The 57,671-nt window shown below is 48.7% G+C and carries 53 protein-coding genes and 2 tRNA genes (2 of these 55 only partly in view); 15 read left to right on the forward strand and 40 right to left on the reverse strand.

From position 1 onward, the window contains the following. Positions 1 to 172, reverse strand: partial view of a (2Fe-2S)-binding protein gene (locus AC566Q_RS08690; protein ID WP_105936733.1) — the 5' portion only. 23 nt of this gene lie to the left of the window's left edge; only the first 172 of its 195 coding nucleotides appear in the window; the start codon lies at positions 170 to 172; the stop codon falls past the left edge of the window. Positions 173 to 429: 257 nt separating this feature from the next. Here AC566Q_RS08690 and AC566Q_RS08695 point away from each other — a divergent pair, with 257 nt between their 5' ends. Next, a complete protein-coding gene (locus AC566Q_RS08695) occupies positions 430 to 1,035 on the forward strand; it encodes a peroxiredoxin (protein ID WP_105936734.1) in 606 nt (201 codons plus the stop codon). A 106-nt stretch (positions 1,036 to 1,141) separates the two neighbouring features. Here the strand turns inward: AC566Q_RS08695 and rnt are convergent, their stop codons facing one another. Next, positions 1,142 to 1,783, reverse strand: coding sequence for a ribonuclease T (rnt, locus tag AC566Q_RS08700; protein ID WP_499615837.1), 642 nt, complete (start codon positions 1,781 to 1,783; stop codon positions 1,142 to 1,144). A gap of 253 nt (positions 1,784 to 2,036) precedes the next feature. Between rnt and AC566Q_RS08705 the strand changes: the two genes are divergently transcribed. Next, positions 2,037 to 2,870 (forward strand): flagellar protein MotY, encoded by an 834-nt coding sequence (locus tag AC566Q_RS08705; protein WP_499617419.1) that lies wholly within the window; start codon positions 2,037 to 2,039, stop codon positions 2,868 to 2,870. Between the two features lie 58 nt (positions 2,871 to 2,928). Here AC566Q_RS08705 and glpQ read toward each other — a convergent pair whose 3' ends face one another. Beyond that, positions 2,929 to 3,930 (reverse strand): glycerophosphodiester phosphodiesterase, encoded by a 1,002-nt coding sequence (gene glpQ, locus AC566Q_RS08710; RefSeq protein WP_499615840.1) that lies wholly within the window; start codon positions 3,928 to 3,930, stop codon positions 2,929 to 2,931. A 6-nt stretch (positions 3,931 to 3,936) separates the two neighbouring features. Then, positions 3,937 to 4,320 carry a lactoylglutathione lyase gene (gene gloA / locus AC566Q_RS08715; protein ID WP_499615843.1) on the reverse strand — a complete coding sequence of 128 codons (384 nt, stop codon included), beginning with the start codon at positions 4,318 to 4,320 and terminating at the stop codon, positions 3,937 to 3,939. A gap of 247 nt (positions 4,321 to 4,567) precedes the next feature. Between gloA and AC566Q_RS08720 the strand changes: the two genes are divergently transcribed. Both AC566Q_RS08720 and AC566Q_RS08725 read left to right on the forward strand, forming a co-directional pair. Next, on the forward strand, positions 4,568 to 4,729 hold the full coding sequence (locus AC566Q_RS08720; RefSeq protein ID WP_499615846.1) for a hypothetical protein: 162 nt from the start codon (positions 4,568 to 4,570) through the stop codon (positions 4,727 to 4,729). After that, the gene (locus tag AC566Q_RS08725; protein WP_499615849.1) at positions 4,726 to 5,844 is read left to right on the forward strand and encodes an RNA polymerase sigma factor; all 1,119 of its coding nucleotides are present in this window, start codon (positions 4,726 to 4,728) and stop codon (positions 5,842 to 5,844) included. Before AC566Q_RS08720 ends, AC566Q_RS08725 begins: the two co-directional genes overlap by 4 nt. A gap of 67 nt (positions 5,845 to 5,911) precedes the next feature. Here the strand turns inward: AC566Q_RS08725 and nth are convergent, their stop codons facing one another. From nth to AC566Q_RS08775, 10 genes are all read right to left on the reverse strand, one after another. Further along, positions 5,912 to 6,547: an endonuclease III gene (gene nth / locus AC566Q_RS08730; RefSeq protein WP_499615852.1), complete on the reverse strand. Its 636-nt coding sequence runs from the start codon at positions 6,545 to 6,547 to the stop codon at positions 5,912 to 5,914. Between the two features lie 5 nt (positions 6,548 to 6,552). Continuing rightward, on the reverse strand, positions 6,553 to 7,248 hold the full coding sequence (locus tag AC566Q_RS08735; protein WP_499617422.1) for an electron transport complex subunit E: 696 nt from the start codon (positions 7,246 to 7,248) through the stop codon (positions 6,553 to 6,555). Then, the gene (gene rsxG / locus AC566Q_RS08740; protein WP_499615855.1) at positions 7,244 to 7,894 is read right to left on the reverse strand and encodes an electron transport complex subunit RsxG; all 651 of its coding nucleotides are present in this window, start codon (positions 7,892 to 7,894) and stop codon (positions 7,244 to 7,246) included. The genes AC566Q_RS08735 and rsxG overlap by 5 nt, the downstream gene beginning before the upstream one ends. Beyond that, complete coding sequence (rsxD, locus tag AC566Q_RS08745) at positions 7,894 to 8,985, reverse strand: electron transport complex subunit RsxD (protein WP_499615858.1); 1,092 nt, start codon at positions 8,983 to 8,985, stop codon at positions 7,894 to 7,896. The genes rsxG and rsxD overlap by 1 nt, the downstream gene beginning before the upstream one ends. Positions 8,986 to 8,987: 2 nt before the next feature. Beyond that, positions 8,988 to 11,318 carry an electron transport complex subunit RsxC gene (gene rsxC / locus AC566Q_RS08750; protein ID WP_499615862.1) on the reverse strand — a complete coding sequence of 777 codons (2,331 nt, stop codon included), beginning with the start codon at positions 11,316 to 11,318 and terminating at the stop codon, positions 8,988 to 8,990. Between the two features lies 1 nt (position 11,319). Next, positions 11,320 to 11,886 carry an electron transport complex subunit RsxB gene (gene rsxB, locus AC566Q_RS08755; RefSeq protein WP_499615865.1) on the reverse strand — a complete coding sequence of 189 codons (567 nt, stop codon included), beginning with the start codon at positions 11,884 to 11,886 and terminating at the stop codon, positions 11,320 to 11,322. After that, on the reverse strand, positions 11,886 to 12,467 hold the full coding sequence (gene rsxA / locus AC566Q_RS08760; protein ID WP_105936744.1) for an electron transport complex subunit RsxA: 582 nt from the start codon (positions 12,465 to 12,467) through the stop codon (positions 11,886 to 11,888). The genes rsxB and rsxA overlap by 1 nt, the downstream gene beginning before the upstream one ends. Positions 12,468 to 12,687: 220 nt before the next feature. Beyond that, positions 12,688 to 13,803, reverse strand: coding sequence for a M28 family metallopeptidase (locus AC566Q_RS08765; protein ID WP_499615868.1), 1,116 nt, complete (start codon positions 13,801 to 13,803; stop codon positions 12,688 to 12,690). Positions 13,804 to 13,922: 119 nt separating this feature from the next. Further along, positions 13,923 to 13,999, reverse strand: a tRNA-Asn gene (locus AC566Q_RS08770). A 31-nt stretch (positions 14,000 to 14,030) separates the two neighbouring features. Beyond that, positions 14,031 to 14,107: transfer RNA gene (locus tag AC566Q_RS08775), tRNA-Asn, on the reverse strand. Between the two features lie 1,135 nt (positions 14,108 to 15,242). Here AC566Q_RS08775 and AC566Q_RS08780 point away from each other — a divergent pair. The 3 genes from AC566Q_RS08780 (at position 15,243) to AC566Q_RS08790 (ending at position 19,645) form a co-directional block, all read left to right on the forward strand. Continuing rightward, the gene (locus AC566Q_RS08780; RefSeq protein WP_105936778.1) at positions 15,243 to 16,541 is read left to right on the forward strand and encodes an MATE family efflux transporter; all 1,299 of its coding nucleotides are present in this window, start codon (positions 15,243 to 15,245) and stop codon (positions 16,539 to 16,541) included. Positions 16,542 to 16,553: 12 nt separating this feature from the next. Next, positions 16,554 to 18,572 (forward strand): excinuclease ABC subunit UvrB, encoded by a 2,019-nt coding sequence (uvrB, locus tag AC566Q_RS08785; protein ID WP_499615871.1) that lies wholly within the window; start codon positions 16,554 to 16,556, stop codon positions 18,570 to 18,572. A 143-nt stretch (positions 18,573 to 18,715) separates the two neighbouring features. Next, positions 18,716 to 19,645 carry a LysR family transcriptional regulator gene (locus AC566Q_RS08790; RefSeq protein ID WP_105936747.1) on the forward strand — a complete coding sequence of 310 codons (930 nt, stop codon included), beginning with the start codon at positions 18,716 to 18,718 and terminating at the stop codon, positions 19,643 to 19,645. Between the two features lie 46 nt (positions 19,646 to 19,691). Here AC566Q_RS08790 and AC566Q_RS08795 read toward each other — a convergent pair whose 3' ends face one another. After that, positions 19,692 to 20,393, reverse strand: a complete 702-nt coding sequence (locus AC566Q_RS08795) for a hypothetical protein (RefSeq protein WP_105936748.1) — start codon at positions 20,391 to 20,393, stop codon at positions 19,692 to 19,694. Positions 20,394 to 20,438: 45 nt separating this feature from the next. Then, a complete protein-coding gene (queC, locus tag AC566Q_RS08800; protein WP_105936749.1) occupies positions 20,439 to 21,095 on the reverse strand; it encodes a 7-cyano-7-deazaguanine synthase QueC in 657 nt (218 codons plus the stop codon). Between the two features lie 114 nt (positions 21,096 to 21,209). Here queC and queE point away from each other — a divergent pair, with 114 nt between their 5' ends. Both queE and AC566Q_RS08810 read left to right on the forward strand, forming a co-directional pair. Then, on the forward strand, positions 21,210 to 21,857 hold the full coding sequence (gene queE / locus AC566Q_RS08805; protein WP_105936779.1) for a 7-carboxy-7-deazaguanine synthase QueE: 648 nt from the start codon (positions 21,210 to 21,212) through the stop codon (positions 21,855 to 21,857). 10 nt (positions 21,858 to 21,867) lie between these two features. Next, the gene (locus AC566Q_RS08810; protein ID WP_105936750.1) at positions 21,868 to 22,791 is read left to right on the forward strand and encodes a type 2 periplasmic-binding domain-containing protein; all 924 of its coding nucleotides are present in this window, start codon (positions 21,868 to 21,870) and stop codon (positions 22,789 to 22,791) included. A 56-nt stretch (positions 22,792 to 22,847) separates the two neighbouring features. Here the strand turns inward: AC566Q_RS08810 and asnB are convergent, their stop codons facing one another. Both asnB and AC566Q_RS08820 read right to left on the reverse strand, forming a co-directional pair. Continuing rightward, positions 22,848 to 24,515 carry an asparagine synthase B gene (asnB, locus tag AC566Q_RS08815; protein ID WP_105936751.1) on the reverse strand — a complete coding sequence of 556 codons (1,668 nt, stop codon included), beginning with the start codon at positions 24,513 to 24,515 and terminating at the stop codon, positions 22,848 to 22,850. Between the two features lie 218 nt (positions 24,516 to 24,733). After that, positions 24,734 to 26,377, reverse strand: coding sequence for a M28 family metallopeptidase (locus AC566Q_RS08820; RefSeq protein WP_105936752.1), 1,644 nt, complete (start codon positions 26,375 to 26,377; stop codon positions 24,734 to 24,736). 122 nt (positions 26,378 to 26,499) lie between these two features. Here AC566Q_RS08820 and AC566Q_RS08825 point away from each other — a divergent pair, with 122 nt between their 5' ends. Beyond that, entirely contained in the window at positions 26,500 to 27,300 is an 801-nt protein-coding gene (locus tag AC566Q_RS08825) for a DUF3025 domain-containing protein (protein WP_499615876.1), read from the forward strand. On the opposite strand, the gene AC566Q_RS08830 is transcribed toward AC566Q_RS08825, so the two are convergent. Next, positions 27,297 to 28,001: a Yip1 family protein gene (locus AC566Q_RS08830; protein ID WP_499615878.1), complete on the reverse strand. Its 705-nt coding sequence runs from the start codon at positions 27,999 to 28,001 to the stop codon at positions 27,297 to 27,299. The two genes, AC566Q_RS08825 and AC566Q_RS08830, sit on opposite strands and share 4 nt — an antisense overlap. A gap of 147 nt (positions 28,002 to 28,148) precedes the next feature. Here AC566Q_RS08830 and AC566Q_RS08835 point away from each other — a divergent pair, with 147 nt between their 5' ends. Together AC566Q_RS08835 and AC566Q_RS08840 are read left to right on the forward strand one after the other, a co-directional pair. Further along, positions 28,149 to 28,928, forward strand: a complete 780-nt coding sequence (locus AC566Q_RS08835) for an ATP-binding cassette domain-containing protein (protein WP_499615881.1) — start codon at positions 28,149 to 28,151, stop codon at positions 28,926 to 28,928. Between the two features lie 2 nt (positions 28,929 to 28,930). Continuing rightward, the gene (locus AC566Q_RS08840) at positions 28,931 to 30,124 is read left to right on the forward strand and encodes an ABC transporter permease (protein ID WP_499615884.1); all 1,194 of its coding nucleotides are present in this window, start codon (positions 28,931 to 28,933) and stop codon (positions 30,122 to 30,124) included. Positions 30,125 to 30,306: 182 nt separating this feature from the next. Here AC566Q_RS08840 and AC566Q_RS08845 read toward each other — a convergent pair whose 3' ends face one another. The 15 genes from AC566Q_RS08845 to AC566Q_RS08915 all read right to left on the reverse strand — a co-directional run bounded on the left by AC566Q_RS08845 (position 30,307) and on the right by AC566Q_RS08915 (position 46,835). After that, positions 30,307 to 32,031 (reverse strand): SLC13 family permease, encoded by a 1,725-nt coding sequence (locus AC566Q_RS08845; protein WP_499615887.1) that lies wholly within the window; start codon positions 32,029 to 32,031, stop codon positions 30,307 to 30,309. Positions 32,032 to 32,048: 17 nt separating this feature from the next. After that, positions 32,049 to 33,464: a sulfate adenylyltransferase subunit CysN gene (gene cysN / locus AC566Q_RS08850; RefSeq protein ID WP_499615890.1), complete on the reverse strand. Its 1,416-nt coding sequence runs from the start codon at positions 33,462 to 33,464 to the stop codon at positions 32,049 to 32,051. A 2-nt stretch (positions 33,465 to 33,466) separates the two neighbouring features. Beyond that, entirely contained in the window at positions 33,467 to 34,255 is a 789-nt protein-coding gene (gene cysQ / locus AC566Q_RS08855; protein ID WP_499615894.1) for a 3'(2'),5'-bisphosphate nucleotidase CysQ, read from the reverse strand. Continuing rightward, the gene (gene cysC / locus AC566Q_RS08860; protein WP_105936760.1) at positions 34,255 to 34,848 is read right to left on the reverse strand and encodes an adenylyl-sulfate kinase; all 594 of its coding nucleotides are present in this window, start codon (positions 34,846 to 34,848) and stop codon (positions 34,255 to 34,257) included. The genes cysQ and cysC overlap by 1 nt, the downstream gene beginning before the upstream one ends. Beyond that, positions 34,848 to 35,762, reverse strand: a complete 915-nt coding sequence (gene cysD, locus AC566Q_RS08865; protein WP_105936761.1) for a sulfate adenylyltransferase subunit CysD — start codon at positions 35,760 to 35,762, stop codon at positions 34,848 to 34,850. The genes cysC and cysD overlap by 1 nt, the downstream gene beginning before the upstream one ends. Before the next feature lie 327 nt (positions 35,763 to 36,089). Then, complete coding sequence (putP, locus tag AC566Q_RS08870; RefSeq protein WP_499615897.1) at positions 36,090 to 37,610, reverse strand: sodium/proline symporter PutP; 1,521 nt, start codon at positions 37,608 to 37,610, stop codon at positions 36,090 to 36,092. A 668-nt stretch (positions 37,611 to 38,278) separates the two neighbouring features. Further along, positions 38,279 to 38,980, reverse strand: coding sequence for a DUF3379 family protein (locus AC566Q_RS08875; protein WP_170308570.1), 702 nt, complete (start codon positions 38,978 to 38,980; stop codon positions 38,279 to 38,281). Then, positions 38,973 to 39,482, reverse strand: a complete 510-nt coding sequence (locus AC566Q_RS08880) for a sigma-70 family RNA polymerase sigma factor (RefSeq protein WP_105936765.1) — start codon at positions 39,480 to 39,482, stop codon at positions 38,973 to 38,975. The genes AC566Q_RS08875 and AC566Q_RS08880 overlap by 8 nt, the downstream gene beginning before the upstream one ends. A gap of 140 nt (positions 39,483 to 39,622) precedes the next feature. Beyond that, the gene (locus AC566Q_RS08885) at positions 39,623 to 41,290 is read right to left on the reverse strand and encodes a BatD family protein (RefSeq protein ID WP_105936766.1); all 1,668 of its coding nucleotides are present in this window, start codon (positions 41,288 to 41,290) and stop codon (positions 39,623 to 39,625) included. Further along, positions 41,290 to 43,209 (reverse strand): vWA domain-containing protein, encoded by a 1,920-nt coding sequence (locus tag AC566Q_RS08890; protein WP_499615902.1) that lies wholly within the window; start codon positions 43,207 to 43,209, stop codon positions 41,290 to 41,292. Before AC566Q_RS08890 ends, AC566Q_RS08885 begins: the two co-directional genes overlap by 1 nt. Further along, a complete protein-coding gene (locus tag AC566Q_RS08895; protein WP_499615905.1) occupies positions 43,206 to 44,219 on the reverse strand; it encodes a vWA domain-containing protein in 1,014 nt (337 codons plus the stop codon). Before AC566Q_RS08895 ends, AC566Q_RS08890 begins: the two co-directional genes overlap by 4 nt. Further along, the gene (locus AC566Q_RS08900; protein WP_499615907.1) at positions 44,212 to 44,718 is read right to left on the reverse strand and encodes a DUF4381 domain-containing protein; all 507 of its coding nucleotides are present in this window, start codon (positions 44,716 to 44,718) and stop codon (positions 44,212 to 44,214) included. The genes AC566Q_RS08895 and AC566Q_RS08900 overlap by 8 nt, the downstream gene beginning before the upstream one ends. Then, the gene (locus tag AC566Q_RS08905; RefSeq protein ID WP_499617425.1) at positions 44,706 to 45,671 is read right to left on the reverse strand and encodes a DUF58 domain-containing protein; all 966 of its coding nucleotides are present in this window, start codon (positions 45,669 to 45,671) and stop codon (positions 44,706 to 44,708) included. The genes AC566Q_RS08900 and AC566Q_RS08905 overlap by 13 nt, the downstream gene beginning before the upstream one ends. Then, the gene (locus AC566Q_RS08910) at positions 45,672 to 46,628 is read right to left on the reverse strand and encodes an AAA family ATPase (protein WP_499615910.1); all 957 of its coding nucleotides are present in this window, start codon (positions 46,626 to 46,628) and stop codon (positions 45,672 to 45,674) included. Positions 46,629 to 46,646: 18 nt separating this feature from the next. Continuing rightward, complete coding sequence (locus tag AC566Q_RS08915; protein ID WP_499615913.1) at positions 46,647 to 46,835, reverse strand: hypothetical protein; 189 nt, start codon at positions 46,833 to 46,835, stop codon at positions 46,647 to 46,649. A 136-nt stretch (positions 46,836 to 46,971) separates the two neighbouring features. On the opposite strand from AC566Q_RS08915, the gene fadI reads away from it, so the two are divergent. Together fadI and fadJ are read left to right on the forward strand one after the other, a co-directional pair. Continuing rightward, a complete protein-coding gene (fadI, locus tag AC566Q_RS08920) occupies positions 46,972 to 48,282 on the forward strand; it encodes an acetyl-CoA C-acyltransferase FadI (RefSeq protein WP_499615916.1) in 1,311 nt (436 codons plus the stop codon). Continuing rightward, positions 48,282 to 50,411, forward strand: a complete 2,130-nt coding sequence (gene fadJ, locus AC566Q_RS08925; protein WP_499615919.1) for a fatty acid oxidation complex subunit alpha FadJ — start codon at positions 48,282 to 48,284, stop codon at positions 50,409 to 50,411. Before fadI ends, fadJ begins: the two co-directional genes overlap by 1 nt. A gap of 52 nt (positions 50,412 to 50,463) precedes the next feature. Here the strand turns inward: fadJ and AC566Q_RS08930 are convergent, their stop codons facing one another. Then, entirely contained in the window at positions 50,464 to 51,792 is a 1,329-nt protein-coding gene (locus tag AC566Q_RS08930; RefSeq protein WP_105933986.1) for an IS4 family transposase, read from the reverse strand. Positions 51,793 to 52,024: 232 nt separating this feature from the next. On the opposite strand from AC566Q_RS08930, the gene AC566Q_RS08935 reads away from it, so the two are divergent. Then, positions 52,025 to 52,222: a hypothetical protein gene (locus AC566Q_RS08935; protein ID WP_499615921.1), complete on the forward strand. Its 198-nt coding sequence runs from the start codon at positions 52,025 to 52,027 to the stop codon at positions 52,220 to 52,222. Positions 52,223 to 52,272: 50 nt separating this feature from the next. Here the strand turns inward: AC566Q_RS08935 and AC566Q_RS08940 are convergent, their stop codons facing one another. From AC566Q_RS08940 to AC566Q_RS08960, 5 genes are all read right to left on the reverse strand, one after another. After that, complete coding sequence (locus tag AC566Q_RS08940; RefSeq protein WP_499615924.1) at positions 52,273 to 52,428, reverse strand: hypothetical protein; 156 nt, start codon at positions 52,426 to 52,428, stop codon at positions 52,273 to 52,275. Between the two features lie 423 nt (positions 52,429 to 52,851). Beyond that, positions 52,852 to 54,408 (reverse strand): IS66 family transposase, encoded by a 1,557-nt coding sequence (gene tnpC / locus AC566Q_RS08945; protein ID WP_499615926.1) that lies wholly within the window; start codon positions 54,406 to 54,408, stop codon positions 52,852 to 52,854. A 23-nt stretch (positions 54,409 to 54,431) separates the two neighbouring features. Next, positions 54,432 to 54,767, reverse strand: coding sequence for an IS66 family insertion sequence element accessory protein TnpB (gene tnpB, locus AC566Q_RS08950; RefSeq protein WP_499615928.1), 336 nt, complete (start codon positions 54,765 to 54,767; stop codon positions 54,432 to 54,434). Continuing rightward, complete coding sequence (gene tnpA, locus AC566Q_RS08955; protein ID WP_499615930.1) at positions 54,767 to 55,051, reverse strand: IS66 family insertion sequence element accessory protein TnpA; 285 nt, start codon at positions 55,049 to 55,051, stop codon at positions 54,767 to 54,769. Before tnpA ends, tnpB begins: the two co-directional genes overlap by 1 nt. 198 nt (positions 55,052 to 55,249) lie before the next feature. After that, positions 55,250 to 57,671 carry the 3' portion of an EAL domain-containing protein gene (locus AC566Q_RS08960; RefSeq protein WP_499615932.1) on the reverse strand. It continues 2,048 nt past the right edge of the window, so 2,422 of the gene's 4,470 nt are visible here — the last part of the coding sequence; its start codon lies off the right edge, out of view; the stop codon is at positions 55,250 to 55,252.

The following is a 57,671-nucleotide window of genomic DNA, read 5'->3' on the forward strand; positions in this document are numbered from 1 at the left end:
TTTCGTTAATGATTGTCGAGTCGATGACCTGTTGGGCCATTTGTATGCATTTGCCACATTGCGAGCCCAATTGCAGCTGTTCACGCAGATCACGTATATTGCCAACGCCACTGTCGGTTACCGCTTTGCGTATCGCGGTATCTGTTACACCGTAACACATGCAGACATACATAAAACATAAACTCCAATAACAATATGCAAATGATAATAATTGTTATTTGAGGTTATTGCAAATATTTTGTGCAGATTTATGATGGTTCGGTCACATATTGAGGAAATATACAGGCCATCTGGTCTGATGAGTTTAAAAAAGTCTGTAACGTCAATTGTATTTTCATTTATTGCACTCACTATATCAGGCAGCAGCAGATACTGATGTGATATAGATCACAACTACTGCCATTCACATAATGAAAATGGAGAATAGATATGAGCGTACTTGTTGGACGTCCAGCCCCGGATTTTACTGCAGCAGCCGTGTTAGGCAGTGGTGAAATTGTTGACAGCTTTACCCTGAGCGAAGCCATTAAAGGCAAAAAAGCAGTTGTCTTTTTCTATCCACTGGACTTTACCTTTGTATGTCCGTCAGAACTGATTGCTTTTGATAAGCGTTACGAAGAATTCACTAAGCGTGGCGTTGAGGTTATCGGTGTATCAATCGATTCTCAGTTCTCGCACAACGCATGGCGTAACACCCCTGTAAATGAAGGCGGTATCGGGCCGGTTAAATACACGCTGGTTGCTGACACCAAGCACGAAATTTGTCAGGCCTATGACGTTGAGCATCCGGAAGCAGGTGTTGCGTTCCGTGGTTCTTTCCTGATCGACAAAGAAGGTCAGGTACGCCATCAGGTAGTTAACGATCTGCCTTTAGGTCGTAATATCGATGAAATGTTACGTATGGTTGATGCGCTGGATTTCCACGAAGAGCACGGTGAAGTTTGCCCGGCTGGCTGGACTGAAGGTAAAGCGGGTATGGACGCAAGCCCTGCAGGTGTTGCTAAGTATCTGTCTGAGAAGTCAGAAGAACTTTAATCACGATTTAATTAACGAAAAGAGGCACTCCGGTGCCTCTTTTTTTTGCTTTGATTTTTTAGCTCAGACGATCCCTGACTTACGGCTATAGTGCTAATTACTAAACTTAGTTTTCGTCTGGTGCGGGTAATGGCCAGCCGCCCAGACTGGCATAGCGATTAAGGATATAGCAGAACAATTCGGCAGTTCTTTCGGCATCGTAAAGGGCGGAATGGGCTTCGTTCTGATCAAAGCTGATGCCGGCGGCCTGACAGGCCTTTACCAATACGGTTTGCCCTAAAGCAAGCCCGGCGAGTGTGGTGGTGTCAAATGAAACAAATGGGTGGAATGGCGTACGTTTAATATTGCAACGTGCAATCGCCGCATTCACAAAACCCTGATCGAACGTGGCATTATGCGCCACTATTACGCTGCGCTGGCAGTCCGCGGCTTTCTGCAGCTTGCGAATATGTTTGCATAAACCTTTCATCGCTTCATCTTCACTGATTGCGCCACGTAAAGCGCAGTCAGGATCGATGCCATTAAAATCGAGTGCAGCTTGTTCCAGGTTTGCCCCCTCAAACGGTGTAATGTGCGCATGAAAGGTTTCGGCTGGCGCTAACATGCCATTGCTGTCCATGCTCAGAGTCACGGCGGCAATTTCTAATAAGGCATCGGTGGTGGCGTTAAAGCCCGCAGTCTCGACATCAATGATAACCGGAAAGTAGCCTCTGAAGCGTTGTGACAAAGGGGGAATTGTTTGTGACATATCACTCTATATCTGGTGGTTGAATAGTAAACCTGACGGTAATGGCGGATGGACCCAGTGTTCGGATAATCAAACAAAGTTCTCATCAGGGGCGGAATTATGTCAATATTAGCGCTGACTATCTACCCGGTGCTAAACTTTTATTGTTCGTTGACGATAAGATAGAGACGAAGGTTAACAGGTTTATCGATTGCTGAGGCTATACATGTTGAAATCGGTTTCGCTTATTTCATTTTCCATTGGATTTTTGGGGATGGCTGCTACGCCTGTGCAGGCATCGCTGCGTCAGTACCATTCAACGGTAGAAAGCTCACAGTGGCAACTTAGTGAGCAAACCCGGCTAAGCTGCACTCTCAGTCATGCATTACCCGGATACGGTGAAGCCCAGTTTACCAGTGAAGCGTCCAAGCAGCTCAATATGGAGTTTGTGCTGGATATGAATCTGCTGCCTAAGAAATTTGGCACGGCCGCAGTTTATGCGGTGCCCCCGAAGTGGATGCCCGGCGTCAGGGCCCGGCAAATTGCCGATATGACCTTGCGCACCCAGTACGATGGTGACTTGCCCGAAGATACCGCCTGGACCATGCTTAGCGAGCTGGAAAAAGGGTTTTGGCCAACCATTTATTATCAGGACTGGTACAACCCGAATGATAAGGTTGCCGTAGGCCTTAACGCCAGTAACTTTGCGCCGGTGTATCAGGAGTTTGTCAGCTGTGTGGCCAATTTACTGCCATACAGTTTTGACGACATCAGCTACACAGTGCTGAGCTATGAGAAAAACTCTACCGAGTTGTCCAAATATTCCAAACGACGCCTGCAAATGATAGGCGACTATTTGCGTGAGGATAACGAACTGGAACTGGTGCTGCTTGATGGCTATACCGATAGCTACGGCGGCTCCTGGAATAACCAGCAGCTATCGGTAAAACGCGCTAACGAAGTAAAAAATTTCCTTACCGACTTAGGCGTAGGTGAGGATCGCATCGAAATAACCGGGCATGGTGAGAAACGGCATATTGCGCCCAATACCACCAGTCAGTCGCGGGCAACGAACCGCAGGGTAGTGGTCAGGATGGCAAAATCCTGAATCTGTTGAAGCATAAAAAAACCGCGATAACTTTCGCGGCTTTTTTACAGGGTCGTGGTTACTGGCTTTGTAAAAAGCGCTTTACCGGCGGAACCTGGTCGGTAAACAGCCCGTCAAACTGCCATTTTTTTATGATCAGCATCAGTAACTGATCTGCACTTATCCCTGGCGGTAAAGCATCTGTACGATAAGTATAGGGATGAATTAACAGGCCTTGTTGTTTTGCGGTTTCGATCCAGGGGGTTAACTCAGTCGTGGGTTTGCCACCCTCATACCGGGTGACATGACCAAGCCATGGTCCAATACCCTGAACATAACGGGATAACTCTTCGATACCTTCCTGTGTTTTTAATTTATCATAGTTTGTTGGGGTTTCGTTCCAGCTGTTCTCTGCCAACAGCTGTATTAGTTTTACCTCGGCCCCAAGTTCCTCTCTCAGACGTTTAATTTCAGCAAAATCAAAGCACTGAATGTAGATGTTGGCGCTGACATCATCGAGATGATGTTCACGTAATACCTCAAGCACCGCTTTACTGATATCTACGCCCTGTTCCCGATGCCAGGCAGGCGATTTGATTTCAGCGTACAAACCCACGGATCCACCGGTAGTAGCATTAAGAGAAAGGATTGTGCTGATATGTTCCTCAAACGTTGCAACAGAAAACGGACCGTTGCCCTGATAACGATTTGAGTAGACCTGTTTACCCTTTGCATCGGTGCGTTCGTGGACGTTTAGTGACCTGAGTTCAGACAGGGTAAAGTCCAGCGCATAATAACGCCCGTCCTCGCGGTGTCGGATGGGGAAAACCGTTTCTACATTGGTAACCCTTTCCAGATGAATATCATGTAACACCACCAGGTGGCCATCGCCTGTCATCACCAGATCCTGCTCAATGTAGTCTGGTTGCTGGGCGTAAGCCATGGCCGTGGACGCCAGCGTATGCTCAGGCAGGTAACCCGACGCGCCGCGGTGAGCAATGATATCGAACGCCATGGATTGAAATGACACCAGAGCGGTCAGTGACAGGATTCGCAGTGTTTTTACAGAGACGTTTAACACAAAAGGTTACTCAGGTTGAATTAATTCAATGGCATAACCGTCAGGATCGCGAACAAAGGCAATCACGGTTTTACCGCCTTTTACCGGCCCCGGTTTGCGATAAACATCCGCACCTTTTGCTTCCAGCTGTTCGCAAAAGGCATAGATATCCTCGACGGCAAAGGCAACGTGACCATAGGCATTGCCCAGGTCGTACTCGTTATCTCCCCAGTTGTAAGTTAATTCCAGGACTGCTTGCTCCGACTCATCGGCATAACCTACAAATGCCAGGGTATATTCGTATTCGGTATTCTCGCTTTTACGCAGTAACTTCATGCCCATGGTATCAACATAAAACGCCAGGGAAGTATCCAGGTCTTTAACCCGTAACATGGTGTGTAACATTCGCATAAAAAGCTCCTTAATCAGGCAATATAATTCAGCTGTTTTTCAACAGTATGACAGTGACAAAGTTTATTGTGGCACTGTAATTAATCTGCCTGGCAGATTAAAGTAAATTGTGACCAGCGGGCTAAATAGCTGGTTTGAAAGCCTGACTAAGTAAAAAGCGCGTTTCGACATTATTTTTAATTATCTGTCACACTTTTGGTGGAAGCGGTTTCTTTAATAAACACGGTTAAATAAGGAAGATACTCTGATGAAGAAATCGCTGAGAAGGTTATGTAACAACACCCGTACCCGCTCGTTTGGTGTAATTGTGGCTATTGTGGTGGCGATTTGGTCTGCCAATAGCAATGCTGCAGGCGGCGAATCGTTGCATAGTGGGTACAATGAACAACAGCATGGAGCAAAAGAATGACTGCACAAAGCGTGATTTCAAGTGACGATGTGATTGCCGCGCAGCGCGGCGATGAATCGGCATTTAACCGGCTGGTGGCGGCCAGCCGTAATACCATAGCCAGCATTGCACTGTCGATAACCCGCGATCTTGATGCCAGCGAGGAAATTACCCAGCAGGTATTTATCAGTTGCTGGCAAAAGCTGCACACGCTCAAAAATGCGGCCAGTTTTTTACCCTGGGTCCGTCAGTCGGCGCGCTACGCGGCCTATAATTACCTGCGCGATAATCGCCTGGCAGACCGTGTGGGTGGTGAGGAGGCGGATGCCTTGTTCGCCGCTTATTGTGATGACGAATTGCCGCCAGAGACCAGCCTGAACCGCGAACAAACCGGATTGATCCTTAAACAAGTGGTCGATGAGCTGCCTGAAGAAAGTCGCGAAATGGTGTTGCTGTATTACCGGGAAGACCAGTCTGCCAGTCAGGTGGCTGAGTTACTCTCGGTGTCACCGGAGCTGGTTCGCCAGCGGCTAAGCCGGGCACGCAAAGCCTTAAAAGCCAGTTTGCTGGACCGCTATGGTCAGCTTATTTTAACCACCGCGCCGACGTTAACTATTACTTCCATATTGCTGGCCGGAGCCAGTGTCAGCGCGCCTGCCCAGGCCACTGGTGGAACCGTGTTAGCGAAATCTGGCGGTGCTGGTGTGATGAAAATACTGCTAAGCGGTGCTTTCTTTGCCTCTTTACTGGGGGCCTTGAGTGTGTTTTGGAGTACCCGGTTACCACTGAAGAATATGACCATCGAGAGTCAGAAAGTGCGCCTTAAACAGTTGCGCAAAATCACCGTCATCTGGCTACTGATAAGCGGCGTGTTACTGGCCGGGGCTTATGAGTTAACCACCGGTTGGGTGATGCCGGTGCTGGCTTATACTCTATTTGCGGGTGGTTTAAGTGTGCAGACCAAGAAAATGCAACGGGTTATAATGTATGACCTGTTCGGCAGTAAACCGCTATCCGCTGAATCAGAGCGTCAGGCCTTTTGGCAGCGTTGCTGGGGCAATATCGGGCTCTATGGCGCGCTGATAGTTGGCTTCACCGGTATGATAGCCGGGCTGATAGGTAGCGGCCGTTTGTAGGCGGCCGCTCGTAACAGGCTCAGAGCCAGAAGAATGACCCCTTTTGAGTACAAACGAGGTGCCGGAACTAGTCGTCCACCTTGTCCTTAAATTCACACAAGTCTTCAATAATGCATGAGCCACAGCGAGGCTTGCGGGCGGTACAGGTGTAGCGTCCGTGCAGGATAAGCCAGTGATGTACGTCGACCTTGAACTCTTTGGGTACCACTTTAAGCAGCTTCTCTTCTACTTTTTCTACCGTTTTGCCCATGGCAAATTTGGTGCGATTCGATACGCGATAAATGTGGGTGTCCACTGCAATGGTCGGCCAGCCAAACGCGGTGTTGAGCACCACATTAGCCGTTTTTCTGCCAACGCCGGGCAAGGCTTCGAGTGCCTCACGACTTTCCGGTACTTCACCACCATGTTGTTCAATCAGGATCTGGCAAAGCTTATGGACGTTTTGTGCTTTTGAATTAAACAGACCAATGGTTTTGATGTAATCTTTTAATCCTTCTACTCCCAGTGCATAAATGGCCTCTGGGGTATTGGCAACCGGGAAAAGTTTGTCAGTTGCTTTATTTACACTGACATCCGTTGCCTGTGCCGATAGCGTTACGGCCACGAGCAACTCAAAAGGGCTGGAGAAATTAAGCTCGGTGGTCGGGTGCGGATTGGCATCACGAAGACGGGTTAAAATTTCCAGTCGTTTGGCTTTATTCATGACTTCTAACTCTCTGCAGTGACCCGGGCACGGACAACGGTTTTGGTTTCACTGGCAGCGGCTTGCTCTGCCATTTTCTTATCGATAATGTTTTTAACAGCAATAAGCAGGCCCATACCTAAAAACGCGCCCGGCGGTAAGATGGCCAGTAAAAAGGGGTGTTCAGTGGTAAAAACAGTGACTTTCCAGCTTTCCGCTCCTGCCCCAAAAAGACGCTCTGCACCGTTTAACAGGGTGCCGTTACCCAGTAGTTCCCGGAGTCCACCGAGGACCACCAGAATAAACGTGAAACCTAAGCCCATCATCAGGCCATCAAATGCCGAAACCGGTAAAGGATTCTTTGATGCAAAGGCTTCGGCGCGGCCGATAATGGCACAGTTAGTTACGATAAGGGGGATAAATATCCCCAATGCCAGGTAAAGCTCATAGGTGAAAGCATTCATCAACAACTGAATAATAGTAACGAAGGCGGCGATGATCATCACAAATACCGGAATGCGTATTGCCGGGGTTACCCAATCGCGAATGATCGACACAGTTGCATTGGAACCGATAAGTACCAGCGCCGTAGCCAGACCCAGGCCCAGACCGTTAATAACGCTTGATGTAACTGCCAGCAGCGGGCAAAGCCCGAGAAGCTGAACCAGTGCAGGGTTGTTTTTCCATAAACCATCAATGGTGAGCTGCTTAAACATATTAATGCTGTCCTCCGGTCTGCGCTGCAGCCTGACAATTACTTGGCGTATTAAACAGCTGGTGTTGGTTAGCCTCAACATAAGCCAATGTGCGCGCTACACTGCCTACTACAGCTCTGGGGGTTATTGTTGCGCCGGTAAACTGGTCAAACTGACCGCCGTCCTTCTTTACCTGCCAGCGCTTGGCCTGGTCTTCATTGTATGATTTACCATTAAATGACAGCATCCAGTCACTGACGCTCATTTCAATTTTATCACCAAGCCCCGGAGTTTCCTGATGTGACAATACTCTCACGCCCAGTACTTCACCGTTGATAGCAACGCCTGCTATCAGATCGATATTACCGCTGTAACCATCGGGAGCTGTAAATTCCATCGCCAGGGCGGCGTCGTCACCGTTTTGGCGTGCGCGGTATACCGATTTGGGCTCATCGCCCAGAGCGCTGGCGTCTATAGTAATACAGTCCAGGTAAAGCTGATTATCATACAGGGCCGGCGGAACAACCTCGTTGAGGGTTGCCAGCTTCTTTTTAGCCCGCTGCTTATCAATACGCTGTTTGGTTCCGTCGAAAGTAATGGCAATCAGGGCAGTAGTCATTAAGGCAAAACCGGTAAGAATAAGGCCGTTTTTGGTAATGCTGTTTAACGGCATCAGGGCTCTCCTTGCGTTTGCTTAACTGGTTGCTGCTGGCCATAAACTTTGGGTTGCGTGTAATAATCGATCAGCGGTACCGCCATATTCATGATCACTACGCTAAACGCGATGGCGTCGGGATAGCCACCAAAAGTCCGGATAATAACCGTCCAGAAGCCGATGGCGGCGCCAAAAATAAGCCGACCGCGGGGCGTGGTGGATGCTGAAACCGGGTCGGTGGCAATGAAGAAAGCGCCAAATAATACAGCCCCGTTAATGCAGTGAAATAGTGCCGAGCCATAAACATCACCATTAATCATAGATAAAAAAGTGGCAGTGACGGCAACGCCAGCGATAAGCGAAGCAGGGATATGCCAACTGATGATCCGCTGCTGAATTAACACCAGACCGCCCAGCATATAGGCCAGCGCCACGGCGCTCCAACCCAGACTGGCAGATGACCATAAGCTGTCGGTAAATTGCCGGTGATTAATGGCCTCAGAATAAGTGTAACCCTGGCTCACCTGGGTTTTGACATAGTCCAGTGGGGTTGCCATAGTGACGCCGTCTATACCGGCTCTGAGTTGGTTAATATCATAACCGCTTTGACTAAACCCGGTAAAAATCACGCTGACAACATCGCCGAAGCTGACGGCATGAGCGGCCAATTCGCCGGGTGGCAACCAACTGCTCATCGCGGCCGGGAAAGAGATCAGCAGCATCACATAGGCTGCCATGGCCGGATTAAACAGGTTGAACCCAAGACCGCCGTATAGTTGTTTGACGACTGCAATTGCAAAAAACGTCCCGATAACGGTCATCCACCATGGTAACAACGGCGGCAAACTAACCGCTAAGAGCAGGGCGGTTACCACGGCACTATAATCTTGTAGCGCCTGACCAATCTGACGTTTTCGTAAGGCCACAATCGCACTTTCTGAAACCAAAGCGGTTACCAGAGCAATAAGCATCTGTATCAGCACGCCCCAGCCAAAAAAGTAAAGCTGGGCTATCACACCGGGCACCATGGCGTAGATGACCAGTCGCATAACCTGATCGGTACGGCGTCGCACATGCTGGTGAGGGGAGCTCGATAGTACTAACTTCATGATTATTCGTTATCCTCTGAGCCGCTTTGCTGGGCTTCTCGCTGCGCTTTTTTAGCTTTGGCGCGGGCAACCGCAGCGGCGATTTTGGCCTTGCGCTGTGCTTCTGGTGAGTCTTCGTCCTGCGCGCGCTCTGCCGGTTCATGTTCGGTTGCCTGAGGTTCGCTCCCGGCTTGCTCAGCCGCTTGCTTTTTAGCTTTTGCCTTGGCGACAGCAGCGGCGATTTTGGCTTTGCGCTGGGCTTCCGGCGAGTCATCTTCCTCCGCGGACTCTGCTGGTGCATGTTCTGGATTCTGCGGCTCGCCCCCGGCTTGCTCCGCCGCCTGCTTCTTAGCCTTTGCTTTGGCCACCGCAGCAGCAATTTTAGCTTTACGCTGAGCTTCCCGGCTATCGCTGTCATCGTCTGTTTCGGCAGTACTTTCTGTTGGCGCACCGGACGCTGCTTGTTTCTTCGCTTTTGCTTTGGCCACCGCTGCGGCTACCTTGGCTTTTCGTGCGTCTTCAGCGCTTTCTGCGGGTGCTGAGTCAGTTGCGTTTGCAGTGCTGTCCTGTTCTGTCTGCTGAGCGGCTTTCTTCGCTTTAGCTCTGGCCACTGCAGCGGCGACTTTTGCCTTGCGTTCGTCCTCAGCACTGTTCGTTGAATCAACTGCTGGTGCTTCGGTTTGTTGGGCTTTTTTAGCCTTTGCCCGGGCAATCGCGGCGGCGACTTTGGCTTTGTTGTCGTCAGGTTGAGTTTCGGCACTTACCGGATTTTCAGTTGTCTGCGCTTGCTCGGCCTTTTTCGCTTTTGCTCTGGCCAGGGCTGCCTCTACTTTGTCTTTCGCTCCGCCGTCTTCTCCAGAGGCCGATTGCGTGGCTTGCTTACGCGCAGCGGCGGCTTTTTTATGCTTGGCTTCACGCTCCTGCTTTTCTTTTTCAAGGCGGGCCTTGCGGGCTTCAAAACGCTGTTTGGATTTTTCTGCTTTGTCTTTATCGTCGCGTTGTATTCTGATTTGTGCTTTCGCCTTACGGTAGTAATGCACCAGCGGAATTTCACTGGGACAAACATAAGCGCAGGCACCGCATTCTATGCAGTCAAACAGGTTGTATTCTTCAGCTTTATCAAGCTCCAGCGCCTTACTGTGCCAGTACATTTGTTGTGGCAGCAGACTTACCGGGCAGGCATCGGCACAGGCACTACAGCGAATACACGCCAGCTCCCGCTGACTGAGGTTTAATTCCTTCTTGGCGGGGATCAGCAGGCAGTTGGTGATTTTTACTACGGGGACCTCAACGGTGGGCAGTGTAAAGCCCATCATCGGGCCGCCCATGATCACCGTGGGCAATTTTTGCTTTTTTAGCTGATACTGAGCCTGGCTGAGCAGGTGCTCTATGGGAGTTCCAATCAGTGCCCACACATTCTGTGGTTTTTGCACAGCCTCACCGGTTACGGTAACCACCCGCTGTATTAATGGCTTACCGTGTAAAATGGCATCGGCGATGGCGTAGCAGGTGCCCACGTTAAACATCATCACACCAATGTCTGCCGGCAGACCGGTTCTGGGCACTTCGCGCCCGGTCAACACCTGAATAAGTTGTTTCTCGCCTCCGGCCGGATATTTTGTGGGGATTTGCACAACGCGAATAGCAGGCGTGTCGTCACACACCTGCTGCATGGTTTTGAAAGCTTCAGGCTTATTATCCTCAATGGCAATGATCACCACCTTCGGCTCAATCAGGTGACTCAGAATGTCGATTCCCTGGCGAATTTGCCAGGCAAACTCACGCATTAAACGGTCGTCGGCAGTGATATACGGCTCGCATTCCACCCCGTTGATGATCAGGAACTCAACTTTTTTGCGCGCGGTGGATTTAATATGGGTGGGAAAGCCCGCGCCGCCCATGCCGGCAATACCGGCCTCGCAAATAGCGCTGATCAGCGATGATTTAGTCTGATGCTGGTAATCAGCGATAGGTTTGAGTGCTGTCCAGGTGTCGTTGCCGTCAGCTTCGATAACCACACAAAGCTCTGGCAGACCACTGGGATGAGCCGTGGTGCGCTCTTCAATTGCGGTGACCAATCCAGATGTCGGCGCATGTACCGGCACTGAAAAAGGATGCGGGCTGCTGGTAAGCGTTTGCCCTTTTAATACTCTATCGCCAACTGACACCAGACAAGCGCCTGCGGTGCCGATGTGCTGTTTTATCGGGATAACCAGCTGTTTGGGGACTGGCAACGTGTTGATTGCCGTTTGATTGGACAGGTGCTTACGCCCGTCCGGGTGTACACCACCGGGGAAGGCCCAGAATTTTTGCTGCTCGATGCGCTCGACTATCTGCTCAAAATCATACGGCATATCAGGAAATCACTTTAACCGGAATGTCGCCACGGGGTGTTTGATTAAAATCCCACTGCCAGGAGGCAGTAGTGGGGTCCACCGTGACCATATCTATACAATCTACCGGGCAGGGCTCCACGCAGAGATCGCAGCCCGTGCAGGCATCGGTTATTACCGTGTGCATTTGTTTTGCTGCGCCAACGATGGCATCTACCGGGCAAGCCTGAATACACTTGGTACAGCCGATACATTCGTCTTCCCGGATGTAGGCTACTTTAGGCGCGGCGTCTTCACCGTGCGCGGCATCCAGCGGTTTGGCTTCTACGCCCATCAGCTCAGCCAACTCCTTAATGGTGGATTCGCCGCCTGGCGGGCACTTGTTGATATCATCACCATTGGCAATGGCCTCTGCATAGGGACGACAGCCAGGGTAACCACACTGACCACACTGGGTCTGCGGAAGAATAGCATCGACCTGATCAACCAGCGGGTCGCCTTCCACTTTAAAGCGAACTGCTGCATAACCAAGGGCCAGCCCGAATGCCAACGCCGGGAGTCCCAGCGCAATTAATGAAGATAATAACATTACAACTTAACCAGTCCGCTAAAGCCCATAAAAGCTAATGACATTAATCCGGCCGTGATCATAGCGATAGAGGCGCCTTTAAATGGCGTAGGCACGTCGGCTGCTGCCAGCCTTTCGCGCATAGCGGCGAACAATATCATGGCCAGTGAAAACCCCACTGCGGCGCCGAAACCATAAACAATACTCTCTACCAGATTATGCTGTTCGGTGAGATTGAGCAGAGCCACCCCAAGTACTGCACAATTGGTGGTAATCAGAGGCAGGAAAATACCCAGCAACCGGTACAGCGTCGGGCTGGTTTTGTGAACGACCATTTCAGTAAACTGGACCACTACAGCAATAACCAGAATAAAGCTTAGTGTGCGCAAGAAACTGATGCCCAAAGGCTGCAGCAGGTAGGTTTCAACCAGGTAGCTGCACACGGATGCCAGGGTTAGCACGAAAGTGGTGGCCATTGACATGCCTATGGCGGTTTCGAGCTTACTGGACACACCCATAAACGGGCAGAGTCCGAGAAACTTCACCAGAACAAAGTTATTTACCAGGACTGTACTGATCAGTAACAGTAGAAATTCGGTCATCAGGTTTTGCTTACACCGTTATTCAGAATTTTGCCATCAGGGCCTGTTTGACTAAGATGCCGGACAGGTCATAAATATTAGCTCCGTATTATCTAATATTTTGCCTGCAATTAACAATGTTGTTCGACTTAGTTTTTGCTAGCTAACCGATTGGCTAACCGATTGATTGACGATGTATTACACCGATTGCGCCTTTGTATGCGGAACAGGCGGGTGAAGATCAGTCACTGGCTGACTGAAGTGATTTATCGCCGGTAAGAAAATTGAACAGAAGTTCAGTGACTGCATTTAATTGTGTTCGCAGTCGTCCGGGGTAAAGTTGATTTAATTTGTCCAGGCGATCAGCCTGGGTATGCCAGATATAACCCCACCGTTGTTCCTGTTCGGGATTACAGGCGGTTTTCTCACTACGGTCGAAGCAATCCCACAGTGATGGATGCAGTGCCTGTGAATAGCCGTCGTAACCATCACGCCCATTAATCGAAAAATTGGTGGCTTCAATATAACCGACAGGAATACCAGCACAGGCAAAAGGCGCATGATCTGACCATTCACCGGTCTCACCTTGTGGGTAGCCAGGATAAGCAGGATGTAACCTAAACGGCAGGGAGTTGGCGCTGGCAACGCTCATCAATGCATCGCGCACCGACGCAGACGAATTATAGCTCTCGACTTTATCGCATCGTTTATAAACTTTCTTAGTCGGACTGTGGACATACAGGTAATCACCACCTGCGATAGTATCCAGGTTAATCATTGCAGTGGGGAAGGGAGCGCCGGTTAAGAAACGACGGTCGTTCTGCAGGGCTGTTGTAAAAGCTTGCGAACCAAACAAACCCACTTCTTCGGCACCAAACAGCACCAGAGTTACAGAGTCTTCAAGTTCCATGGTGCTGAGCTGTTGGCCAAGAGCTAACAGCAACGCTACGGCGATACCGTTATCTGTTACGCCCTGAGAACCTTCATCTTCTCCCGTAGAGTCGGCGTGAGCACCGATGACCAGATGCTCCCCTGATTTGCCTGGAAACGTGAGCCAAACATTCGCACTGCGCTTTTTGCTGCCCCGTACAGTAAACGTTACCGGCTGACTATTAACGGGAACTCCTGTGCTTTGGCTCCAGTACCGGTTGGTAAAGTCATGCAGCAACCTGCGTTCATTAGAACTGCCTGCAGGGCGGGCGCCAACGTCACTTACGATTTCCTGCAGAATCTGCCAGCTTTGCGCAGATACCTGGGCCGATGGCGACGGGGTGGATACGGTTTGTGCCAGGCTGAAACTGCTAAACAGCAGTTGAGTAACAACCAGGAGCTGAACAAGAAAAACAATGCGGGTCATAATTCGTTAGCAATCGAAATTGAAAAACACATATAACAAACATAACGCTACTATGCATTGAAATTAAGATTGTTTGGGTAATAGAGGGGATTGCTTAAATAGAGCTGGAGCCAGTAAGTTGGCTCCCCCTCCCCGACTCGAACGGGGGACCTGCGGATTAACAGTCCGTCGCTCTAACCAACTGAGCTAAGGGGGAACACTATATCTTACTACTTACTATTGAAACTTGGCTCCCCCTCCCCGACTCGAACGGGGGACCTGCGGATTAACAGTCCGTCGCTCTAACCAACTGAGCTAAGGGGGACCTGTGTTTCAACGGAGGCGAATATTAATGACGTAAGATTCTTGTGTCAACAAACTTCGTGAAAATTTTCTTTCGTTTGGACAAAAAATGTCATGTAGCGTTGTTTCAGCTCAAAAAACAAACGAAACGCATGTTTTTTCGACTTTACTCAGGCTTACAAGGCTAATTCATTGAATATTATTAGGTTAATGTCAGTTGTGGAAGAAACAGGGATGCTCTGTGTTACTTTAGTAATTTAAATAAATAAATTTATAACTAAAAGCTATTAAAAAACTATTGAATACTGTTTTTATATACAGATTTTCATAAATATGTAACCATTGAGGTATTCTCACAAGGTTAGTCGTTACTTACAAAAAATGCTGTCGATTAACGTCTAAGCCGCGCCAATACTGGCTCTTAATTAGTTATCCACCAAATCTGTGGATAACTATGTTGATAGAATTGTCGGAAGAGAGAGAGCACTGCACGTAAGTCAATTTATTGTCACATAGTTGTCACATTGTGGTGGTTTAAAATTTAATAAAAACAATAATTTATATTAAATCTATTGGGTAATAGACGAATGTATGTCATTTTTTTAATTTTGGGGATAGACATGATTTTTCTTGTGTGTTAAACGCTGAGGTAATGGGTGTGGTAACGCTTTGTTAACAATAAATTCACTTAATACACAATTTTGTACGCTGTTTAAAAGTTATTCGGTTTACAGGATGAAGGACCGGATTTGCTTAGATACACGTTCTAAGCGCCTGATTGCTTATGTATAGGTTGTCACAATAGTATCTGGGTGAAATATGAACAAATAAGTTTCCGTTATTAATCGTGAAATTGATAAAAAGAGCGGAAATGTTGCCGGTTTATGTTCTAGCGTTTTTATTTGATAAATCCCTGTTGTTCACTGACGCGGTCGATTACACTTGGACATTACATCTATTGGCTTTAAAAATCGCCAAATTAATTAACCATTCCGGGCAAGATGCTACGTAGTAATCTTAAACTACCTCGTTGTTTGCCACATGATGCCGGGCAGGCAGTCAGTAACGTCAGTCTATTAAAGTTATAAGTGAGCAGAGTGAAGCAGGATAAATCACGAGATTTAATCAATGGTGATATTGCCGAGTCGTTAAAACGCATGACCGTTCCCATGATCATTGGCATGATCATGATGATGAGCTTTGGCCTTATTGATACTTTTTTTGTAAGCCTGCTGGGTACTGAGCCACTGGCTGCAATCAGTTTTACTTTTCCGGTAACTTTTACACTAATCAGTTTGAACATTGGTCTCGGTATCGGGACCTCAGCCGTGATCGCCCGCCTGGCCGGACAGGGCAAGCAGGATGGCGCCCGGGAGACTGGCTCCGGGGCACTGATGCTGTCTTTCATTATGGTAGGCATTCTTGCTTTGTGCGGTGGCTTCAGTATTGATTTTGTGTTTCAGTTACTGGGCGCTCAGCAACATTTGATGCCGCATATTCATGATTATATGGAAATCTGGTACTTTGCTTCGGTGTTTCTCGCTATGCCGATGGTGGGGAATAGCATACTACGCGCCCGCGGCGACACCAAAACACCGAGCATTATTATGGCCACGGGCGGTGGCATCAATGCGCTGCTGGATCCGCTGTTTATTTTTGGTTTGGGTCCGGTGCCAGCCATGGGCATTGGTGGTGCAGCCCTGGCTACACTTATTTCCTGGATTGTTTGTTCAGTGTGGATTCTGTATTTGCTGGCCAGGCAACGTAATTATATTTTACCCCGTCTGTTAACAGTCAAAGAGTTGGCTGAACGTAGTCGCTCTATCTTGCATATTGCGCTGCCGGCTGCCGGCGCTAATATGCTTACGCCTATTGCCGGTGCCATTCTGACCCGCGTTGTTGCAGGGTATGGCGAAGAAGCCGTCGCTGCCTGGGGGGTAGGGAGTCGGCTGGAGTCATTCACTACCATAGTGGTGCTGGCGCTATCGATGTCATTACCGCCGTTCATTAGTCAAAACATGGGCGCCAATTGCATTGGTCGCGTCAAAGACGCGTATTGGCTGATAGTAAAATTTGTGCTGGCGTGGCAATTGTTTATCAGTGTGGTGTTATGGCTGTGCTCTGGCCTGTTGGCATCGCTGTTTGCCAAAGAGCAACAGGTGGCTGAATTGATCCAGATGTTTCTGGTTATTGTACCTTTAGGGTATGGTTTACAGGGCATCGTTATCCTCACCAATTCCTCGCTAAATGCGATTCATTTGCCTATGTCGGCGCTGGTACTTAGTGTGATTCGGCTGTTCGTCTTTTTTGTGCCGATCACCATAACCATGGGCGTATTTTATGACTTGCAGGGTATCTTTACCGGCGCGGTGATAGCGAACTTATTAATGGCTGTGGTATCGGTGTACTGGTTCCGACGGTCTTTGCGGGTAGTCTCTGTACAAACACACGAATAAAGGTTTTATAACATGGCAGATAAAGGCTTTGAGCTTGTTTCCAAATATCAGCCTGCGGGCGACCAGCCCACAGCGATTGAAGCGCTGGTGGACGGACTGGAAAGCGGTCTTGCTCATCAAACGCTGTTAGGGGTAACCGGTTCAGGTAAAACCTTCACCATGGCCAATATTATTAACCAGGTACAACGCCCCACATTGTTGCTGGCACACAATAAAACCCTGGCGGCGCAGCTATACGGCGAGATGAAGGAATTCTTCCCGCATAATGCCGTAGAGTATTTTGTGTCTTACTATGACTATTATCAGCCTGAAGCTTACGTACCGAGCACCGATACCTTTATTGAGAAAGATGCCTCGATAAACGACCACATTGAACAAATGCGGTTGTCGGCGACTAAAGCGCTTATGGAGCGTCGTGATGTAGTGATTGTGGCCAGTGTTTCGGCCATCTACGGTTTGGGCGATCCGGAATCCTACATGAAAATGCTGCTGCATTTGCGCACCGGCGATACCATCAACCAGCGTGATATTTTAAGACGTCTGGCCGAGTTGCAATATAAGCGTAACGATTTGGCTTTTGAACGGGGCACGTTCAGGGTGCGCGGCGATGTGATTGATATTTTTCCGGCGGACTCTGAGAAACAGGCGGTGAGGGTAGAACTGTTTGATGAAGAAATTGATCGCATCAGTCTGTTTGATCCGCTCACCGGTTCCGTTGAGAAAAACGTGGTGCGGGCGACCGTTTTCCCTAAAACGCACTATGTAACACCGCGGGAAAAAATTCTCAGCGCGGTGGACCGTATTAAAGATGAGCTTGCCGACCGCAAAAAGCAACTGCTGGAAGTCAATAAACTGCTGGAAGAACAGCGCATCTCTCAGCGCACTCAGTTCGACATCGAAATGATGCTGGAACTGGGCTATTGCTCCGGGATTGAGAACTATTCACGCTACCTCTCTGGTCGGGCGCCTGGCGAGCCACCACCAACATTGCTGGATTACTTACCGGCTGATGGTCTGATGTTTATCGACGAATCTCATGTTACGGTGTCGCAGATCGGCGCAATGTACAAAGGTGACCGCTCGCGCAAGGAAACCCTGGTGGAATACGGGTTCCGGTTGCCGTCGGCACTGGATAACCGGCCGCTCAAGTTTGATGAATTCGAGCATATCTCACCACAAACCATTTATGTGTCAGCCACGCCAGGTAACTATGAACTGGAGAAATCCGATGGCGACGTGGTTGAACAGGTGGTGCGCCCCACCGGCTTGTTGGATCCGGTTATCGAAGTACGCCCTGTGGCCACGCAGGTAGATGACGTGCTGTCTGAAATTCAACTGCGGGTAGCGGTGGATGAACGGGTACTCATCACCACACTGACAAAACGCATGGCCGAGGATTTAAGTGAGTATCTTAACGAGCATGGCGTAAAAGTACGGTATTTACACTCGGATATCGATACGGTGGAGCGGATTGAGATCATTCGTGACCTGCGCCTGGGTAAATTTGATGTACTGGTGGGAATAAACCTGCTGCGGGAAGGTCTGGATATGCCTGAGGTATCGTTGGTAGCGATTCTCGATGCGGACAAGGAAGGCTTCCTGCGCGCTGAAAAGTCCCTCATTCAAACCATGGGCCGGGCGGCGCGTCATGTTAATGGTAAAGCCATTTTGTATGCCGATACCATTACCGGCTCCATGCGCAAGGCGATTGATGAAACTGAGCGTCGCCGCACGAAACAAATAGAGCACAATACGGCCAATAACATAACCCCACAACGGTTGAATAAGCCAATCACTGACATAATGGACCTGGGCGATTCGGTAGCACCGGGTTCCGGTCAGGTTAAGTTGCGCAAAGTGGCGGAGTCTAAGAAGGCTGCTAAAGCGGCTTCGGCCACCGAGCTGATGGCGCAGGTGAGCGAACTGGAAAAGCAAATGTTCGAATGTGCCAAAGAGCTGGAGTTTGAAAAAGCGGCGTCGTTACGGGATGAAATTGAGCAACTAAGAAAGCAGGTAGTTGCCCTCTCTTAACAATTGAAGTGTTGCCGGCACGGCCCGCCAGAGCAGTATTTTCCTGCTTTGGCTATTGAACACGAAAAATATGATTGTAAATATTGTGTACTGTGCCTATTATGGTTTGAGTATTGATAACTATACCTATTTTGGGTGCAATCATGTTAAACCGATTACAAGAATCTGATATCAAACTACTGCGGGTATTCTATGCGGTAGCCAGTTGTAATGGCTTCACGGCAGCTGAGCCGGTATTAAGAATGCAGCGTCCCAATATCAGTGCTGCCATCAAAAAGCTTGAGGAACGGCTGGATCTCGTGCTTTGTCATCGTGGTCGCGGTGGCTTTCAGATGACCAAAGAAGGCGAGGTGGTTTTTCAGGAAACCAAACGTATCTTTAATGCCTTCGATAACTTTGTTTTTAATTTAAAATCACTGCACGACGACTATTCTGGTCACATTACTCTGGTATTGATGGCTGGCCTGCCGCTGTCTATGCATCTTGCAGTAAGCCGGGCTGTAAAAAGCACCATGAAAAAGTTTGATGATATTCATGTGAATATTCAAACCCGTCTCTATAACGAAGTTGAACACGTGGCGCTGTCGGGTGAATGTCATCTGGTGATCTCCACCTACGACATGGTGAAACCGGAATCGGTGACTTTCCACCCCATTGGTACGTCTTGTAAAGGCCGGTTGTACTGTGCGCCTTCTCATCCGTTGGCCAAGTACCGGGATGTGGATGCTTTACCTGAAAACGTCAGAATCGAAGATTACCCGGCCATCGGCATTTCGGGCTTATCATCGGCCAATTACATTGATGGCGATCGTCGCCTGGCTATTCAGACATTCTCTGATTCATTTGATGCCGCGATGTCGGCCATGATGACCGGTGAGTATGTCGCGTTATTGCCAGACTACATGGCCAAAGAGCAGGGTGTCGCGTTAGGACTGGTGTCTATTGCTAACGGTAATCTGTTTGAATTCAGCCATGAGCTGTTTGTGATGAATGGCAAGAATACCCGGTTAAACCCGGTACTGCGCCACTGTATTAAAGAGCTCAGCTACTTTATTACCGAAAGCCAAAAGTAAGATTACGCGGTTAAATAAGCGCCTTAATGAGAAATCATCAGGCGCTTTATTTTTTGCGGATGGTCATTGCACCACTGGCCAGAAAGAATTTCCAGTGTCCTTCTGCACTGCCGTCAGGATTAAAATCCAGTTCAACGCTGCCGGAGTCCGTATCGGTGCGATAGGTACCTGCCAGGCGCATAATGCCTTTATTGATATTGTTTAAGGTCATCACACCATTGCGGAAATCATAATGGATAACAAACTGCTCGTCGTTGGCAAAATAGGCTTTTTCAATCGGGTAGTTGCCAATGTCGCCCAGGCTGAGCTCAAATTCCTGTGGCGATGCCGATAAGCGGCTTAACGCCGTCAACAGCATTGACTCAGGAGCAGGAGGCTGTTTATCAGCCTCACTGGCTTTTGTCATCAGACTTACTTTTCCGGTTAATACAACCAGGTAGCTGCCATCAGGTTGATAACCAATGTCGAGAACATCGTAACCAGGTTCCAGCACTGCTTCAGCCTGGCTTTCAATGTAATCAGATTTGATAAGATAATCTTCCATGGTGGTGAGCGATTTTACGGAAACGCCAGCACGTTCAATGGCTTCACGCTTAGCAAACAGCACCGCTTCTTTGTAATCCTGCCCGGCAGTGGACTTTACGCCGTCATCATATCCCTTAATTTGCACCGCAATGCGTTGGTTAGCGAGGGCGGGTAAAGCCAACCCCAGAGCTAAACCGACAAGGCTTAACAGGACTACTTGCATGGTAAAACTCCTTTAATGGGGTTAGTCAATAAGGTAAACGTTTATTTATTCATAGTCCAACGGGTCTGTTCTGCCATTATCCCGGAACGCTTCAAGACGCTCCTGACAGGCACCACACTGGCCACAGGCTTTTTCCCGGCCGTTATAACAGGTCCAGGATTTGCCGTAATCCAGACCCATTCTCAGGCCGTCAGTGAGAATAGCCGTTTTACTTACTTTAAGGTAAGGGGTGACTATCTCAACCGCCTCGTAATTGGCGATGGCACACACATCATTCATTTTCTCGACAAATTCAGGACGGCAATCCGGATAGATTGCGTGGTCACCTGAGTGGGCTCCGTAGTAAACCTTCGTGGCCTCTTCACTCACAGCATAACCCACTGCCATAGAAAGCAGGATCATATTGCGGTTAGGCACAACGGTGGTTTTCATGCTGGGCTCTTCGTAATGCCCTTCAGGTACCTCAATATCGCTGGTAAGCGCTGAGCCACCTATCAGGTCGTTAATAGCCGAGATATCGACAATTTTATGGGGGATCGATAATTCGGCACACACCCGCGCAGCATAATCGAGCTCTTTTTTATGGCGCTGGCCATAATTGAAAGACAGTGCCATGGGCGACTTTCCATCTTCCAGCGCTTTATTAAGCACGGTAAACGAGTCCATGCCGCCGGAATAGATAACAATCACTTTTTCAGACATAACAGGTATAATTTAATAAATGATAACGGAATTTTATGCTATCCCTGCTAGAATCCCAACAAGAATCACGACAGGATTAAACAATTGACAGATCAACGACTCAATATCAATGAAATGTTCGAAACCATCCAGGGCGAAGGTGTATATACCGGCGTGCCAGCGGTGTTTGTGCGCCTGCAAGGGTGCCCGGTAGGGTGTCCGTGGTGTGACACTAAACACACCTGGGAACTGAACGAGAACATGATAGACAGCGTTGATGCAGTGATAAATAAAGCCGCTGAGTCAGAGCGCTATTTCGGTATTTCAGAACTGGGTTTACTGGCTCTGTTTGAGCAGCAGCGCTATCAGGCCAAACATGTTGTGCTGACAGGCGGAGAGCCCTGCATGTACGATTTAACAGAGCTCACTGAGTTACTTCATGAGCATGGTTACACCACCCAAATTGAAACCAGTGGCGCGTTTGAAGTGCGCTGTGCCAAAGACACCTGGGTAACGGTTTCGCCAAAAATCAATATGAAAGGGGGCTTCGATATTCTGACCAGCGCTCTTGAACGCGCAAACGAAATCAAACACCCCATCGCCATGCAAAAGCACATTGATGAGCTGGACGCGCTACTGTCGCGCCTGGACGCGGTACCAGACATCATTTGTCTGCAGCCCATCAGCCAGCAGCCCAGAGCCACAGAACTGGCCATTAAAACCTGTATCGAACGTAACTGGCGTTTGTCATTGCAAACGCATAAGTACGTCGGCATCGCTTGAGGCCGGGCCAATGAAAAAGCACATTTTTACCCTACTGCGCGGCAGGACTTATCACGGTATTGGACTGGTATTTATACTGTTACTGTGGACGCTAAACGTCAGTGCTGCCAACTGGTCTATTCATTACCCGCGCCCCATAAATGAAAGCGACAGTCGTCACGATTATCCGTTAACGCTGCTCAAACTGGCGCTTAGTAAAACCGGAGTGCGTTATACACTTACGCCGTCTGAACGCATTTTGCTGCAGGGCAAGGCCATTCGGCAGTTAAAGGAAAATCGCGAAATCAACATCGTTTGGGTGATGACGGATATACAGCGCGAGAAGGAGCTGCTACCGATTCGTATCCCTATTCATAAAGGGTTGATTGGCTGGCGCGTGTTTTTAATTAACCAGGACTTGTCCGCCAAGTTTCATAACATCCGCGAAGTCCGGAATTTAACCCCTTTAACGGCGTTACAGGGTGCCGAGTGGCCGGATACTAAAATATTGCAGTCTAACGGGTTTAATGTGCTCACTGTGTCTGAGTTTCCCGAGGCATTTAATCGCCTGGAGTTAAAACAGGGCGACTTTTTCCCACGGGCCGTTAGTGAAGTACTGGGAGAATTAAATGCCCTTTCACTGGATGACGATATTGTACTCGAGCCATCTTTGGTTATGCATTATCCGGCGGCAATGTATTTCTTTGTGAATCGTTCCAATCCTACCATGGCGAGGCTGATTGAAACGGGATTACGAAGAGCCCTGGAAGACGGCTCTTTCGATAATATCTTTGTCAGCCATCATCGTGAGGCGTTGCTTAAAGTCAACGTAGCTGAGCGCAAGGTATTTCACCTGGAGAATCCATTACTCCCTAAAGAAACGCCGCTGGATGATAAAGCCTTATGGTTTGATCCGCAGATCCATACGCCCCAAAGCGCCCCTAATAAAGAATAATCAGTAGAAAAAAACAGCACCTAAAGGTGCTGTTTTTTTTAGTAGGTAAGCAAAAGTTATGCTTTGCCGTGTACGCCCTGCATGGAGCGGCCAGACGGGTCAGCATTGTTCTTAAAGCTCTCATCCCATTCAAGGGCTTCAACCGTACTACAGGCAATTGACTTACCGCCAGGTACACAGCGAGCTGCAGTTTCTTGCGGGAAGTAACCTTCAAAGATTGTGCGGTAGTAGTAACCTTCTTTGGTATCCGGGGTATTGATTGGGAAGCGGAACTCCGCAGAAGCCAGCTGTTGATCGCTTACTTCGTTGGCAACAAAATCCTTAATTGAGTCAATCCAGGAGTAACCTACACCGTCACCAAACTGTTCTTTCTGACGCCATAACACTTCTGGCGGCAGCGTTTCACCGTTATCAAAGGCTTCACGCAGAATGTACTTTTCCATTTTGCCGTTACCACACATTTTGTCTTTCGGGTTGAGGCGCATGGCCACGTCCATGAATTCTTTATCCAGGAAGGGGACACGGGCTTCAACACCCCACGCCGAGGTAGCTTTATTAGCACGGGCGCAATCGAACATGTGCAGGCGGTCGAGTTTACGTACCGTCTCTTCATGAAACTCTTTAGCATTCGGTGCCTTGTGGAAGTACAGGTAACCACCGAAGATTTCATCAGAGCCTTCGCCCGACAGTACCATTTTAATACCCATTGCTTTAATCTTACGGGTCATCAGGTACATTGGCGTAGCGGCACGGATAGTGGTGGTGTCGTAGGTTTCCAGGTGATAAATCACATCACGAATGGCATCCAGACCTTCCTGAATAGTAAAGTGGATTTCGTGGTGCACCGTACCAATCATTTCTGCAACTTTCTGGGCAGCCACTAAATCGGGGGCACCTTCAAGGCCTACAGCAAATGAGTGCAAACGCGGCCACCAGGCATCGGATTTGTCTTCATCTTCAACCCGTTTGGCAACGTATTTGGCGGCGACAGCAGAAACCAGTGATGAGTCCAGACCACCAGATAACAGCACGGCGTAAGGTACGTCTGACATCATGTGAGATTTAACCGCTTTTTCGAAGGCTACGCGCAGTTCTTCGATGTTCGACTCGTTGTCTTTAACGGCGTCGTATTCCATCCAGTCGCGCTTATAGTACTTCACCATTTCACCGGTTTTGCTCCACATATAGTGGCCCGGAGGAAATTCACTAATCGTTTTACAAACCGGGGCCAGCGCTTTCATCTCGGAAGCCACGTAGAAATTACCGTGTTCGTCGTAACCGGTATACAGCGGGATAATACCAATATGGTCACGGGCAATCAGATAGGCATCTTCTTTTTCGTCATACAGAATGAACGCAAACATGCCTTGTAAATCATCAATAAACTCAACACCGCGCTGTTGATACAGCGGCAGAATGACCTCGCAGTCAGAGCGGGTTTTAAAGTTGTAAGGAGTGTCCAGCTCTTTAGCGAGCTGCTTGTGGTTGTAGATCTCACCATTTACAGCCAGAGCCTGGTGACCGTTGTCACTGATCAGTGGCTGGGCACCCGTATCAACATCGACGATTGCTAAACGCTCGTGACACAAAATGGTATTGTCATTATTCCAGATACCCGACCAGTCAGGGCCGCGGTGACGCAGCGTTTTGGTTAGTTCCAAAGCTTGGGTTCTGAGTTCAGACACATCGGTTTTGATATCTAAGATACCGAAAATACCACACATAAGAAGCGTTCTCTCTTGTCACATAGTTAAAGGATAATGTTTTCTGTCGGTGCTCGAATTGACGTACAGCGGTGGATTATTTTTTTGCAGGATAAAACCTTTACACTCGCGACTACTGAATGTGCCAGCATGAGCAAAAAATGCAAGTACAATCTGGTCTATTTAAACATTTAGATAAAAAAAACCGCCGAAAGCGGCGGTTTTCTGAAGGGGGCTGATTATTTGCGCTGAAACTCACTGGTTTCACGCCATTGCGGCCAACTGTCTTTGTTGGCGACTAAATAACCAACTTCCATTAATAGCTGGGTATCCTGAGATATCCCGCTCAGATCCCAGTCGTCCCGAAACTTGTCACAGACCTGATGATAACAGCCGGTCACTATCACGCTGGTACGTTTACGATATTTCGCGGTTTCTTCGTCAAAGGGCTCGCTTCCACCTTTGGCATAGAGCGCCGGAACACCCACTTTGGCAAAGCTGAAATGATCGGAACGATAGTAATAGCCCGCCTCAGGACGATCTTCCTGAGTGACAGTACGACCCTGACGAGTCGCTGCAATAGTCAGCTCTTCTTCAAGATCGGATTTACCCATGCCAATTACCGCGATGTCTTTGGTTTTACCCAGCACATTCATGGCATCCATGTTGATATTGGCCACGGTTTTATTAAGCGGGATAATCGGGTTGTCGGCGTAGTACTTCGATCCCAGTAAGCCCTGTTCCTCGGCGGTGACAATTAAAAATGACACAGAGCGTTTTGGCGCGGGAGTGAGTTTACTAAAGGCCTCAGCCATAACCAATGCGGCGGCAGTACCGGTAGCATTATCGTGTGCGCCGTTATAGATCTGATCGCCCTCAAGACTTTCATCCTTGCCCAGATGATCCCAGTGCGACGTGTAAATCACATGCTCATCCGGTTTTTCGCTTCCGGGCAGGGTAGCCAGCACATTGTAACTGGTTGAGGCCTGATAGGTGTTTTGCACAGTTACCGACATGTTCTGCTCGAGTGGCACGGAATAGGGGCCTTGCATGGCTTTAGCTTTTTCTTCCTCGAAATCAAGGCCGGCATCGGCGAAAACACGGGTAGCCGCGTCCAGGGTTAACCATCCTTCAACGGCTACGCGGCTGGCACCTTTATCCGGGCTAACCAGGCCATACTGCGGGCCACTCCAGCTATTAGCCACCACCGACCAGCCATAAGAAGCCGGAGCTGTTTCATGAACAATAATGGCACCCGCGGCGCCCTGACGGCTGGCTTCTTCGTATTTATAGCTCCAGCGACCGTAATAGGTCATGGTAGTGCCCTGAAATTTACCGCCTTCCGGGTTTTCAAATCCTGGGTCGTTAACCAGAATTACTACGGTTTTACCGGTTACATCCAGGCCTTCGTAGTCATTCCATTCGTATTCCGGAGCATTAATGCCATAACCGACAAAAACAAGCTCTGAATCGGTAAGTGTTACCACATCCTGCTCACGTTTGGAGCCGGCAACCATATCGGTTTTGTAGTCAAAAGTGTGATTGCCAATGGTCATGGTCATGCCCGGATCGGCGGTAATTTCCATCAACTCCACCGCTTGCAGGTAACTGTCGCCGTTGCCCGGTTCAAGGCCAAGTCGTTTAAATTCTGAAACCAGAAAATCGAGGGTTTTCTTTTCCCCTGCTGTCGTTGGCAGACGCCCCTCAAATTCATCAGACGCCAGGGTCTTAAGAGGCGGCGCAATTTTGTCGGCAGTAATGCTGTTATATACCGCATCAAAGTTGTTTTGTTCTGTCGAAGTTGTGGCCGCAGGTTCCTGTGAGCAGGCAGATAACCACGCTACTGAGGAAACAACTAACGGCAACAGGAGGATTTTTTTCATTTATTTTTCTCTGATTGCTTTACATTAGCTTTCCAGTATAGAGAATTCAGTACAAAATTGAACTGCTAAGATATCCTCGTTTTCTCATGTCTTCACACCCCGATTCAGCAAGATCATCCTCTTTGCCACTAGACACTTTATTTTCCACTTTCAGGATGGCAGGCCGCAATCCGCTTAGTGCGCCACAACTTAATGACTATGCCAGACTGATGGACGAAGGCTGGGCAGGTCCGGACTTCATTGATGATGACCAGGCCGATTTAGCAAAGCGCTATTATGAAGTGTTTATCGCTGAGGAAAATCAGGTGCCAACACGCACCAACTGGCATGACACCTTTAATGCGATGATGTGGATAGCATTTCCGCGCAGCAAAAAGCTGATTAATACACTGCACTGTGAGGAAATTGCGCAGTTTGGCATTCACCCCAGAACCCCTAAACGTAATCGCATTACCCATTTTGATGAATGCGGGCTGGTGATTGCCCTGCCACAAGACAAACTCGAAAAAGGTAATCAACTGTTGGAAAGGTTGGCAAACCATCAGTGGCAGGAATGTTTGGTTGATAATCAGCACGAATGGGGCAACACGTTGTTTCCAGTGATTATTGGTCATGCCCTTTACGAAATGTTGCTGGACCCGTTTATTGGCTTAACGGCAAAATGGCTTGCGGTGATTGTGCCTGCAGGGTTTGAGAAAATGGATGAGAAAACCCGCTATAAGATGATAGATGTGGCATTGTCTGAGCGGCTTACTAAACTTGACGGGTTGGCGGCAAAAAACACCTTAAAACCCATTCCATTGCTGGGGATACCAGGCTGGTATTCGGAACAGAGCGAGGCATTTTATGTCGATACAGGATATTTTCGGCCACTGGCGCCTAACGCGCCAGCCACCGTTCAATTGCCGCTTTACCAAACTTAGAAAAGCTTAATCAGCGCCCAGACACCCATGATAATTACAAAGGGAGCCGCTGCGATAATTGCAGACTTTTTGGTGTCGAAACTGGTCCACTGGGTAATACCTACCGTTATCAGATAGACCGACCATAACGTTTCCAGCCGCAATGCCTGAGCGAAACCGAACCAGTCTGATTCCATACTCACATTAAAGACATAGGCTACGGATAAAGGGCTGAGTATAGTGGGTAATATCTGATGGTTATCTTCAATGGAGATTAGTGCAATACCCAGTAAAGTGCTAACCACAACCGGCATGCCTGCCCACCAGGTAAAGCCATACCAGTCGGTGTAACCGTTTAGATTTTCTTCGTCGGACTTCGTTGTCAGGTTCAGATAGAGTGCCAGAATAGCGTTAAACACAATAGGGCCCAGAATTCCGAACATTATCATGGCTACCATGACCTGGGGCTGGGCCATGTTACCGCGGATGTTATCCTGTTCTGCGGGGCTCAATTCGCCATACTGAGTATCTACCAACATATTTTTATACCACTCGAAGTCAACAAAGTTGATATACAGGTAAGCGGGTAACACACTCATCAAAATGACAACGAAAAATGGTATCCAGGACCAGTTGTTTTTTTCGTCGATGGCTTTGAACACGCCGTTAGGTTTAAAAAAGATGTTATTGCATGCCTGGAACGGATTGGTGACTTCCGACATCCCTGACTCCTTATATTTTGTAACATTTCTGCAGATTATTATTTTTAGTCATGCCAGTATACTCATAATTACCATCGGTTTGCGTGAAAAAATGTAACGAAGTTTCACAAGCCAAACGGACCAATAACAATAACTTAGGGAAGGATAATGATAGAAATCTCAAATCTGGCAAAAAAATTCGCCGTTGAGAATCCTAAAAAGCTCAGCGATCAGGAAAAAAAGGATCCTCGTTTAAAAGGGCGGTTTTTCCATTCTGTACAGGACGTGTCCTTTTACTGTGAATCCGGTGAGGTGCTGGGGTTATTAGGCCCGAATGGCGCCGGTAAAACCACCACGTTGCGGATGTTATCCACTGCACTCACTCCCGACAGTGGTGAAATCATTATTAATGGCACCAATGTGGTAACCAAACCTGTTGTTGCTCGCCAGATGATTGGCTTTTTGTCAGGCTCCACCGGGTTATACGGACGTTTGACTGGTCGCGAAAACATAGCCTACTTTGGTCAACTGCATGGTATGACTGAAGAACAGATCGATGCGAAAATCAGCGAACTGGCTGATATTCTGGATATGCACACCTTTCTGGACCGTCGCAGTGAGAATTTCTCGACCGGTATGAAACAAAAAACCGCCATTGCCCGTGCGGTGGTGCACGACCCGAAAGTGGTTATTCTGGATGAACCTACAACAGGCCTGGATATTATGGCCGCGCAAACGGTGCTGGACTTTATCCGTCGCCTGAAAGATCAGGGCGTGCCGGTGATTTTTTCCACTCATCACCTGGATGAGGTAGCGGAATTGTGTGATCGGGTAACCGTTATTCATCATGGCAAGACCCATTTTTCTGACTCCTTTGATGCGTTTAAAGCGCAGGCGGAAGGGTCACTTCACAAGTCATTTATGCATGTCATCAATCAGGGAGCGTAGTTATGTGGAAAGTCATGCTGAAAGAAATTAAAGAACTGCTGCGCGACAGAAAAACGTTATTTTTCATGGTGGCATTGCCAATCCTGGTGTTTCCGCTATTGATTGGTGTGGTGATGTTTTTTGCCGGTAAGGCGGTTGATAAAGCCGAAAATAAAGTGCTCGATTATGCCGTAGTGGGGGCTCAGTATGCACCGGCTCTGGTTGAAGACTTAGCTGCATCTGATTTGTTCAATCAGGTTATGATTGATGAAGGTGAGGATATTGCGGCTTTTGTAAAATCGGAACAGGCTGATTTCGTGCTGGTTATTCCGGATAACTTTAGTGAGGACGCGCTGCAAAGTGGCCAGATCGAGCTGAGCCTCTACTTAAATGATGCTGGCCTTAACATGGTTCGCCGCCGACTGGATAAAATCGTTGATGTGTATGCCGAGCGCAGTCAGCAGAAAGCCTTCGCTTTACTCGAGCTTGATGAGTCACAGCAAGTGGCGCTGATTGAGCCAATTGTGATTAAGAAAGTCGATGTGGCTGACAAACGCGAAAACTGGGGTGAAAAGATTGGCGGCATGATCCCGTACTTTATCTTTATGCTCTGTTTACAAGGCGCCATGATCCCGGCAACTGATTTAGGCGCGGGTGAGAAAGAGCGCGGCACACTGGAAACACTGCTTATTTCGCCTATTGAACGCCACAAATTGGTGTTAGGTAAATTTCTTACCATTGCGCTGGCAGGAGCCACTTCGGCTTTGATTACGGTATCAAGTATGGCTGTGTGGGGGCTGGTAATCAGTCAGGGAATGGCAATTAAAATGGTTAGCGAGTTTATGAGCGCCATCAACGCTATCGACTTTGTGCTGATGTTCTTAATGCTGGTACCCGTGGTGGCGATTTTCTCCGCGGTATTATTGAGTCTGTCTATTTACGCTCGCAGCTTTAAAGAAGCGCAAGGCTATATGACGCCGCTGGTGTTTGCCGTTATCGTACCGGTTATGCTGGCAATGCTACCCGGCGTCGAACTCAAAGGTGGTTGGGCCTGGGTACCATTAACGAACGTAGCCCTGGCCATCAAAGAGCTGATTAAAGGCACCATGGATTACTTCCAACTGTTCGCCATCTTCTCTTCCACTGCAGTTATTGCCGGTGCACTGTTGTACTTCTGTGTGTTCTGGTTCAACAAAGAAAAAGTGTTGTTCCGATAGCCACTGTTAAAAAGATGCCTGGGCATCTTTTTACCCCGGTAGTGCCCGAAAGGCGCTATCCGGGCTTTCCTCAACAGGTCGACTCATTCAATAAATCTGATTTGTAGATGGGCAAAGGCTTACCAATAAATTGCGCCCTGAAACGGGCGCAATTTGTTTTAGATGTGTTCCAGTAGCTTTACTCAGAAATAAACCCAGTTGAGCAATGCAATCACAATGGATGAGTACATTATTGAAATGGGTAAACCAAACCGAATAAAGTGGCTGAACTTATAGTTGGCCGCGTTAAACACCAGCAGGTTCGTTTGGTACCCATAGGGCGATATAAAGCTGGCACTGGCTGCAAAGGCAACCGCCAGAGCAAACGGCAGTAACGGTGCACCAATGATTTCTACCAGGCCGTAGGCAAAGGGGAACATTAATGCAGCAGCAGCGTTATTGGTAACAAACTCGGTGAGAAGCAGGGTAAGCACATACACCACAATGAGTGCCATAAGCCAGTTAGTATCGGCCAGATAGGGCAGCAGTAACTCGGTGCTTAAATCGATGACGCCAGACTGCTCGAGCCCGGTAGCCAGCGATAATGCCCCCACTATTACCACAATCAGGTTTAATGGCAGGTTACGCTTTATTTCTCCGTTTGTGGTGACTCTTGCGCCCAGCAGAACGGCGGCAAAAAACAGTAATCCAATGCCGAGCGGCACCATGTCGGTGGCAGCAAGAAATACAGTAAGTAAAAAGCCACCCACGGTGATCCACTCCTGCGGTGTGGAAAGAGGGCGAGCAATACGCTGCTCAGAAAGAATAAAAAAGTTTTTCGAGATATTGTGCCGACTGTGGAAGTCCGGGCCTGCTGCGAGTAATAAAAAGTCACCTGCCTGCAGTTTAATTTCTCCCAGTTTGCCAGAAAGCTGCTCTCCGTCACGGCGAATAGCCACCACGGCAGCATCAAACAGCGCTCTGAAGCCCAGTGCTTTTATCGTCTGGCCAATAATTTGTGCGCGGTTGGAAACGATAACCTCGGTGAGGTTTTCACGCAAAATGCCGTCTGTCTCAGCAAAGGTTTTAAGCCCTTTGATGTGGCTCAGCGTGTCCAGGTTCTTTACATTGCCAGAGAAAATAAGCTTATCATCCGCCTGGATACTTAAATCAGGACTGACCGGCGTAATGAGCTTACCCTGGCGAACAACCTCCACCAGAAACAGTTCAGGCAGGTTACGCAAATGGTTTTGCTCAACGGTTTTACCCACCAATTCTGAGTCTTCACTTACTTCGGCTTCGACGATGTACTCACGGTAATCCCGTTGTTTGCTGGCAATGTCCGGTAGCAGCGGTGAGAGCATAAACATCAGCAGACCACAGCTTAATCCAGCGACTAAGCCAAACAGGGTAAAGTCTAAAAAGCCGAAACCCGGGTGGCCATGTTCTTGTAAGAAACTATCAACGATAAGGTTGGTTGACGTACCAATTAAAGTAACGGTGCCGCCTAATATGGCCGCGTAGGACAACGGGATCAGTAATCGGGAAGCCGGATGATACTGGTTTTGTTTTACCGGGCCGATAAGACTCGCCACAATAGCCGTGTTATTCAGTAACGCCGAAGAGAAAAAAGTGAGACCGAACAATCGCCAGTAAGATTTGGTGAAACTGGCCGTGACCAGTTTACGACCCAGGCGCTTAATAAACGCGGTTTTATCAATGGCGCTGCTAACCAATAGCAGCAAAATAAGCGTGATTAATCCCTTATTGGTGAGGTTATCAAGAATTTGATCAAAGGTGATTTGCTGGGTAGTCAGTAACCCCAGCACCGTTAATGCAAATACAGTAGAAGGGCGCTGATTTGTAAAAATCAGCGCCCCGATGGTACCAAAGAAAAACATTAGTACCAGTAGCTGGTTAAGTTCCATCTTGCGAGAACCTGCTCCTACAGCTTGCTAATATCGAGCGCATTCCAGTGCGGGAAGTGCTTGCGTACCAACTCGTTAAATTCCAGCTCAAAGGCTGAGAATTCCTGGGTTTGATGCTGCTGGTCCTTGGCTATTTCGTCAATGATCATACCGGCACCAACGGTACCGTTGGTCAGGCGATCAATCACGATAAACGCACCGGTTGCACGGTTTTTCTGGTAGTTATCACAAGGCACAGGTTGCGTAAACTTAAGGTCTACCACCGCAATTTCGTTTAAGTTCATGTGAACACCCTGAGTTTTCTCAAGGGTATTTACGTCGATCAGGTGATCAACTTCTGCCACTGAGCCTGGGGTCATCTGGCTGGCAAATTTAAACAAATACTGCTTGTTAGGCATCATTGGCTCATCAGCCATCCATACCAGGTGCGACTTGTACTGAGTGCTTAACAGAGGCAGGTTGTCAGATTTTACAATCATATCACCACGTGAGATATCAATCTCATCTTCCAGTGTCAGTGTTACAGCCAGTGGTGGATAAGCCACTTCTAAGTCACCGTCGAAGGTCACGATGGATTTTACTTTCGACTTCTTGCCAGACGGCAGTGCAGTGATTTCATCACCAGGCTTAACCGAGCCAGATACCACGGTACCGGCAAAACCACGGAAATCGAGGTTAGGGCGGTTAACGTATTGCACCGGGAAGCGGAAGTCTTCGGTGTTAGCATCTTTCTGGATTTCGATGTTTTCCAGCATGGTCATCAGCGTTTCACCGGTGTACCAAGGTGTATGTTCGCTTACGTTTACTACGTTATCACCTTCCAGCGCCGAAATGGGCACAAACTGGATGTCAGTGATATTCAACTGCTTGGAAAACTCCAGGAAGTCTGCCTGAATATCTTTATAAACCTGTTCAGAATAATCCATCAGGTCCATTTTGTTTACCGCAACGATAACGTGCTTGATACCTAACAAAGAAGCCAGGAATGAGTGACGACGAGTCTGGGTTTTTACGCCGGCACGGGCATCAACCATCAGGATTGCCAGGTCACAGGTAGAGGCACCGGTTACCATGTTACGGGTGTACTGCTCGTGTCCCGGGGTATCCGCGATAATAAATTTACGCTTGTCGGTAGAGAAGTAGCGATAGGCTACGTCAATGGTAATGCCTTGCTCGCGCTCAGATTGCAGGCCGTCTACCAGCAGGGCCAGGTCGACTTTATCGCCAGTGGTACCGACTTTTTTACTGTCCTGAGTAATAGCTGCTAACTGATCTTCAAAAATCATTTTTGAGTCGTGTAGCAGGCGACCAATCAGGGTACTTTTACCATCATCTACGCTACCGCAGGTTAAGAAGCGGAGCAGATCTTTTTGTTCGTGTTGTTCTAGGTAAGACAGAATGTCTTCTTTTAATAATGCGTTTTCGTTATTCATGCTTATGCACTCACGAGGAAATAAGGGTTCAACACAGACTCTTTCTGGTTATAAGTAAGAGCCTCGGCGTCAGAGTTCAGCGGGTCAGCAGCGTCCAGTACGGTAACGTCGGCTCCGGCAGCTAATGCTACCGCGTGCGCCGCGCCGGTATCCCACTCAGACGTTGGGCCTAAGCGTGGGTAAAGGTGGGCTTCACCTTCAGCAACCAGACATAATTTTAAAGAGCTTCCCATGGCAACCAGTTCGGTTTCGCCTTCAAGCTGCGCCAGTAGATTTTGAATTTCAGGGCTTTGGTGCGAGCGACTGCCCACGACTTTCCAAAGCTCACCCGGTTGATGTGGCTTAGCGCTGATGGGGGTTACGCCTTCAGCGGTTTCTGTCCAGGCACCCTGGCCAACCACACCCACGTAAGACTTACTCAGTGCTGGTGCGTATACCACACCCATAATTGGCTTTCCGCCGTCGATCAGGGCGATATTTACCGTGAATTCACCGTTTTTCTTGATGAATTCTTTAGTGCCATCGAGTGGGTCTACCAACCAGTATTTATCCCAGGTCTTACGCTCGTCCCAGCTGATATCGGCTGATTCTTCAGACAGGATAGGCAGCTCTGACATTGCTTCAAGACCTGCCACAATAGACTTGTGGGCAGCTAAATCAGCTTCGGTTAAGGGGCTGGTGTCTTGTTTTTCGTAGATAGCAAAGTCACGGTCGTAAATGTCCATGATCTTGTCGCCAGCTTCTTTTGCGATGGCCAGCACCTGAAGTGCCAGTGGATCCGTAATCGCCATTATAATAATCCTTTTTCTTCAAGCAGGTTGAACAGTCGCTCTGCGGTTTGTTCCGCTGGCTCATCCTGATACTGCAAATGTACTTCCGGAGACTGGGGAGCTTCATAAGTAGAGTCGATACCGGTGAAATGCTTAATTTCACCACTGCGGGCCTTTTTATAAAGACCTTTCGGATCGCGCTGTTCGCAAACTTCCAGTGGGGTATCAACGAATACTTCGATAAATTCGCCGTCGGCTAACAGGTTGCGACAAAAGTCGCGGTCGGCCTGGAACGGCGAAATAAACGCGGTTAACACCACCATGCCAGAATCGACAAATAACTTAGCTACTTCGCTGATACGACGGATATTTTCTACCCGGTCTTTATCACTAAAACCCAGATCACCGCATAAACCGTGACGCACGTTATCGCCATCGAGCAGGTAAGTATGCTTACCTTGTTCGTGCAGTTTCTTCTCCAGTAGGTTAGCCAGGGTAGATTTACCCGAGCCACTTAAACCGGTTAACCACAATACGCGCGGCTTTTGGCCAAGGCTTTCGCCGCGAGTATCTTTATTGATCTCGTGTTGATGCCAAACGATATTGGTAGCCATTAGAAGTAACCTTCCATTTTCTTCTTCTCCATGGAGCCTGCGCTGTCATGGTCGATAACCCGGCCCTGACGCTCTGACGTTTTGGTCAGCAGCATTTCCTGAATAACTTCAGGCAGGGTTGCAGCAGTCGATTCCACCGCGCCGGTAAGCGGGTAACAACCCAGAGTACGGAAGCGCACCGATTTCATTTCTGGTACTTCGCCTTCTTCCAGTGGCATACGGTCATCATCAACCATAATCAGCACGCCATCACGCTTAACAACCGGACGAGGCTTCGCCAGGTACAGTTGTGGAATGTCGATGTTTTCTTTGTAGATGTATTGCCAGATATCCAATTCAGTCCAGTTCGACATAGGGAATACCCGAATGCTCTCGCCACGGTTTACCTGTGAGTTATAGATGTTCCATAACTCCGGGCGCTGGTTCTTTGGATCCCAGCGGTGGTTGCTGTCACGGAATGAATAAACACGTTCTTTAGCGCGGGATTTCTCTTCGTCGCGACGAGCGCCACCGAAAGCCGCGTCGAACTTATATTTGTTCAGGGCTTGTTTTAAGGCGGCTGTTTTCATTACGTCGGTGTGTTTTGCACTACCATGAGAGAATGGGCCCATGCCCATGTCAACGCCTTCCTGATTGATGTGTACCAGCAGATCAAAGCCGTGCTTTTTGGCTTGCTGGTCACGAAACTCTATCATTTCTTTAAACTTCCACGTGGTATCAACGTGAAGTAACGGGAAAGGAATTTTGCCAGGAGCAAACGCCTTACGCGCCAAATGAAGTAACACCGAAGAGTCCTTGCCTACGGAATAAAGCATCACCGGATTTTCAAATTCTGCGGCGACTTCACGAAAGATATGGATACTCTCGGCTTCGAGTTGTTTCAAGTGGGTGGTTGACGGGATACTATCAGTCATTTATCGAGTCCGAAGTTGTTTAGGTTTATATACGAAATGATTATATGCATAGAACCCTAACATATTTAGAAACAAAAGTGCTATGTTATTTTGCTATTTGAAATTACGTTTTTATTCCACTGTAATTCAGCCGTCATAAAGGTTGGTTTATTAACGTCTAACGGAAAAATCTGAGCGCGAAAAGTAACAGCAGATGAGCCCTTGATTTGTATGGATTAGCGAGGAAAGAGTAGGGTAAGAAAAGGAAGTCATCAGGCTAATAGCCTATAGAGATGTGCAGCAACACAGGGTGTTAATAAACCCCGCATTGCTGCTCCGATGTGTTAATTAAATAACGTTTTGCTGGTGGTGCAGTGCCTCTTCAAATTTTTCAAAAGTCTCTTTAACGCTTTCCCGTGGTTGCGTTAGTTTAGACACCAGCACAATAGCAATACTCGATAAAATAAAGCCCGGCACAATCTCATACATCCAGGCACTGAGTGACTGACCACCAATGGTAATTGGCAGGTAAATCCATAACAGCACCGTTACTGCGCCGGTGATCATGCCAGCAAAGGCCGATGCCCGGGTCATATGACGATCAAACAAGCTGAATATTACGAGTGGACCGAATGCCGCACCAAAGCCGGCCCAGGCATTACTGACCAGCGACAAAATAGTGCTGTCGCGGTCATAAGCCAGTGCAATGGCCACTGCCGCTACGACGATGACGGATATCCGCCCGGCAATTACCAGTTCTTTCTCCGAAGCATCCTTACGCAGGAATACCTGATAAAAGTCGCTGGTTAGCGAACTGGAGGTCACCAGCAACTGCGAGGAGATAGTACTCATGATAGCCGCCAGAATGGCAGCCAGTAAAAAGCCACCGATTAACGGATGAAACAGCAGTTGTGACAAATAAATAAAAATGGTTTCCGGGTCGATACTAACGCCATCCTGCTGACTCACATAAGCCATCCCGTACAAGCCGGTGAACAAAGCACCGATGATGGACATAATCATCCAGCTCATGCCAATACGGCGGGCAACCGGTACATCTTTAACCGAACGAATGGCCATAAAGCGCACAATAATATGCGGTTGACCAAAGTAGCCTAAGCCCCAGGCCAGCAGAGAAATAATCCCGATAGTCGACAGCGCTGTGTTGGTAGAGGCGTCGATAAACAGGGCGAACAGGTTGGGGTTGATATCGGTGATAATGGCATTGGCATCAGATAAGCCGCCCAGGTTCATGATTACCACAATAGGCACCAGAATCAGCGACAGGAACATAATGCAACCTTGCACAAAGTCGGTCATGCTCACCGCCATAAAGCCACCAATTAAGGTGTAGGCAACCACCACGCCAGCGGTAACATAAAGGCCTAATTCGTAACTCAGGTTAAAAGATGACTCAAACAGCTTGCCGCCGGCCACCACACCAGAAGAGGTATAAAGGGTAAAAAAGATAACAATCACTACCGAAGCAATCACCCGCAGCATGCGCGAGTTATCGGCAAAGCGGTTTTCAAAGTAATCGGGCAGGGTGATAGCGTTATTGGCAATCTCGGTGTATACCCGCAAGCGCGGCGCTACCAGAATGTAATTGGCAAACGCACCGATGGTCAGGCCTACCGCTATCCACATGGCCGATATTCCCGCTACGTACATGGCACCGGGTAAGCCCATTAACATCCAGCCACTCATATCCGAGGCGCCGGCCGATAGCGCCGTTACGGCAGGGCCAAGTTTACGCCCGCCCAGCATATAGCCTTCTACACTGGTATCGGACTCTTTAAAGCTATACCAGCCTATACCCAGCATAACCAGAAAATACAGTCCCAAAGAAATCATTGTGCCAACTGCCATTAGCGTTCCCTTCTCATTATTGTTTGATTTAAGTGTGCTTTTTACGGGGATGCGTTGCTTAAGCCGGTTTGCCCCTAAAGCATCTCGTGTTGGTCCACTATAACAGGATGACAGCCAATAGGTAAGGCGAGGGCTTGAAAGCCCTTAAGTGAAGCTGAGGAATTTATGCAAGTTAATCGTTTATAACGATAAGCTCTATCAGATATGTAAGTTCAACAAGGTTGTGGTGGCATACTGAGTTGTAATCGATAGCGTCTGGCATAATAAATCAGGGGTGTAGACGTGTTCTGCTGAGCCATTTAAGAGTGAGATAAACGGCGGCTGTAGTCGCGCCCGCACTAAAATTTTTCGCAATTATCACTATCTGTCCCTCGGCACTGATTACTTGCTCCACGGTAATGATCAGAGCGACTCCTGATAGCAAACTTATAAAAACGAACAGTATTTCTTTGCTGAGTCTCATATCAAACTCCTGTATATCCGGGCCGCTACCTGGCCATATATTCATAGTGCACATGCACTTGGTATTCAGTGCACCTTTGTGTCTTAAACCTATTTTGGCCTTAATCGCATTTCAGTTTAACTGAACGTCAAAACAGTTTTGTGATTTACAGGAATGGGTGGACAAGCCGGGCAATTCCTGCCCGGCGTTTTACATTAGGGGGCGTTTAAGCCGAGAATTTTAAATATTGCTTAAGTTCTGTTTTAAATGCCGGGATATTGGCATCTTTATCACCTACAACCAGAATGTTGGTTTTATGTAGGGCATAACTGCTGCCCTGATACACTTCGTCAGCAAAGTCGTTGCTCATAGGCTTATCGTGATCTGGCACCAGGAAAACCGACATACGCCCTTCTGGGGTTTCGATAATCAGGTGCAAACTACGGATCGCATCAAGTATGCAGTAATTCGCCGAAGCGATATGACCAATGGATGTATCAAGCTCGGCACCAAACTGAGCCAGCTTTGCATTAACTAACTGTGGTGTTACTTCTGTATTCGCGTGAGGTTGTTCAGTCTCTGCATAGTACATATGCGCCAACGCGGCCTGATCCAGCTGTACGTGTTGTTGCTGCCAGGCAGTGAGGGCAATACCAAAGGTAAAGGCAACACTGGCTGCAAGGCCAATATACCAGCGGTTGCGGCGTTTTTGCTGATTAAACTCCCGCATCGTTTGCTTGAGGATCAATCGGTTAGCTAAGTCGTCAGGCACGGGCACGCTAGCTGCAGTTTTGAGCTTCTCATCAAGTTGCTTGATGTCCTGCCAAAATGCATCGTTGTCTGGATTTTGCGCAGCAGCTTCGAGTAAATCTTTCTCGTTATCCGCGGGGTTGGTATAGACCCGACGGCGAAATTCTAATTCATCCACTATGAAAACCTCTTTGTTGCGACGATGATGTCAGTGCATCCTTTAATTGCGCTCTCGCTCTGAACAGCCTTGTCATAACGGTATTTTTATTGAGTTCCAGTTGCTGGGCGATTTCATCGCCACTAAAGCCAAAGATGATTTGCAACATCAAAGGCTCGCGATAATCCGGTGCCAGCTTACCGATTGCCCGTCGGACCTGACGAACTTCTGCGTCACTGTCCTGATCCTCATTGCCAGCAACGGACACTTCGTCGAAGTCGACTAAATCGAATTGCTTGCGTTCAAAACGCCGGGCGTTTTCCCGTCTCAGAATGGTGATCAACCAGGATTTTGCGGCCTTTTCGTCCTGTAAACTATCCAATGCCCGCCAGGCGCGCAGGAAAGTCTCCTGCACAATATCTTCGGCAGTACTCTTGTCGTTTGTGAGCCAGTACGCATAGCGATAAATATCACCGTGAAGAGCACGTACCAAAGCTTCGTAGCGGAGCGTTTTTTCTTTCATGATTAACCAGACCTGACATTAAATAAATTAATTTCACAAAAGAATAAAATTTTTCAAAAAAAATAAAGGAGCTAAAACGCTCCTTTATTTATCCATTTATCCATTTATCCAAAGTCAGTTAACCAGCGACCAAATTAGCATTAACTGGCAGGGTAGAGGGGGGATAGTCCCTGCCCGGAAGCGCTTTGCCGGTTTGGCAGGCTCTTCAGCTTATTAAGCAGGGCAGATGGATCCCACTTTCCTGGCTGCGACGCGTAGCCTGCGGCCATCATCGCGTCAACCTCAGGCTTTATCTGTTGCTCTATTTGCCAGCGCTTAGCCGCAGAGAACTGACTAAGCCACTGGGTAAGGGCCGGTTGGATTTTCCGGATATCGCCCTGACGAACAATTTGCTGTAACTGATTGACTGACGCTGTGGGTTGGACCGCTTCTGCTTGCGAAGAGGGAAGGTTGCGCGGGCCTCGTTTTTTAAGCTGAACGTAGGTAAAAAGCCAGCCAATAAGTGTCAGCAGCCACAGCGCTAACATGATGGTGTGCAGATTATCCCATTCGTTTTGTGCGGTCTCAGCTGTTCCTGGCTGAGCTGGTGTTTGTTCTTCTTCTGCCGGTTGTGGCTGTTCTGTTTGCATTGGGGCCGGAGTTAGCGCTGGCGTTGATTGTCCGGCTGCGGCTATCACGTTTACCGTGCGACTGGGCAGCTTTGCGTATTCGGTTTTACCGGTAGACACGTTAAACCAGGGCACTCTCACTTCAGGAATAATATAGCTGCCTGCTTTGGTTGGGATCATGGCAACCGATTCGGTGCGCTGCACAATCAGGCGATTATCCTTTTCTGCCGATGCACTGTTGGCCTGGTCCGGATACAGTTTAAAATCCGGCGGATAGATTTGTTCTATCTCCGGCAGTTGCTCCTCTACCACGCCTACCGCGGTAAGCGTAAGAGTGCGGGTGACCGGCTCACCCACCGTAAAAGTATCGCTTTGCCATTCTTCATCCAGTTGTACAAAATCGCTGGGTAACCAATGATAATTCACTTCAGCGGGGATGGGTTTCACCTCTACCTGCACATCCGGCCCTACCCGGTTGATAGTTTGGGTACGGTTAAAAAAGCCAAAGCGCTGATTGGTGTTAGGGGCAATTACCTCGCCGGAGAACACTGGGCCACGAATGGTAAAGGTACCGGATTGCTGGGGTAATACGGCAAAGTTACGCTCCACTACCTGGTAGCGACGGCCATTCACCAGCTCAGTGTATTGCTTGTCATCACCGAGCTGTTGGATTTGCGCGTTTTCCAGTTCTGGTGCTTGCAGACTGCCGCGCTCAATTTGCGAAGACAGATATAGCTTTACTGTATAACGCAACTGCTGCTGTAAATACACCGAATCATTGTTTACTTCGGTACTCACGTAATAATCCCGTGCAGGGGCATTATCCCCTTGCTGAACCGGAATAACTCTTACCTCCACCGGCGCACTTTTTTGTCCTTCAATGGTAAAGGCAGGGATGGTAAATGTTCCGACCTTACGCGGAAACAAGGTGGTGCTCCAGGTGGTAGTCCGCCGGGTATCGAAGTTGATAATTGAGGTTTGCGAGCTGACAGAAGTGCGTCCCACAACAAAGTCACTGAGCAATACCGAGCTGTCGAAAGCTTCTCTTTCAGCATCGCCTTCGGCGGTTACGGTCAGGGTGATGGCTTCATCGAGCATCACCGGGTTTTTATCCACGGTCGCAGTGACGCTGGTTACTTCAGCGTGGGCTGAAAAGGTCAGTAACAGTAACCATATAAACCAATGGCGTTGTTTAAGCATTACCAATCACTCCGGTTTGAATCTGGTGGGCGGCGATACTGCCGCTTCTGGGCTTCCAGTTGCATTTTGCGTTTAAGTAAGAAGGCAGGATCATCAGGGACCCGGCGCAACAAATTGTTCAGCCGCTGCTGGGTTTCCTTATCCCGCTCGCTTTGTTCCTGTTGACCTTGTTGGGCCTGAGCGTGTTGTTCCTCTTGCTCACCTTGCTGCTGTTGTTGTTCTTCGGACTGTGCATCCTGGTCGTCCTGTTGCTCGCCTTCCTGTTGCTCCTGCTCAGACTGTTGATCGGCATTTTGCTGATCTTGTTGCGAGTTTTGCTGTGAATCCTGCTGATTCTGACCATTTTGCTGTTCAGAGTTTTGTTGATCCTGCCCGGATTCACCCTCCTGCTGGTCAGACTGTTGCTGGTCTTGCTGCGACTGATCCTGTTGATTCTGGTCCTGTTGGTTTTGTTGATTCTGCTGTTGTTGGTCCTGCTGTTCCTTGAGCTTTTCGATCAACGCTTTGTTGTCTTTGGCATCAGGGAATGTCGGGCGTTTTTCCAGCGCTTTATTATAAGCGGCTATTGCGGCATCCAATTGACCAGCCCTGGCCAGTGCATTGCCCTGATTGTAATAACCGTCGGCAGTGTCAAACTGAGCATAGGTCTCGGCAGCTGCGGCATAATCACCTTCACGGTACTGGGCTGCGCCTTTCCAGGCTGGGTCCTCAAAATTACTGCTTGCGGCGTCAAACTGCGACGCGTTGTATGCCTCCAAACCTTGCTGATCGGCATTTAAGAAGGGCTTCTTCCACCATGGCAGGCCAGGCATGTCGTTTTGTGGTGCACCTTCGGGTGCTTCTGCCGGCTGGTTTTGTTGTTCCTGAGCGCTGGCTGGCGGCGTGGGTAGGGTCAGTGTGACTGAGACTAACAGAGCAAAGATCAAACCACGCTTAAACGCAAAGGCGGCAATGGGTAATAACAGTAGTAATAAATAAGGGCCGGCCTCGCGCCACTCATCACCCTGGTTGTTATTGTCATTATCCTCGGTTTCGCGATTTTCAAAGCGGCCCGTTGCTGAGAGCTGGCGAATATCGGCATCATTGGCAGTTAACTCGGCAAAGGTGCCACCACCTTGCCGGCTAAGCTGTTGTAGTGCGCCAGCATTCAGTTTGGGTACCACAATCGAGCCATTATTCCGTTTAAGCAATTCGCCGTTGAGCTGCTTGATAGGTGCACCTTCTGCGGTGCCGACACCCAGAATGTTCACCTTAAACGGGGTTTCAGAAAGAAAGTCGCTTAACTCTTTCATTTGTGAAATTTCCACGCCATCGGTGATCCAGTAGAGCATGCCATTCTGAAAGCCGGCATTGGTTAGCAGGGTTTCAGCCAGGCGTAACCCCTGTACCGGATCGCTGCCAGCAACCGGCATAATTTCCGGACTCAAACCCGGTAGCAGCGCGTTGAGGGTATTGGCATCCTCGGTAAGCGGGCTGATCACAAAGGCATCACCGGCATAAGCCACCAGGCCCATATCGCCCTCATCGATTAGGTTAACCAGATCGATAGCTTTGTATTTAGCGCGGGACAGGCGGTCGGGCGCTATGTCGGTAGCGCGCATGGAAAGCGACATATCCAGCACTAGCACATGACCGGTTTTAACCTGATATACCGGTTGCGGGATGCGCTCCCAGGTAGGCCCGGCCAGGGCAATAACGCCTAACAGCCAGGTAAGCGCCAGAAACGGCACAAACAGCGAAGTAACAGATTGTTGTTTTCCGGTAATTAAATGCTGGTAAAGGTGACTGGCAATCACGCCCTGCCAGCCAGTGGCTTTTGCGCGCCAGCGTTTAACAAACCACACTGCTATTAGCAGGGGAATGAGCGCATAGAACCATTCCGGACGTAAAAAATGAAAATCAGCAGGCAGTAACATCATTCGGCTGACATCCTCATTGCAAAGAGTCGGCGCCAGAGCAGACTAAACAGCAGGCCAATAACCGGCAATATGCTTAAAATCAGTGCCAGCGCCAGCGGATAATAATACAGGGCGGTGAGTGGACGCATTTTGCGTTCATCACCGGCAATAGGTTGCAGTTGGTCGAGCATGGCGTAAATTTGTTCCAGCTCGGCGGCATCCCGGGCCCGGAAGTACTGACCACCGGTGGCTTTGGCGATATCGGTCAGCATGGTTTCATCCAGTTCCTGTGAAGGATTGACCTGGCGACTGCCAAAAAAGCTGTTCACCGTCATAACATCGGCACCCACACCAATGGTATACACCGTAACACCAGCATCCACAGCCAGTTCTTTGGCCTGTTCCGGCGAGATATTACCGGCGGTATTTTGTCCGTCTGTGAGCAATATCAGTACACGGTTGGAGTCGGTTTTAAGCTCAAAACGCTTTACCCCTAAACCAATGGCATCGCCGATGGCGGTTTGTTCGCCTACCAGGCCGATAACGGCCTCATCGAGTAAGGTGGCAACGGTTTCTCTATCGTAAGTCAGAGGGGCCTGCAAATAGGCGGTATCCGCAAACAGTATAAGGCCAAGGCGATCGCCGACGCGACGCTTAATAAAATCATGCAGCACTGATTTGATCATGGTCAGGCGGTTTACCTGGCGCCCATTAACCAGCATGTCTTCAATTTTCATACTGCCGGAAAGGTCCACCGCTAGCATCATCTCCCGGCCTTCGCTGGGAATACTCACCGGCTCACCCAGCCATTGAGGACGTGCAGCCGCCAATACCAGGCATACCCAGATAACGGCTGCCAATAAGTGTAGCCACACCGTTGAGCCTTTTGCCGATTGCGTTTCCGGTAAGTTGTTCAGCAGCGTTGGCACACGTAAGGCCACTTCGGCACTCTGGGTTCTGCGGCTGAGTAACCGGATTATCCAAGGTAAGGGTAAAATACAGAGCATCCACCACCAGGCAAACTCAAACATTGTGGCTTACCTCCCCCGTGCTAACAGGCTCTGGCGCTTGTTTTAATCTGGCTTTTTGTAGCCAGAGGCTCACGGCCTCGTGTATTTCAGTTAATTGCTTACTATCGGGCGTAGCAGGCTGATAAGGCCTCTGGCACAGTGCTTCCAGGCCCGACTTTGCTTTGGCCTGATGCTTGTCGGCCAGGCAGTTCAATAGTAAATGGTGCCAGGCGCTGCCATAGGCTGCAGCAGAATACCCAGCATCAAAATAATGCAAGGTGACCCGCTTGAGTAATTGATTGGCTTTAGCCGGGTAGTGGGCATCGACACTCAAATTTTTATGTAACGCGATGGCCTCACGGCGGGCCCGGTTAAATCTGATGTGGCGGACTATTAAATAGATCAGGCCACACAACAACGCCACCACAAGTAGTGCCGCTACCCACCATCCCCAGGCGAGTGGCCACCAGTCTACGCCTTGTGGTGTATGAATATCTTTTAACTGAGCTAACGGGTCCACTGCGACAACCTCCGTAAGCGTTCAAACTGTTCAGTAAGCGGCAGGCCGGCGTCAATAAAACTTAATGAGGTTTTACATTGCTTGAGGTGCGACTCAACCGCCTGCCAGCGAGCCTGCTGACTGGATGAATAATGACGGGCCAGATTGCTGTCGCCTAACAGCCAGGTTTGTTGCTGAGCACCGTTGGTGACATTCACCGGCTGTAAGCGATGCGTTACCGGTAGCTCCCGCTCCAGCGGATCGGTAATGGCCAGCGCACTGACTTCACAATGACGGCTGATTTGCATTAAATGTTGTAAAGCACGCTCTTCCAATTGCAGAAAATCACTGATCACATACACCAGGCTACCCGGTTTAGCCAGACGACGCAGGCGGGCCATGGCGCTTTCCATGTTGGTGTCGGACTGAGAAGACTGTTGACTACGAGCATCATTCTGACACCGCATGAGTTCATGGCAAATAGACAGCACAGCACGTTTACGGCTCAGCGGTTTACACTCGGCATGCATGAAATCGGAATAGACCAGCGCGCCCACTTTGTCGCCGCGCTGAGCTGCCGCCCAGCTAATTAACGCCGTTAAATGTGCCGCCTGGACCGACTTTAGTAACAATTGAGTGCCAAACTGCATGGAAGAAGACATGTCGCACAAAATAAACACCGGGCGTTCGCGCTCCTCCCGATAAACCTTGGTATGGGTTTTACCGGTGCGCGCTGTTACCCGCCAGTCAATAGCGCGGATGTCGTCGCCGGGCTGGTAATGCCTGGCTTCGTCGAACTCCATCCCCCGGCCTTTATGCTTGGTCAGGTAACTGCCCGCCAAACGCGCCTGTGGCGTGCGCCGCGGGGTTAAGTCCAGCAGGTTGGCAAACTGTCGGTACTGCAGTAGTTCTTTGACACCCAAGTGAATGCCATCCGACTGCAATCGTGCTAAATAAGATTGCGCAGTCATAATTTAAGGCACGGCCACCAGATTAAGAATTTTGTCTAGCACCTGATTAGTACGTACTCCTTCCGCCTCTGCTTGATAAGACAGAATAATGCGATGGCGCAGTGCATTGTGAAATACCGCCTGAATATCATCCGGGCCCACAAAATCACGACCGGCCAGCCAGGCATGGGCCCGGGCACAGCGGTCCAGCGCTATGGTGGCACGGGGACTGGCGCCAAACTCAATCCATTCGGCCAGTTCCGGCGCATAGTTTTCCGGGCGCCGGGTAGCCATGATCAGCTGCACCAGATAAGTCTCAAGAGCAGGGGCCATGTGCAGTGCTAAAGCAGCTTTGCGAGCGGCAAAAATATCTGCCTGGCTAAGACTGGGCGGCACTGCCTTCCGTGCACTCAATTCCTCGTTGCGGGTGAGCTGCAGGATTTGCAGTTCAGTATCAGCATCCGGGTAATCAATTTCCAGGTGCATTAAAAAACGGTCTAACTGGGCTTCCGGCAACGGATAAGTGCCTTCCTGCTCCAACGGGTTTTGGGTAGCCATCACCAAAAACAGCTCTGGCAGCTTGTAGGTTTTGTTTCCCACGGTAATCTGATGTTCTGCCATGGCTTCAAGCAGTGCCGACTGCACTTTGGCTGGCGCCCGGTTAATCTCATCGGCTAACACCAGGTTATGGAACAGTGGCCCTTGCTGGAAAACAAATTCACCGGTCTCCGGGCGGTAGATATCCGTACCTGTGAGGTCGGCAGGCAGTAAATCAGGAGTAAACTGCACGCGGTGAAAATCACCATCAATGCCTTTTGCCAGCGCATTGATAGCGCGGGTTTTTGCCAGCCCCGGAGGCCCCTCTACCAACAGGTGACCATCAGCAAGTAATGCAATTAACATGTTGAGCGTAAGTTGAGACTGACCAATTATCTGTGAGTCGAGGTATGCGTGTAATTGTCTGAACTGCTCAGCTGCCATAGGAGAATCTTACCTTCTTTATGTTATTGAAAATGCAAAATAATGGGTAAAAATTGCGCGATATCCGTTGGCCGGTGCCGGCACTGAACCGATATGACTTTTCAGGGTCTTAAAGGTTCCCGCTAAAATGGGCAGAAAGCCATTTTTTGCTTGTCCAATTGTTGTTATATCAACAATCTGTAATAGGGTCGCTTTATTTTGTTTCAAGAGATGTCCGTCCTCAAGTGAATAAATGTTGCAAAATATTCCGCCGCACATTTGCTATTTGTTTAATAGTTTGTAAAAATCTGCCTACTAACTACAGGTCAGACCACTTGATGGTCGCAAATACAGGTTGAATTGCATGGCTAAACAACAATCAGTCACAACGCGCAACGGCGACAGGATCGCTATCGTTGCCGGCCTTAGAACGCCGTTCGCAAAAATGGCTACCTATTTTCACGGCGTGCCCGCGGTGGATTTGGGCAAGATGGTGGTAAACGAACTACTGGTTCGCAATGCGGTGGATCCTAAGCTGGTTGAACAACTGGTGTATGGCCAGGTTGTACAAATGCCCGAAGCGCCCAATATTGCCCGCGAAATTGTGCTGGGCACTGGCATGAACGTACACACCGATGCCTACAGCGTTTCCCGCGCCTGTGCTACCAGCTTTCAGTCTACTGTAAATATTGCCGAGTCGATGATGGCAGGCAATATTGAAGTAGGCGTTGCCGGTGGTGCCGATTCAACGTCTGTTTCGCCTATCGGGGTATCGAAAAAGCTGGCCAGAGCGCTGGTGGATTTGCAGAAAACTAAAACGCTGGGGCAAAAATGGGCTGTGCTTAAAAAGTTGGGCTTAAAAGACCTTATGCCGGTACCCCCTGCTGTTGCTGAATATTCAACCGGCTTATCTATGGGCCAGACGGCAGAGCAAATGGCTAAAAGCCATGGCATTAGTCGTAAGGCTCAGGATGAATTAGCCCACCGTTCACACTCACTGGCAGCCGAAAGCTGGCAGGCGGGTAAGCTGGCCAACGAAGTAATGACTGCCTATGCCGAACCTTATAAAGGCGCGCTTGAGCAAGATAACAACATTCGTTTTGACTCTAAAATCGAAGGGTATGCGAAGCTGCGCCCGGTGTTTGATAAAAAGTATGGCTCAGTCACCGCTGCAAATGCCACGCCGCTTACCGACGGTGCATCTGCCGTACTGATGATGACAGAAAGTAAGGCGAAAGCGTTGGGCTACACGCCACTGGGTTACATCAAGAGTTATGCGTTCGCGGCTATCGATGTGTGGGAAGACATGCTGATGGGGCCTTCTTATGCATCGCCGATGGCGCTGGATAAAGCGGGTATGTCGCTGAACGATTTAACCTTAATCGAAATGCACGAAGCCTTTGCTGCGCAAACGCTGGCCAATATAAAGATGTTCGCCAGTGACAAGTTTGCTCAGGAAAAACTGGGTCGCAGTAAAGCTACCGGCGAAATCGATATGGATAAGTTTAATGTCATGGGGAGCTCTATAGCTTACGGTCACCCGTTTGCGGCCACCGGCACCCGAATGATCACTCAAATGCTTAACGAACTGAACCGCCGAGGCGGCGGAACCGGCCTGTTAACTGCCTGCGCGGCAGGTGGACTAGGTGCAGCGATGATTGTGGAGACAGCATAATGACAGAACAAACTCACAGCGCATTTACGCTGACCAGGCAGGATAACGGTATAGCCATATTAACCATGGACGTGCCGGGTGAGTCGATGAACACTCTGAAGGCTGCGTTTGGCGAAGAAATGACCGTCCTGCTGGATGAAATTGAAAATGACAGCAGTATTAAGGGCGTTGTGTTGGTAAGCGGTAAGGATAATTCCTTTGTTGCCGGTGCCGATATCACCATGCTGGATGCCTGTTCAACTGCTGATGAAGCTATGGCACTGGCCAAAGGCGGGCAGGATATTTTTAATCGCATTGAAAATATGCGCCAGACTTTTGTTGCCGCTATTCATGGGCCTGCGCTGGGCGGTGGCCTGGAATTGGCAATGGCGTGCCATTACCGAATTTGTACCGACAGTTCAGCGACTCAGCTGGGCCTGCCGGAAGTGCAGCTCGGCTTGTTACCCGGCAGTGGAGGCACCCAACGTTTACCCAAACTGGCGGGCATTCAGCAAGCGATTAAAATGATGCTGACGGGCGCATCTGTGCGAGCAAAACAAGCCAAAAAATACGGCATAGTGGATGACGTGGTTCCGCGCTCTGTGTTGGTAGATGTAGCGTCTCAATTTGCCGCTAAGTCGAAACCTTCTCGCAAGGCTGAACCTAAAGGGCTGGTCAGTAAATTTCTTGAGGGCACCGCTCCGGGTCGCAATATCGTATTTAAAAAAGCGGGAGAGCAAACCCAGGCCAAAACACGCGGCAATTACCCGGCACCACAACAGATCCTCGATGTGGTGGCCATTGGTATAAACAAAGGCATGCAGGCGGGCCTGGATGCAGAAGCTAAGGCTTTTGGCCAACTGGTGATGACGCCAGAGTCAAAACAGCTGCGGCAAATTTTCTTCGCAACTACAGCGATGAAAAAAGAGTCTGGTGTTGCTGATGTCCCACCAGAGAAAGTGAATAAGGTGGGTGTGCTCGGCGGCGGCTTGATGGGCGGCGGTATTGCCTACGTTACTGCTACGAAAGCAGGTGTACCAGTACGGATTAAAGATATTCAGCCGGCCGGTATTGCCAATGCCATGAAGTACAGCTACGACCTGCTCAATAAAAAGGTTAAGCGTCGCTTTATGCGTAAGTCTGAGATGCAAAAACAGATGGCATTGTTAACCGGTACGCTGGATTACTCAGGCCTGCAGGACGCCGATATTATTGTTGAAGCAGTATTTGAGGATGTTGGCCTTAAACGTAAAATGGTCGCCGATGTAGAGCAGGGCTGTAAAGCCGAAACCATTTTTGCCTCGAACACCTCATCCATTCCTATTGCTGAAATTGCCGCCGAGGCTGAGCGCCCGGAAAATGTTATCGGCCTGCATTACTTTTCGCCGGTAGATAAAATGCCGCTGGCAGAGGTTATTGCTCACGAGAAAACTTCTGACCAGACAATTTCTACCACCGTGGAGTTTGCTAAAAAGCAAGGTAAAACGCCGGTGGTAGTCAAAGATGGGGCTGGGTTTTACGTAAACCGAATTCTTGCCCCTTACATGAACGAAGCGGCAAGTCTGATTCTGGCCGGCGAGCCTATCGATCACATTGATAAAGCGCTGCTTAACTTTGGTTTCCCGGTGGGACCAGTGAAGCTGCTGGATGAAGTCGGTATCGATGTAGGCACCAAAATTATTCCTATTCTTATGGATGCCTTTGGAGAGCGTTTTTCCGCGCCCTCAGCGTTCGATAAAGTACTGGCAGATGACCGCAAAGGTAAGAAGAATAAAAAAGGCTTTTACGACTATAGCGGTAAAAAGCCAGGTAAAGCGGTAGATGAGAGTATTTACCCACTGCTGGGTGTTTCACCGGCTAAAAGCCGTAGTGAATCAGAGATTTCAGAGCGTTGTGTGCTGATGATGCTTAATGAAGCCGCACGCTGTCTGGATGAAGGGGTTATCCGTAGCGCCAGGGACGGTGATATCGGCGCTATCTTCGGAATTGGTTTTCCACCATTCCTCGGTGGACCTTTCCGCTATATGGACCAGTTAGGTGTAGTAAAAGTGGTGGAGCGGCTAAATCACTATGCTGATAAGGTCGATGCCAAGTTTAAACCAGCGGCCGTACTGGAAACAATGGCAGCCGAAAACACTACCTTTTATTAATCTAGTGTAATTAATATGTTAAAAAATCCGGCTTTCGCCTAATGCCAGTCAGTTAAGAACTGACTGGCATTTTTTTCTTTGAGGGGTATTTAGCCGGTCTATTCCTTACCACTCGTGGATAATACCTGTCAGGTCGTTTGTCCGGTAACCTCATCATCCTCAACGATTCCATCAGGTATTCATAGTGAACTGGCAGTTTGGTCACTGTGTCTGGGATAGTGGTCAGGAAGAACACAATGATATGTCTCATGCAGAGTCCGAAGCTAAGTCGAGAGGGAGATAAATCCGGTATGTCTTTTACTGCATCTAGCATCATCATCCTAATCAGGTTGTAGGCGAGCAATAGTCCCCACAGTTCCTGACGCACCATCTCAGGTTTCTTACTACGAAGCGTTAGTTTTGCCTGATGCAGAGTCTGTTTCATTTCCCTGAAGCCCAACTCTATTTCCCAGCGCTGAACATACACATCAACAACGTCTTCATAGGGAAACTGCATCGCATCAACCATTGAACTAAGCACCCGATAGGTCTTTCCGTCGATTTCGTAGCTGGTCAGTCTCGCTTCGATGGTTTCCGGTAAACCATCGAACTTCTTCCTAGCCTGAGGAGAAGTTTTCAGTGTGACAATAGCATCATCTTCACTTAGTTGATGTTTTACTGTGTATTGTAAATCTTTACGTGCAGGGAGCATCCAGTGCGTGTTGACCCCTTTAGTCATCCACAAGTAGAGTAATCCCAGCGAGTAATAGCCTCTGTCGAACAGGGTCAGAGAGTTATCAGGCACCGAAGGGATAAGCCGTTCAGCGAGGGACATCTCTCCTACATTACGACTATCAAATTCACTGGCCAAAAGAAGGTGGCTGGACGTTTCCATCAGGCTGCACATGCGTACCTGCGGGTACGGATTATCACCCTTGGCATTCCGGTCACAACCAAATGCATTAAGGTTCTCCGTAGTATCCTGAGTACGAAACATCACGCCATCAACCGCCAGTACATTTAAACCACACCACTGCTCAAAAGCGTACTCACCAAATGCCCGCTGTGCCATCAGTTTAAAAGTGTGCCCGACGGCATCTTCCCCCAGTCGTTGGCGCGCTTGTACCACCGCACTAGGCGCAACAAAACGATTTTTACCCGGTAGTGAAACATCGAGTTTATTCGCAATGTCCCAGACAGGGTCGTTACGGAAAAGACTCATACCAACAATGGTAAAAACAACCGAATCCAGAGGTAATCGTCGACGCCTGACGGTCGCTACACCCGATAATTCATAAGCTTGCTGGAGAAGTTCGGGGTCAACGAAAGACATCAGTTTATCGATAGCATTCAAATCTTCTGCATGACCAAATGTATCATCGAGGTGTGTAAGTAAAGACATAAAAAAATCCGATACCAGAGACTGATATCGGATTGTGAACCCGTAGAAAGATCGGTCAACCGATCAGTATAAATTTCTTAACTGATCGGCATTAGGCTTAGGCCGGATTTTTTCATTATAAGCCAAATAAATGATGGTTTTGTTACCAGAAAAGGGTAATATGCGCCCGCTGAAAATGTTGAGTGTTTTTCCAGCAAGTCAAAAAAACCTTATAGATTAAAAGGGCGTCAATATGTTGACAGTAATTTTAGTTTGTCTGGCCAGTAGCTGTTACTTTTTTGTCGAAGCGACAAAAGCCGGACTAGCGGCAAAGCAGTGGGCGTTTGTAGGGTTATTGATGGGCCCGCTGGTGTGGCCAATGTTTTCCATAAGCCGTCATGTGCGGATGAGAAAAGACTGCGGCTTTAATAACGCTTATTTACGCGCGTAGCAGGCATAAAAAAAGGAGCCTGAGCTCCTTTTTTAGAATTCTAAAGTAAATTAAATACGAGCGCCACTGGTTTTAGGCTTGTATTGTTGCGTCTCAGTTGCTACTTCTTTTTTCTGTACAGGAGCTTTCTGAGCGCCATCTTGCTTATCGGCTGCTACAGGTGCGGTTGTAGAAAGTACTAGGGCTACTGCGTATGCTTTCAACATCTTTCTTTCCTCGTTATATTCTTATATACAAAACAAACAAAACTGATTGACAATCCTCATTGTCATTCTTATTAATGCGAACCCTATGCCAACTTTTAATGTCCTTTAAAAACAAAGGTTTGCAGCATCCTTTTGGACGGCGTCAATTTTCCGTTGCCGGTAATTATTGCCGTTCTATGCATTTATCTGCCGCTTATCAGAATACTTAAGGTAAAAGAGTCAAAAAATTGCCTTTATTCGATAAAAAGACGCCAATTAGCACACATTTAAATAAAAGTGCCAAAGTTATTTATATTTGTAACTGGTTAATAACATGCAGGGTTTTATGAAGAAACTGCCTCAGATAGCAGTGTAAGGACAAGTTGTAAGAAATTTAGTAGTAAAGTGAGATGAAACAGTGTAAGCGATCAATATAGACCCGGATCACCCCATTTTATCTAAGTCGCTCGTTAATTTTTTGTCCGCGAATCTCTCTTTCCAGACTCTTGGCGTCAGGTCGAGTACGTCTTTGGCCGGATGCAGTGCTACACGCTGCAATACATCCACGAGGTAATGGTAGGGATTGACGCCTTGCAGGCGGCAAGTCACCATCAGGCTTTGTAATATGCCCAGTTGTTCAGCCCCGAGTTCGGACCAGCAGAACAAATAGTTTTTTCTGCCCATGGGAATAACCCGCAGTGCCCGTTCCAGATGATTGGTATCCAGGGGTAACGCCGGGTTACTCAGGAACACCTTGAGTTGGCTCTCCCGCTCATGCGCATAGTGAAGCGCCTTGGCGAAGGGGGATTTGGGCAGTAAATCGGTGCGCTGGCGTTGTTGGTAGACCCACCGGAAGAACTCAGTGACTAAGGGTTCGCTGTGTTGTTGCCGGTAGGTATGGATATCAGCCAGGTCTGATTGCTTATCCCGGATGTGTTTTTCATGCCGGTAGAGCGTGGCGATGATATCCAGTGCCTGTTGCGCTGTTTGCGGCTCACTGTCGAGGGCTTTTTCAAAGCCTCTGCGCATGTGTACCCAACAGGCAGCGTGCACAATCTGCAGTTCGTGTTGATTTAATTGTTCAACCGTTTTGGTGTAAGCGGCATAGCCGTCGGTCAGCAAGGTACCGGTAAAGTCCTGTAGCTGTGCTTTGGCATGCAACATGCCCCGGCTGTGACTCCAGGTAAACGCCACCTCATCACTGTCACCGTACATCGGCCAGAAGTAGGTTTGTTTCATTTGCCCCGGTTTTCGGCCAGCCCCTTTGGTACGCCCGGCTTTAATGGGCACTTCATCCATGGTCAGTATGTTGCTTTGCAGAATGTGCTGCCACTGGGCCTTGGCGATGGGCCGAAGCAGCTCAATGCCTTGTTGTATCCAGTTGATTAAGGTAGCCCGGCTAAGGGTGATACCGCTATCGAGCATCCGTTGATGTTGGCGGTGAAGCGGTAAGTGATATACCGCTTTATCCACCATCAGCCCAGCGAGTAGTGAGACATCGCAGTAACAGCCTTCCAGTACATTGATGGGGGCTGGGGTATCCTTAAGGGTTTGCGTGGTTTTATGACGCACGACCTGACGACGATACACCAGTACCACATAACTGCCGGGCTGTTGTGCTAAGCGACGGGTTTCTTTGATATCAACGACATCATACTGGTCGGCATTCGTTCCTTGTAACTCAGGCGCAGGCACATCAATAATCAGCTGAGGCACCGTCTCATCAAAACGCAGGCCTTCATCATTCACATCCGAGTCGCGACGTTGCTTTTGTGAGGAACGGGTATGGGCCTTCACCGGTTTGGTGTCTGCCGGTAAGGCGTGTGTCTCACCCTCATCAAACAAACTGCTCTGCGCCGGATTATCCACTAACACTTTTTCAGACTTACGCCCGAACAACTGGCGTTTAAGCCAGTCCAGTTGATGCTTTAATTGTGCAACTTCATCTGATAAAGCCGCAATTTGTGCATCTTTTGAGGTGTTATTCGAAGGCGTTTTCATGGCGTAAATTATAGCAAAATCAGTTAATTAAATCGCCTGTTTTGTTTGTCTTTTTGCCAGTAAATGCCATCAATCAAACACTGTAACTGGGCACTGTTGAGCGGTGTTTTTGCGTTGCCGTCAGACACGTTGGCGTAAGTCCCTTTTTCTAACCGTTTACTCCACAAACAATAACCGCCCTGGTAGTAATACAACACCTTGAGCTGGGTGCGGCGCTTATTGATAAACACAAACCAGTCGCCACAATGCGCTTGCATCCCCAGTTTGCCCTGTACCAGTGCCGCCAGCCCATCAAACTGTTTGCGCATATCCGTATTACCGGTATACAGCCAAATACGCCCATTGGATAAGGGTAACATCAGGCAGCCCGGTTCATCCGCAGCACCACACCACCGGGTAATGCCAGTTCAATCTCCCAGGCAGAGCCTGCGCTCTGGTTCGCACTTGCTGGCATATCAAAGGCAAGCCAGTTATCTTGCTGCGCAAGCGATTGGCTATCATCGCTCAGTTTTTTACGCCACAGATAGAAGTTTGATACTGTTAACGCATGCTGTGCACAAAATTCACTGACCGACAGTTCGCTTGCTGCTTGCTTATCAATCAATTCCTGCCATTGCTCGCGTGTACGTCTTTTTGTTGCCATCGATTAAGTCTCCGTGAGTAAAATCTACGGGGACCATTTTACGGGGTAGCTCCGCCGGGAAAAGACGGTCTAAATTGATCGCTTACGAAACAGTTATGCATTAGCATTAATCCCTGCCAGCTTACACCTGGCTAGCGGGACATAAGAATGGCAGTAAAAAGTGACCGGCGCCTGCGACATAAGTCATTACAGACTTAGTTAGGTTGGAGAAACCTTATTAATGATTTTATGCAGTAAGCTGTTTTCACGGAGTAGCTTCTCAAAGCGTTCTGCATTGAGTGGTTTGCTGTACAGGAAACCCTGCAGCATTTCGCAGTCGTAGCGGCGCAGAATATTCAGTTGCTCTTCATATTCCACCCCTTCGGCAACCACTTTCAGGCCCAGGTTGTGAGCAATATTGATAATTGCAGCCGCCATATGACGATCGACATTACTGTTGGCGATATCATCAATAAAGGCTTTATCGATTTTTAACGTATTGAGTGGGAATTTCTTCAGATAAGCCAGCGAAGAGTAGCCGGTACCAAAGTCATCCAGTGCCAGGTGAATACCGCGATCACGCAGCCGCTGCATCATTCTCAGGCCTTCTTCCGGGTTTTCCATCAGGGTGCCTTCAGTAATCTCACACTCTAAGTGAAGAGGAGACAGGCCTACCTGACGAAGCACGTTTTCTATGCGGTCATCAAGGTCTGGTAATTCAAACTGTTTCGCCGAAATATTTACAGCCACCCGGCCGCTGAATAAGCCTTCACTGACCCAGCGTTTGGTATCTTCGCAGGCTTTGCGTAAAACCTGTTCACCAATCTCGATTATCTGGCCTGTTTGCTCCGCCAGAGGAATAAACTGGCCTGGGCTGACAATACCCTTATTCGGGTGTTCAAAGCGCACCAGCGCTTCCATGCTTACCAGCTTACCGGTGGTGATATCGACTTTTGGTTGATAGTAAACGGTGAACAAGTTGTCTTTTATACCCTGACGGATTAGGTTTTCTATCTGTAACTGCCTGACGGCATTCTGGTTCATTTCGCCACTGAAGAACTGATAGCTGTTACCGCCATTGTTTTTAGCGAAATACATGGCCGTATCGGCGTTTTTCAACAACTCCTGAGGTGAGGAACCATCTTCAGGGAATAGGGCAATACCAATACTGGCACCCAGCACAAACTCTTGTTTGTTGATGATAAAGGGCCGTGAAAGCGTATTTAAAATACTTTGGGCAAAGTGGGTAATGGTATGTATATCTGAAAAGTCTTCCATCAGAATACTGAATTCGTCACCGCCCAGACGATAGCAGGTAGAATTGCTGTCGGTCATGCGCTGGATGCGCTTGGCGATTTGCTTAATCAATATGTCGCCGGTTTGGTGACCGAGCGAGTCGTTAATCTTTTTAAAGTTATCCATATCCAGACAGAGTAGGGCATGGGGTGTCGCACGGCGTACCAGGTTGCTATGACTGGCCTGGAAAAACGAACGGTTAGGTAACTCGGTGAGTGGATCGGAGTTAGCCAGCTTCAAAAGTTCTTTTTCCGTGCTCTTACGGGAAGTGATGTCTGAAAATACGCCTACAAAGTGCGAGATCCGGCCGTCGTCGTCATGCACCGCATCGATATTCAGTTCGATTTCGTAACGTTCGCCATTTACCCGGCTACTTTCTACTTCACCACTCCAGTTACCTCGGGATCTTAGCGTTTTCTTAATCTCTTCGGTAAAAGCTTCCGGGTACTGATGGAAATACAGGTAAGTAGCCAATGCCTGATCCCGGGTTTCACCAGTATAAGTACAGTAGGCATTATTCACCGATATAAAGCGGAATTTGGTATCGGTAATGAACACGCCTTCAGAAATGTTTTCGATAGAGCGCTTAAACAGGTTGAGCTGCTCTTCGGCATCTTTCAGATGTTGAATATCCTTCAATGTGCCTGTCATCCGGATGGGCTCATTGTTGTGGTCCCGCTGTACCACTTTGCCGCGATCCAGAATCCATAACCAGGTGTTGGTGAAGGTTTTGGTACGGTATGCGATTTCGTAAAAATCCGTTTTACCATCAAGGTGTTCTTTCAGTGCATCCTGTACGCGCTTAAGATCATGGGGATGGATATTGGCGTCATAAGCGCTACTGGTGCGGATATCGTCCTGAGGGAAGTCCAGGGTACCCCAGGTGTTTGACCGGTAAACCTGGCCTCGATAAACATCCCAGTCCCACAACTCATCGCCACTGCTCCAAAGCGTGAGTTTTAAGCGTTCTTCCGACTCGGAAACAGCAATGCGCTGACGACGACGGACGTGATATTGTCGAACTACATACAAAGTTAAAATTGCAGCAAAAAAACCATAAAAGATGAGAGCGGCAGGGTGTAACCAGGCGGGGGGGAGTATTGTAAGTTTTAGCTCGCGAGACTCAGACCAAATTTTGCCATTTTCGCTGGCTTGAACCTCGAAAGTGTAGTCACCAAAAGATACATTATTGTAATATGCTTGCCGCTCTGGGCCAGACTCTGTCCAGTTACTATCAAGGCCATCAAGACGGTAGCGGTATTTGACGGCGGAGGGGGATACTGCGTTGATTATGCCAAACCCAAAACTAAAACGTGAGACGTCGCTAGCGAGAGTTAAAGAGTCC

Source organism: Alteromonas sp. H02 (assembly GCF_059682525.1).

Bases quoted from the DNA above. Each gene is read 5' to 3' on its own strand.
- AC566Q_RS08895 (WP_499615905.1), bottom strand. From the start codon at position 44,219: ATGTTTGAGTTTGCCTGGTGGTGGATGCTCTGTATTTTACCCTTACCT.
- rsxG (WP_499615855.1), bottom strand. From the start codon at position 7,894: ATGCCGTTAAACAGCATTACCAAAAACGGCCTTATTCTTACCGGTTTT.
- cysD (WP_105936761.1), bottom strand. From the start codon at position 35,762: ATGACTGATAGTATCCCGTCAACCACCCACTTGAAACAACTCGAAGCC.
- AC566Q_RS08940 (WP_499615924.1), bottom strand. From the start codon at position 52,428: ATGTTGAAAGCATACGCAGTAGCCCTAGTACTTTCTACAACCGCACCT.
- AC566Q_RS08820 (WP_105936752.1), bottom strand. From the start codon at position 26,377: ATGAAAAAAATCCTCCTGTTGCCGTTAGTTGTTTCCTCAGTAGCGTGG.
- AC566Q_RS08720 (WP_499615846.1), top strand. From the start codon at position 4,568: ATGAAGAAATCGCTGAGAAGGTTATGTAACAACACCCGTACCCGCTCG.
- rnt (WP_499615837.1), bottom strand. From the start codon at position 1,783: ATGTCACAAACAATTCCCCCTTTGTCACAACGCTTCAGAGGCTACTTT.
- cysC (WP_105936760.1), bottom strand. From the start codon at position 34,848: ATGGCTACCAATATCGTTTGGCATCAACACGAGATCAATAAAGATACT.
- tnpA (WP_499615930.1), bottom strand. From the start codon at position 55,051: ATGGCAACAAAAAGACGTACACGCGAGCAATGGCAGGAATTGATTGAT.
- rsxC (WP_499615862.1), bottom strand. From the start codon at position 11,318: ATGCCGTATGATTTTGAGCAGATAGTCGAGCGCATCGAGCAGCAAAAA.
- AC566Q_RS08790 (WP_105936747.1), top strand. From the start codon at position 18,716: ATGTTAAACCGATTACAAGAATCTGATATCAAACTACTGCGGGTATTC.
- rsxD (WP_499615858.1), bottom strand. From the start codon at position 8,985: ATGAAGTTAGTACTATCGAGCTCCCCTCACCAGCATGTGCGACGCCGT.
- AC566Q_RS08885 (WP_105936766.1), bottom strand. From the start codon at position 41,290: ATGCTTAAACAACGCCATTGGTTTATATGGTTACTGTTACTGACCTTT.
- AC566Q_RS08835 (WP_499615881.1), top strand. From the start codon at position 28,149: ATGATAGAAATCTCAAATCTGGCAAAAAAATTCGCCGTTGAGAATCCT.
- asnB (WP_105936751.1), bottom strand. From the start codon at position 24,515: ATGTGTGGTATTTTCGGTATCTTAGATATCAAAACCGATGTGTCTGAA.
- cysQ (WP_499615894.1), bottom strand. From the start codon at position 34,255: ATGGCGATTACGGATCCACTGGCACTTCAGGTGCTGGCCATCGCAAAA.
- queC (WP_105936749.1), bottom strand. From the start codon at position 21,095: ATGTCTGAAAAAGTGATTGTTATCTATTCCGGCGGCATGGACTCGTTT.
- AC566Q_RS08780 (WP_105936778.1), top strand. From the start codon at position 15,243: ATGACCGTTCCCATGATCATTGGCATGATCATGATGATGAGCTTTGGC.
- putP (WP_499615897.1), bottom strand. From the start codon at position 37,610: ATGGCAGTTGGCACAATGATTTCTTTGGGACTGTATTTTCTGGTTATG.
- AC566Q_RS08725 (WP_499615849.1), top strand. From the start codon at position 4,726: ATGACTGCACAAAGCGTGATTTCAAGTGACGATGTGATTGCCGCGCAG.
- fadJ (WP_499615919.1), top strand. From the start codon at position 48,282: ATGACAGAACAAACTCACAGCGCATTTACGCTGACCAGGCAGGATAAC.
- rsxB (WP_499615865.1), bottom strand. From the start codon at position 11,886: ATGTTATTATCTTCATTAATTGCGCTGGGACTCCCGGCGTTGGCATTC.
- AC566Q_RS08910 (WP_499615910.1), bottom strand. From the start codon at position 46,628: ATGGCAGCTGAGCAGTTCAGACAATTACACGCATACCTCGACTCACAG.
- AC566Q_RS08810 (WP_105936750.1), top strand. From the start codon at position 21,868: ATGAAAAAGCACATTTTTACCCTACTGCGCGGCAGGACTTATCACGGT.
- uvrB (WP_499615871.1), top strand. From the start codon at position 16,554: ATGGCAGATAAAGGCTTTGAGCTTGTTTCCAAATATCAGCCTGCGGGC.
- tnpB (WP_499615928.1), bottom strand. From the start codon at position 54,767: ATGTTACCCTTATCCAATGGGCGTATTTGGCTGTATACCGGTAATACG.
- AC566Q_RS08705 (WP_499617419.1), top strand. From the start codon at position 2,037: ATGGCTGCTACGCCTGTGCAGGCATCGCTGCGTCAGTACCATTCAACG.
- cysN (WP_499615890.1), bottom strand. From the start codon at position 33,464: ATGAATAACGAAAACGCATTATTAAAAGAAGACATTCTGTCTTACCTA.
- AC566Q_RS08765 (WP_499615868.1), bottom strand. From the start codon at position 13,803: ATGACCCGCATTGTTTTTCTTGTTCAGCTCCTGGTTGTTACTCAACTG.
- AC566Q_RS08795 (WP_105936748.1), bottom strand. From the start codon at position 20,393: ATGCAAGTAGTCCTGTTAAGCCTTGTCGGTTTAGCTCTGGGGTTGGCT.
- AC566Q_RS08930 (WP_105933986.1), bottom strand. From the start codon at position 51,792: ATGTCTTTACTTACACACCTCGATGATACATTTGGTCATGCAGAAGAT.
- AC566Q_RS08935 (WP_499615921.1), top strand. From the start codon at position 52,025: ATGTTGACAGTAATTTTAGTTTGTCTGGCCAGTAGCTGTTACTTTTTT.
- queE (WP_105936779.1), top strand. From the start codon at position 21,210: ATGTTCGAAACCATCCAGGGCGAAGGTGTATATACCGGCGTGCCAGCG.
- AC566Q_RS08845 (WP_499615887.1), bottom strand. From the start codon at position 32,031: ATGGAACTTAACCAGCTACTGGTACTAATGTTTTTCTTTGGTACCATC.
- AC566Q_RS08890 (WP_499615902.1), bottom strand. From the start codon at position 43,209: ATGATGTTACTGCCTGCTGATTTTCATTTTTTACGTCCGGAATGGTTC.
- fadI (WP_499615916.1), top strand. From the start codon at position 46,972: ATGGCTAAACAACAATCAGTCACAACGCGCAACGGCGACAGGATCGCT.
- AC566Q_RS08695 (WP_105936734.1), top strand. From the start codon at position 430: ATGAGCGTACTTGTTGGACGTCCAGCCCCGGATTTTACTGCAGCAGCC.
- AC566Q_RS08830 (WP_499615878.1), bottom strand. From the start codon at position 28,001: ATGTCGGAAGTCACCAATCCGTTCCAGGCATGCAATAACATCTTTTTT.
- AC566Q_RS08840 (WP_499615884.1), top strand. From the start codon at position 28,931: ATGTGGAAAGTCATGCTGAAAGAAATTAAAGAACTGCTGCGCGACAGA.
- tnpC (WP_499615926.1), bottom strand. From the start codon at position 54,408: ATGAAAACGCCTTCGAATAACACCTCAAAAGATGCACAAATTGCGGCT.
- rsxA (WP_105936744.1), bottom strand. From the start codon at position 12,467: ATGACCGAATTTCTACTGTTACTGATCAGTACAGTCCTGGTAAATAAC.
- nth (WP_499615852.1), bottom strand. From the start codon at position 6,547: ATGAATAAAGCCAAACGACTGGAAATTTTAACCCGTCTTCGTGATGCC.
- AC566Q_RS08880 (WP_105936765.1), bottom strand. From the start codon at position 39,482: ATGAAAGAAAAAACGCTCCGCTACGAAGCTTTGGTACGTGCTCTTCAC.
- gloA (WP_499615843.1), bottom strand. From the start codon at position 4,320: ATGCGAATGTTACACACCATGTTACGGGTTAAAGACCTGGATACTTCC.